Annotated in this window: 57 protein-coding genes and 1 tRNA gene (1 of these 58 running past the window's edge); 31 read left to right on the forward strand and 27 right to left on the reverse strand. The window is 61.8% G+C overall.

Going from position 1 to position 55,112, the window contains the following annotated elements; all coding sequences use genetic code 11:
• Positions 1-393 precede the first annotated feature (393 nt).
• Positions 394-828: a hypothetical protein gene (locus ACLKMW_RS16100; protein WP_415725503.1), complete on the reverse strand. Its 435-nt coding sequence runs from the start codon at positions 826-828 to the stop codon at positions 394-396.
• Between the two features lie 375 nt (positions 829-1,203).
• Between ACLKMW_RS16100 and ACLKMW_RS16105 the strand changes: the two genes are divergently transcribed.
• Genes ACLKMW_RS16105 through ACLKMW_RS16130 form a run of 6 tightly spaced genes read left to right on the forward strand, consistent with a single transcriptional unit; the run spans position 1,204 to position 8,333 of the window.
• Positions 1,204-2,310 (forward strand): hypothetical protein, encoded by a 1,107-nt coding sequence (locus ACLKMW_RS16105; protein WP_415725504.1) that lies wholly within the window; start codon positions 1,204-1,206, stop codon positions 2,308-2,310.
• Positions 2,311-2,325: 15 nt separating this feature from the next.
• The gene (gene asnB, locus ACLKMW_RS16110; RefSeq protein WP_415725505.1) at positions 2,326-4,275 is read left to right on the forward strand and encodes an asparagine synthase (glutamine-hydrolyzing); all 1,950 of its coding nucleotides are present in this window, start codon (positions 2,326-2,328) and stop codon (positions 4,273-4,275) included.
• A gap of 14 nt (positions 4,276-4,289) precedes the next feature.
• Positions 4,290-4,550, forward strand: a complete 261-nt coding sequence (locus ACLKMW_RS16115) for an acyl carrier protein (protein ID WP_415725506.1) — start codon at positions 4,290-4,292, stop codon at positions 4,548-4,550.
• A gap of 8 nt (positions 4,551-4,558) precedes the next feature.
• Entirely contained in the window at positions 4,559-6,103 is a 1,545-nt protein-coding gene (locus tag ACLKMW_RS16120; RefSeq protein WP_415725507.1) for a class I adenylate-forming enzyme family protein, read from the forward strand.
• A gap of 32 nt (positions 6,104-6,135) precedes the next feature.
• Complete coding sequence (nadE, locus tag ACLKMW_RS16125; protein ID WP_415725508.1) at positions 6,136-7,128, forward strand: NAD(+) synthase; 993 nt, start codon at positions 6,136-6,138, stop codon at positions 7,126-7,128.
• Complete coding sequence (locus tag ACLKMW_RS16130) at positions 7,128-8,333, forward strand: carboxylate--amine ligase (RefSeq protein ID WP_415725509.1); 1,206 nt, start codon at positions 7,128-7,130, stop codon at positions 8,331-8,333. Before nadE ends, ACLKMW_RS16130 begins: the two co-directional genes overlap by 1 nt.
• An 18-nt stretch (positions 8,334-8,351) precedes the next feature.
• Here the strand turns inward: ACLKMW_RS16130 and ACLKMW_RS16135 are convergent, their stop codons facing one another.
• Positions 8,352-8,516 carry a hypothetical protein gene (locus ACLKMW_RS16135; protein WP_415725510.1) on the reverse strand — a complete coding sequence of 55 codons (165 nt, stop codon included), beginning with the start codon at positions 8,514-8,516 and terminating at the stop codon, positions 8,352-8,354.
• A 519-nt stretch (positions 8,517-9,035) separates the two neighbouring features.
• Between ACLKMW_RS16135 and ACLKMW_RS16140 the strand changes: the two genes are divergently transcribed.
• The 12 genes from ACLKMW_RS16140 to ACLKMW_RS16195 all read left to right on the forward strand — a co-directional run bounded on the left by ACLKMW_RS16140 (position 9,036) and on the right by ACLKMW_RS16195 (position 18,595).
• Positions 9,036-9,221, forward strand: a complete 186-nt coding sequence (locus ACLKMW_RS16140) for a hypothetical protein (RefSeq protein ID WP_415725511.1) — start codon at positions 9,036-9,038, stop codon at positions 9,219-9,221.
• Between the two features lie 10 nt (positions 9,222-9,231).
• A complete protein-coding gene (locus tag ACLKMW_RS16145) occupies positions 9,232-9,429 on the forward strand; it encodes a hypothetical protein (RefSeq protein WP_415725512.1) in 198 nt (65 codons plus the stop codon).
• A 37-nt stretch (positions 9,430-9,466) separates the two neighbouring features.
• Positions 9,467-9,688: a hypothetical protein gene (locus ACLKMW_RS16150; protein ID WP_415725513.1), complete on the forward strand. Its 222-nt coding sequence runs from the start codon at positions 9,467-9,469 to the stop codon at positions 9,686-9,688.
• A 26-nt stretch (positions 9,689-9,714) separates the two neighbouring features.
• Positions 9,715-9,921, forward strand: a complete 207-nt coding sequence (locus tag ACLKMW_RS16155) for a hypothetical protein (RefSeq protein WP_415725620.1) — start codon at positions 9,715-9,717, stop codon at positions 9,919-9,921.
• A gap of 23 nt (positions 9,922-9,944) precedes the next feature.
• Positions 9,945-10,190 (forward strand): hypothetical protein, encoded by a 246-nt coding sequence (locus tag ACLKMW_RS16160; protein WP_415725514.1) that lies wholly within the window; start codon positions 9,945-9,947, stop codon positions 10,188-10,190.
• A 50-nt stretch (positions 10,191-10,240) separates the two neighbouring features.
• Positions 10,241-10,537: a hypothetical protein gene (locus ACLKMW_RS16165; protein ID WP_415725515.1), complete on the forward strand. Its 297-nt coding sequence runs from the start codon at positions 10,241-10,243 to the stop codon at positions 10,535-10,537.
• 54 nt (positions 10,538-10,591) lie between these two features.
• Positions 10,592-12,580: a protein-L-isoaspartate(D-aspartate) O-methyltransferase gene (locus tag ACLKMW_RS16170; protein ID WP_415725516.1), complete on the forward strand. Its 1,989-nt coding sequence runs from the start codon at positions 10,592-10,594 to the stop codon at positions 12,578-12,580.
• A gap of 160 nt (positions 12,581-12,740) precedes the next feature.
• Positions 12,741-13,676, forward strand: a complete 936-nt coding sequence (locus ACLKMW_RS16175) for a LysR family transcriptional regulator (RefSeq protein WP_415725517.1) — start codon at positions 12,741-12,743, stop codon at positions 13,674-13,676.
• Between the two features lie 235 nt (positions 13,677-13,911).
• Positions 13,912-15,567 (forward strand): APC family permease, encoded by a 1,656-nt coding sequence (locus ACLKMW_RS16180; protein ID WP_415725518.1) that lies wholly within the window; start codon positions 13,912-13,914, stop codon positions 15,565-15,567.
• A 341-nt stretch (positions 15,568-15,908) separates the two neighbouring features.
• Positions 15,909-17,141: an agmatinase family protein gene (locus ACLKMW_RS16185; protein WP_415725519.1), complete on the forward strand. Its 1,233-nt coding sequence runs from the start codon at positions 15,909-15,911 to the stop codon at positions 17,139-17,141.
• A gap of 68 nt (positions 17,142-17,209) precedes the next feature.
• The gene (locus ACLKMW_RS16190) at positions 17,210-17,809 is read left to right on the forward strand and encodes a HupE/UreJ family protein (RefSeq protein ID WP_415725520.1); all 600 of its coding nucleotides are present in this window, start codon (positions 17,210-17,212) and stop codon (positions 17,807-17,809) included.
• A gap of 81 nt (positions 17,810-17,890) precedes the next feature.
• A complete protein-coding gene (locus ACLKMW_RS16195) occupies positions 17,891-18,595 on the forward strand; it encodes a helix-turn-helix domain-containing protein (protein WP_415725521.1) in 705 nt (234 codons plus the stop codon).
• Between the two features lie 29 nt (positions 18,596-18,624).
• On the opposite strand, the gene ACLKMW_RS16200 is transcribed toward ACLKMW_RS16195, so the two are convergent.
• The 8 genes from ACLKMW_RS16200 to ACLKMW_RS16235 form a co-directional block, all read right to left on the reverse strand.
• Positions 18,625-19,533 carry a LysR family transcriptional regulator gene (locus tag ACLKMW_RS16200; protein WP_415725523.1) on the reverse strand — a complete coding sequence of 303 codons (909 nt, stop codon included), beginning with the start codon at positions 19,531-19,533 and terminating at the stop codon, positions 18,625-18,627.
• A gap of 595 nt (positions 19,534-20,128) precedes the next feature.
• Positions 20,129-20,203: transfer RNA gene (locus ACLKMW_RS16205), tRNA-Gly, on the reverse strand.
• Between the two features lie 290 nt (positions 20,204-20,493).
• Positions 20,494-21,609 (reverse strand): 3-isopropylmalate dehydrogenase, encoded by a 1,116-nt coding sequence (gene leuB / locus ACLKMW_RS16210; RefSeq protein WP_415725524.1) that lies wholly within the window; start codon positions 21,607-21,609, stop codon positions 20,494-20,496.
• A 123-nt stretch (positions 21,610-21,732) separates the two neighbouring features.
• Positions 21,733-22,083, reverse strand: a complete 351-nt coding sequence (locus tag ACLKMW_RS16215; RefSeq protein ID WP_415725525.1) for a VOC family protein — start codon at positions 22,081-22,083, stop codon at positions 21,733-21,735.
• A 10-nt stretch (positions 22,084-22,093) separates the two neighbouring features.
• Positions 22,094-22,477, reverse strand: coding sequence for a RidA family protein (locus ACLKMW_RS16220; protein WP_415725526.1), 384 nt, complete (start codon positions 22,475-22,477; stop codon positions 22,094-22,096).
• Positions 22,478-22,494: 17 nt separating this feature from the next.
• Positions 22,495-23,313 carry a hypothetical protein gene (locus ACLKMW_RS16225; protein ID WP_415725527.1) on the reverse strand — a complete coding sequence of 273 codons (819 nt, stop codon included), beginning with the start codon at positions 23,311-23,313 and terminating at the stop codon, positions 22,495-22,497.
• Between the two features lie 74 nt (positions 23,314-23,387).
• Positions 23,388-23,993 (reverse strand): 3-isopropylmalate dehydratase small subunit, encoded by a 606-nt coding sequence (gene leuD, locus ACLKMW_RS16230; protein ID WP_415725528.1) that lies wholly within the window; start codon positions 23,991-23,993, stop codon positions 23,388-23,390.
• 79 nt (positions 23,994-24,072) lie between these two features.
• Positions 24,073-25,242: an NAD(P)/FAD-dependent oxidoreductase gene (locus tag ACLKMW_RS16235; RefSeq protein ID WP_415725529.1), complete on the reverse strand. Its 1,170-nt coding sequence runs from the start codon at positions 25,240-25,242 to the stop codon at positions 24,073-24,075.
• 142 nt (positions 25,243-25,384) lie between these two features.
• Here ACLKMW_RS16235 and ACLKMW_RS16240 point away from each other — a divergent pair, with 142 nt between their 5' ends.
• Positions 25,385-25,591, forward strand: coding sequence for a DUF1737 domain-containing protein (locus tag ACLKMW_RS16240; protein ID WP_415725530.1), 207 nt, complete (start codon positions 25,385-25,387; stop codon positions 25,589-25,591).
• A 72-nt stretch (positions 25,592-25,663) separates the two neighbouring features.
• Here the strand turns inward: ACLKMW_RS16240 and ACLKMW_RS16245 are convergent, their stop codons facing one another.
• On the reverse strand, positions 25,664-26,092 hold the full coding sequence (locus ACLKMW_RS16245) for a metallopeptidase family protein (protein WP_415725531.1): 429 nt from the start codon (positions 26,090-26,092) through the stop codon (positions 25,664-25,666).
• Between the two features lie 245 nt (positions 26,093-26,337).
• Here ACLKMW_RS16245 and ACLKMW_RS16250 point away from each other — a divergent pair, with 245 nt between their 5' ends.
• From ACLKMW_RS16250 to ACLKMW_RS16260, 3 genes are read left to right on the forward strand one after another with little or no spacing between them, the layout of a single operon-like run.
• Positions 26,338-27,345 (forward strand): ImuA family protein, encoded by a 1,008-nt coding sequence (locus ACLKMW_RS16250; protein WP_415725532.1) that lies wholly within the window; start codon positions 26,338-26,340, stop codon positions 27,343-27,345.
• Positions 27,266-28,747, forward strand: a complete 1,482-nt coding sequence (locus ACLKMW_RS16255) for a Y-family DNA polymerase (RefSeq protein WP_415725533.1) — start codon at positions 27,266-27,268, stop codon at positions 28,745-28,747. Before ACLKMW_RS16250 ends, ACLKMW_RS16255 begins: the two co-directional genes overlap by 80 nt.
• Positions 28,744-32,076, forward strand: a complete 3,333-nt coding sequence (locus ACLKMW_RS16260) for an error-prone DNA polymerase (protein ID WP_415725534.1) — start codon at positions 28,744-28,746, stop codon at positions 32,074-32,076. The genes ACLKMW_RS16255 and ACLKMW_RS16260 overlap by 4 nt, the downstream gene beginning before the upstream one ends.
• 116 nt (positions 32,077-32,192) lie before the next feature.
• Here the strand turns inward: ACLKMW_RS16260 and ACLKMW_RS16265 are convergent, their stop codons facing one another.
• The 10 genes from ACLKMW_RS16265 to ACLKMW_RS16310 all read right to left on the reverse strand — a co-directional run bounded on the left by ACLKMW_RS16265 (position 32,193) and on the right by ACLKMW_RS16310 (position 40,212).
• The gene (locus ACLKMW_RS16265; protein ID WP_415725535.1) at positions 32,193-33,104 is read right to left on the reverse strand and encodes an energy transducer TonB family protein; all 912 of its coding nucleotides are present in this window, start codon (positions 33,102-33,104) and stop codon (positions 32,193-32,195) included.
• A complete protein-coding gene (gene exbD / locus ACLKMW_RS16270; protein ID WP_415725536.1) occupies positions 33,101-33,571 on the reverse strand; it encodes a TonB system transport protein ExbD in 471 nt (156 codons plus the stop codon). Before exbD ends, ACLKMW_RS16265 begins: the two co-directional genes overlap by 4 nt.
• Before the next feature lie 10 nt (positions 33,572-33,581).
• The gene (gene exbB / locus ACLKMW_RS16275) at positions 33,582-34,550 is read right to left on the reverse strand and encodes a tonB-system energizer ExbB (protein ID WP_415725537.1); all 969 of its coding nucleotides are present in this window, start codon (positions 34,548-34,550) and stop codon (positions 33,582-33,584) included.
• Between the two features lie 144 nt (positions 34,551-34,694).
• Positions 34,695-34,952 (reverse strand): Trm112 family protein, encoded by a 258-nt coding sequence (locus ACLKMW_RS16280; protein ID WP_415725538.1) that lies wholly within the window; start codon positions 34,950-34,952, stop codon positions 34,695-34,697.
• On the reverse strand, positions 34,949-35,620 hold the full coding sequence (locus ACLKMW_RS16285) for an LON peptidase substrate-binding domain-containing protein (protein ID WP_415725539.1): 672 nt from the start codon (positions 35,618-35,620) through the stop codon (positions 34,949-34,951). The genes ACLKMW_RS16280 and ACLKMW_RS16285 overlap by 4 nt, the downstream gene beginning before the upstream one ends.
• Before the next feature lie 113 nt (positions 35,621-35,733).
• Positions 35,734-36,723 carry a thioredoxin gene (gene trxA, locus ACLKMW_RS16290; protein WP_415725540.1) on the reverse strand — a complete coding sequence of 330 codons (990 nt, stop codon included), beginning with the start codon at positions 36,721-36,723 and terminating at the stop codon, positions 35,734-35,736.
• 94 nt (positions 36,724-36,817) lie between these two features.
• Positions 36,818-37,315 (reverse strand): prolyl-tRNA synthetase associated domain-containing protein, encoded by a 498-nt coding sequence (locus ACLKMW_RS16295; RefSeq protein WP_415725541.1) that lies wholly within the window; start codon positions 37,313-37,315, stop codon positions 36,818-36,820.
• Between the two features lie 82 nt (positions 37,316-37,397).
• Entirely contained in the window at positions 37,398-37,802 is a 405-nt protein-coding gene (locus tag ACLKMW_RS16300) for a Fur family transcriptional regulator (RefSeq protein WP_415725621.1), read from the reverse strand.
• 140 nt (positions 37,803-37,942) lie between these two features.
• Positions 37,943-39,130: a Gfo/Idh/MocA family protein gene (locus ACLKMW_RS16305; RefSeq protein WP_415725542.1), complete on the reverse strand. Its 1,188-nt coding sequence runs from the start codon at positions 39,128-39,130 to the stop codon at positions 37,943-37,945.
• Between the two features lie 26 nt (positions 39,131-39,156).
• A complete protein-coding gene (locus tag ACLKMW_RS16310) occupies positions 39,157-40,212 on the reverse strand; it encodes a sugar phosphate isomerase/epimerase family protein (protein ID WP_415725543.1) in 1,056 nt (351 codons plus the stop codon).
• 377 nt (positions 40,213-40,589) lie between these two features.
• Between ACLKMW_RS16310 and ACLKMW_RS16315 the strand changes: the two genes are divergently transcribed.
• The 6 genes from ACLKMW_RS16315 to ACLKMW_RS16340 all read left to right on the forward strand — a co-directional run bounded on the left by ACLKMW_RS16315 (position 40,590) and on the right by ACLKMW_RS16340 (position 46,813).
• Positions 40,590-41,477, forward strand: a complete 888-nt coding sequence (locus ACLKMW_RS16315) for a sugar phosphate isomerase/epimerase family protein (protein ID WP_415725544.1) — start codon at positions 40,590-40,592, stop codon at positions 41,475-41,477.
• Positions 41,478-41,543: 66 nt separating this feature from the next.
• Positions 41,544-42,713, forward strand: coding sequence for a mandelate racemase/muconate lactonizing enzyme family protein (locus ACLKMW_RS16320; RefSeq protein WP_415725545.1), 1,170 nt, complete (start codon positions 41,544-41,546; stop codon positions 42,711-42,713).
• A gap of 2 nt (positions 42,714-42,715) precedes the next feature.
• The gene (locus ACLKMW_RS16325; protein WP_415725546.1) at positions 42,716-43,429 is read left to right on the forward strand and encodes a FadR/GntR family transcriptional regulator; all 714 of its coding nucleotides are present in this window, start codon (positions 42,716-42,718) and stop codon (positions 43,427-43,429) included.
• A gap of 4 nt (positions 43,430-43,433) precedes the next feature.
• Entirely contained in the window at positions 43,434-44,408 is a 975-nt protein-coding gene (locus ACLKMW_RS16330; protein ID WP_415725547.1) for a hydroxyacid dehydrogenase, read from the forward strand.
• Between the two features lie 372 nt (positions 44,409-44,780).
• The gene (locus ACLKMW_RS16335; protein ID WP_415725548.1) at positions 44,781-45,815 is read left to right on the forward strand and encodes an aspartate-semialdehyde dehydrogenase; all 1,035 of its coding nucleotides are present in this window, start codon (positions 44,781-44,783) and stop codon (positions 45,813-45,815) included.
• A gap of 92 nt (positions 45,816-45,907) precedes the next feature.
• Positions 45,908-46,813 carry a bestrophin family protein gene (locus ACLKMW_RS16340; protein WP_415725549.1) on the forward strand — a complete coding sequence of 302 codons (906 nt, stop codon included), beginning with the start codon at positions 45,908-45,910 and terminating at the stop codon, positions 46,811-46,813.
• Between the two features lie 51 nt (positions 46,814-46,864).
• On the opposite strand, the gene rpsP is transcribed toward ACLKMW_RS16340, so the two are convergent.
• Genes rpsP through ffh form a run of 3 tightly spaced genes read right to left on the reverse strand, consistent with a single transcriptional unit; the run spans position 46,865 to position 49,320 of the window.
• The gene (gene rpsP / locus ACLKMW_RS16345) at positions 46,865-47,260 is read right to left on the reverse strand and encodes a 30S ribosomal protein S16 (RefSeq protein ID WP_415725550.1); all 396 of its coding nucleotides are present in this window, start codon (positions 47,258-47,260) and stop codon (positions 46,865-46,867) included.
• A gap of 54 nt (positions 47,261-47,314) precedes the next feature.
• Positions 47,315-47,731: a chorismate mutase gene (locus ACLKMW_RS16350; RefSeq protein WP_415725622.1), complete on the reverse strand. Its 417-nt coding sequence runs from the start codon at positions 47,729-47,731 to the stop codon at positions 47,315-47,317.
• 8 nt (positions 47,732-47,739) lie between these two features.
• Positions 47,740-49,320, reverse strand: a complete 1,581-nt coding sequence (ffh, locus tag ACLKMW_RS16355; protein ID WP_415725551.1) for a signal recognition particle protein — start codon at positions 49,318-49,320, stop codon at positions 47,740-47,742.
• Positions 49,321-49,678: 358 nt separating this feature from the next.
• Here ffh and ACLKMW_RS16360 point away from each other — a divergent pair, with 358 nt between their 5' ends.
• Positions 49,679-50,497, forward strand: a complete 819-nt coding sequence (locus tag ACLKMW_RS16360; protein ID WP_415725552.1) for a lytic murein transglycosylase — start codon at positions 49,679-49,681, stop codon at positions 50,495-50,497.
• A gap of 108 nt (positions 50,498-50,605) precedes the next feature.
• Here the strand turns inward: ACLKMW_RS16360 and ACLKMW_RS16365 are convergent, their stop codons facing one another.
• Entirely contained in the window at positions 50,606-51,829 is a 1,224-nt protein-coding gene (locus tag ACLKMW_RS16365; protein ID WP_415725553.1) for an argininosuccinate synthase, read from the reverse strand.
• A gap of 163 nt (positions 51,830-51,992) precedes the next feature.
• Between ACLKMW_RS16365 and ACLKMW_RS16370 the strand changes: the two genes are divergently transcribed.
• Complete coding sequence (locus ACLKMW_RS16370) at positions 51,993-52,913, forward strand: hypothetical protein (RefSeq protein ID WP_415725554.1); 921 nt, start codon at positions 51,993-51,995, stop codon at positions 52,911-52,913.
• A 69-nt stretch (positions 52,914-52,982) separates the two neighbouring features.
• The gene (locus ACLKMW_RS16375; RefSeq protein ID WP_415725555.1) at positions 52,983-53,624 is read left to right on the forward strand and encodes a LysE family translocator; all 642 of its coding nucleotides are present in this window, start codon (positions 52,983-52,985) and stop codon (positions 53,622-53,624) included.
• Here ACLKMW_RS16375 and ACLKMW_RS16380 read toward each other — a convergent pair.
• The gene (locus tag ACLKMW_RS16380) at positions 53,596-54,072 is read right to left on the reverse strand and encodes a hypothetical protein (RefSeq protein ID WP_415725556.1); all 477 of its coding nucleotides are present in this window, start codon (positions 54,070-54,072) and stop codon (positions 53,596-53,598) included. The two genes, ACLKMW_RS16375 and ACLKMW_RS16380, sit on opposite strands and share 29 nt — an antisense overlap.
• On the reverse strand, positions 54,069-55,112 hold the 3' portion of the coding sequence (gene rlmN, locus ACLKMW_RS16385; protein ID WP_415725557.1) for a 23S rRNA (adenine(2503)-C(2))-methyltransferase RlmN. The gene runs 192 nt beyond the window's last position; 1,044 of the gene's 1,236 nt are visible here — the last part of the coding sequence; its start codon lies beyond the right edge, outside the window; its stop codon occupies positions 54,069-54,071. Before rlmN ends, ACLKMW_RS16380 begins: the two co-directional genes overlap by 4 nt.

Below are 55,112 nucleotides of genomic sequence, written 5' to 3' on the forward strand. Positions count from 1 at the left end.
CGGCGCAACAACCGGGACAGCACGGAGACGGGATGTGGCCACGGTGGGGAATTCCCGCGCTAGCTATGTGGCTGGGCAACGGCCCAACGCCCGATTCTAGACAAGGATAGCCCAAGACGGATTACGGAAGTGCGGTAGCCAACCCGCGGATAAGAGCATGATCGACCGTCGTCTCAAGGGCTCATCCCGTCCCCGGGCTGTCCGTCAAAGGCAAACATCCTGTGGCAAAGACATGGGACGGAAAAGTTCATCTATCACACTTGACCACGGTCATAAGAGCTAGAGCATCGGACCGAAAAGTGGATCCGGTTTTCGGAATATCCGATGCTCCAACAAACAGCTAGATCGACAGTATGCGTCCGTCAGGACGCACGTCGATCTGGCGCCATGCGGTCAGGGCGGCCCTTGTGCGCCGGAATCTTCGTCGACAAGCTGCTCCTCCGGCAGGGGCCGCGTATACTCGATCCCCTGGAAGATCATTGTGCCGAGGTCCGGCGCCGACATTCTCCGCTCCTTGCCGTCACTGCAAAGGAACAACGGCCATTCGTCCATTCTGCATTCGACCTCGGTGAACCAGTTATCCAGATAATCGCCGGTAGAGAGCCGAAACACGCCCTCTTCGACGCGGCGCACCGAATCGCCATTGGCTGCGGTCCAGGTCCAAGGGATGCTTGGCGGCCGATCTCTGGCCACAAGCGTATCGGCCAGGCTGGTAACGCCTTCCCGCTCGGCTGCCGCTCCATAGCTTCTCATCGCCGCGACATATGCGATGAGGACTGCCGGTTTGTCGGCATAGGAAGCCGCGATGGTGGAGTTGGCTAAGGCCATGCGGTCAAAATCAGGAGGCTTCCATCCCCCTGGAACAGTCTCCGCTTCTGCCGGAGCGAGCGAGCACAACAGGAGGGCAGCTATCGAAGCGGCTCGCATCCAACCTCCTCGTGATCGCGTGTCGGCCCGCGCGCTGAAGGACGCTGCGACACCTTCGAATCTACGCACAACGCTCCCAAAAAATCGATTCTGTTTTTGGCCATGCCTCTGCGTTCACGCAAGATATCAGTCCAAAGAGGTGCGCGCATGCGCGAAAACCTCAAAAACTGAACGTTAATTCCCATCGATTATGGTGCGCGCCTCTGCACCTTGAGGTTTTGGCGGCAACGAAGCCGGCCCATAGCCCTTTGGCAGGATGGAAGCGGTCGTCGTTGAATGAGCGAAATCAGGGCATTGGGGCAGACGGACATACCGACCCTGGCGGAGCTGTTTCAGCGCATCCTGCGCAAGACACGCCAGCCTGCCACCGCTTCCCTCGAAGCCTATCTGGCGGAACTGTTTCTCGACGGGCCTGGCCGCGATCCCGAGATCAATTCGCATGTCCATGTAAATGACGACGGTCGCGTCTCGGGTTTCGTCGGCGCGCTGCCACTGCCGCTGCTGGTCGGAGATCGATCGGTGCGCGCGGCAGTCTGCGGCACGCTGATGGTCAACAACCATGCCGACGACCCCTTTGCCGGCGCCCGCCTGATGCGGGCCTTTTTTTCCGGTCCGCAGGACATCTCGCTGACGGAGACCGCCAACGACGTATCCACCACCATGTGGCGCAAGCTGCGCGCCACGGTGCTGCCGGAGCATAGTCTCGAATGGCTTCGCGTCATCCGGCCGGTGGGTTTCCTGACCGAAATGGCTGCTGGCGCGGCAGGCGTGATGCGCCTGTTCGGGCCGCTGGCAAAGCCCGTCGACGCCGCGATCCGGCGCGGGGCTCCCGGCCCACGGTGGATCAGCGTTCCCGCCGCAGCACCAACGGGCACGCTGGCGAGTATCGATGCCGACGATGACATCGCAGTTGTGCTGTTCAGGCGATTTACCGAAAGCTTCGGCGCACGGCCGGACTGGGATTGCGCAAGCCTGCGCCGGATGATTGCCGAATCCCGCCGAAAGGCGCTCTACGGCTCGATGGTGCGGCGTGTGGTGAGGACGCGCGATGGCCGCGAGGTCGGCATGTTCCTGTATTACGGCGATCCGGGACGCATCGGCCGTGTCGTGCAGGTCCTGTTTTCACCGGGGCAGGCCGGGGCTGTCATCGACAGCATGCTCGCCCATGCCAGCGAGCGCGGTATGGTCGGACTGCGCGGCCGCACACAGCCGACACTGCTTGAAGCCATGCTTGGCCGACGCTTCATGTTCCTGCATGCCTCAGCGAGCATCGTGCATGCGCGCGATCCCTCGCTTCTGGAACCGTTTGTCGCCGGCAAGGCCTTTTTCAACGGCTTTGCGGGAGAGTCCTGGTCGCGCCTGATTGGAGACCGTTTTGACTAGGGAGATGGCCGAATCATGTGCGGCATAGCCGGCTATTTCGGCGGTTACCGGCCACAAGAAGAGGCGGCGATGCTGCTGCGGCGCATGTGCCGGGCGATCGCGCATCGCGGGCCCGATGGCGAAGGCATCTTCGTGGGCGATGGCGCCGGCCTTGGCCATCGGCGGCTTTCAGTCATCGGCCTCAGCGACGGCGCGCAGCCGATGAGCAATGCCGAGGGCACCATCCACATCACTTACAATGGCGAGGTGTTCAACTATATCGAGCTGCGTCGCGAGTTGACGGCGCTCGGCCGACGCTGCCGGACATCGACCGATACGGAGGTCATTCTTCAGCTCTATGAGGAGATGGGAGCGGACTTCGTAACGCGGCTCAACGGCGATTTCGCTTTCGCTATCTGGGATCAACCCCGTAATCGGCTCGTGCTGGCTCGCGACCGGATGGGGGTTCGACCGCTGTTCCACGCATGGCGCGATGGCACCTTTCATTTCGCCTCGGAAATGAAAGCGCTGCTCCAAATTCCGGGCGTGGAAGCCGAGATCGATCCGATCGCCCTCGATCAGATCTTCACGCTGTGGGCGCCGATTGCGCCGCGTACCGTCTTCAAGGGCATCTGCGAACTGCCGCCGGCGCATTTCATGATCGTCGAAAATGGCGAGGCCCGTGTCAGGCCATATTGGTCCTTGTCATTCCCCGAAAGCGACGAGGGTGTCGATCGGCGCACGGAAGGCGAGATTGCCGAGGAACTGCGCGCACTGCTCGACGACGCGACACGCATCCGCTTGCGCGCCGATGTCGAGGTCGGGTCGTTCCTCTCCGGCGGGCTCGACTCCTCAATCGTTTCGGCGCTCGCGGTGCGTATGGTTCCGGGCGGATTGCGGACATTCGCCGTCACCTTCGACGATGCCGAATTCGACGAAAGCGCCTACCAGGCGATCATGGTGAAAGCGCTCGGCACAAGGCATCACGCGGTCGCCTGCGGGGCCGACGATATTGCCGGGATTTTTCCCGAAATCGTTCGCCACATGGAGCGTCCGGTGCTGCGAACCGCGCCCGCACCGCTTTATCTGCTGTCCGGACTGTTGCGGCAGGAAGGGCTGAAAGTGGTGTTGTCGGGCGAAGGCGCGGACGAAATCTTTGCCGGGTACGACCTGTTCAAGGAAGCTGGTATCCGCCGTTTCTGCGGGCGCCAGCCGGGCTCGAAAATTCGGCCGCATCTTTTCCGCAAGATCTATCCCTACCTCACCTCGCTGCAGCAGCAGACGCCGGAATATCTGGCTGCCTTCTTCGGTGCGGGCGCCGACGCACCCGACGATCCACTGTTTTCACACCGCCCGCGCATGCGCGTAACGGCGGGCGCCAAGATGTTCTTCTCGCGCGATCTGCGGGAATCGCTTCGCGGTTACGATGCGGCCGACGAATTGGCGGCAGCCCTGCCCAAGGCTTTCGCGCGCTGGCATCCGCTGCATCAGGCGCAGTTCATTGAGACGCGCTTTCTGCTGCCCGGCTACATCCTGTCGAGCCAGGGTGATCGCATGGCGATGGCGCATGGCGTCGAATCGCGTTTTCCCTTTCTCGATCACCGTCTTGTCGAATTCGCAGCCGGCATACCGCCGCGCCTCAAGCTGCGAGGCCTTCGCGAAAAGCACATATTGCGCGAGGCGGCCGCCGGCCTGTTGCCGCCTGTCATCGGCCAGCGCTCCAAGCAACCCTACCGCGCCCCCGACAGCGCCTCTTTCCAGGGTGCGGCGGGCAGCTATGTCGACGAGCTCATGTCGGCCGAGGCGCTCGCGGCCACCGGTCTGTTCAACCCGCAAGCCACCGGCAAGCTGCTGGAAAAATACCACCGCGACGGGATTGGCGGTTTTCGCGACAACGCCGCTTTCGTCGGCATCGTCTCGACGCAGCTCTGGTCGCGAGAGTTCGCCAGCACGCAACGCCAGAGCCTGCCTGAGCCGGCAGTCTGAATTCGGGAGAACCCATGTCCGATCCAACAAAGAACCAGATCCGAGCCTTCATCGTCGATAATTTTCTGTTCGGCGAAACGGAACGTGCACCCGGCGACGAGCTTTCGCTGATCGAAAACGATCTTGTCGATTCCACCGGAATCCTCGAGCTGGTGGCCTTCCTCGAGGAACGTTTCGGCATTCCGATTGCCGATGCCGACATCGTGCCGACCAATCTCGATTCCATAGCCCGTATAGCCGCCTTTGTTGCCCGCAAGCACGCCGCGGTAGGCTGAGACCGAAGATGCGCGTCGAGACGTTCCTAAGACACAGCGCGACGGCCGATCCAGAGAAGATCGCCATCGTCGCTGGTGGAACGCGCCTGAGTTTTGCCGCGCTCAATGACAGGTCCGACCGGCTCGCCGCCGCCCTTCTGTCGCGGGGCGTCAGCCGTGGCGACCGCGTCGTCATATTCATGGAGAATATCTGGGAAACGGCGGTCGCCATCTTCGCCGTGATGAAGGCGGGAGCGATATTCTGTCCGGTCAATTCCTCGGTAAAGGCCGACTGGCTCGGCTTCGTCATGCGCGACTGCCGCCCGCGCGCAGTGCTGACGCAGGCGAAGTTCGCCGGGCTCTGCGGCGAGGCGGCCAGCATCGCGGCGATGCGTCCATTGATCGTCGTCGCGCGCGGGGAGGTGATTTCCGCTGCCGATGCGCTTGCGTTCGAAGACTGCATGGAACGTCCCGTTGCCGATCCGCTTCCGCAAGCAGGGATCGATATCGATCTTGCCATGATCATCTACACTTCCGGGTCGACCGGTCGCCCGAAAGGCGTGATGATGACGCATGCCAGCATGGATGCGGCATCGGCCTCGATCGCCTCCTATCTGGAAAACACCGCCAGCGATGTCGTGCTCGGCGTGCTGCCGCTGTCGTTCACCTATGGCCTCTATCAGCTCATCGTCGCTGTGCGGGTGGGGGCCACTCTGGTCCTTGAAAAGAACTTCGCTTTTCCCCATGCGGTTTTGGAGAAGGCGCGGGCCGAGGCGGTTACGTGCCTGCCACTGGTCCCGACCATGGCGGCGATGATCCTTGCCATGAAGGAACTCGCGCCGGGCGCCCTGCCGAACCTGCGCTGTATCACCAATGCCGCAGCCCCGCTGCCGCCGGCCCATATCGAAGGCCTGAGGAAGCTGTTTCCGAGCGCGAGGCTTTTCTGCATGTACGGGTTGACCGAATGCGCGCGCGCCACCTTTCTGGCGCCTGAGGAGCTCGATCGCAGGCCGGGTTCGGTCGGCAAGCCCATTCCCAATACGCAGGCCTATGTCGTGGATGACGCGGGCAGGCCGGCTGGCGCCGACGTGGTTGGCGAGCTCGTCGTGCGAGGGCCGCATCTGATGCGGGGTTACTGGGAAAACGAACAAGCGACCGACACCGCGCTACGTCCGAGCCTGAATCCATGGGAAAGGGTGCTGCATACCGGCGACCTGTTTTACAGCGACGCCGACGGCTTCCTCTATTTCGTCGGACGCAAGGACGACATGCTGAAAATTCGCGGCGAGAAGGTCGCGCCCCAACAGGTGGAGGCCGTCCTGCATGGCTGCGCGGGCGTCGTCGAGGCAGTCGTCGTCGGCATGCCGGACGACTTGCTTGGTGCGGTTCTGCATGCGGTCATCGTTCCGACCGATCCGACGCCGAGCGAGCGCGACATCATTCATTGCTGCGCACGCAGCTTGCCAGATTTCATGGTGCCCAAGTCGGTAGAGTTCCGTAGGGAACTGCCGAGGACGGCCAGCGGAAAAGTCGCTCGGCGCCTTGTCGCCTGTCCAGGAGAAAAGACGCAATGACCCCGGCGAGCGATAGCGGAATGCCCTTTTCGATGCGGACGCTTGACATCGATGCCGAGGCTGAGGCCAGCCGTATAGTCTCGGCTTTGCGCGCGCAGGTGCGGGACGCCACGCGCAAGCGCGGGCTGGTGCTTGGCCTTTCCGGCGGCATCGATTCCAGCGTCTGCGCCGCCCTTGCGGCACGGGCGGTCGGGCCACGGAACGTCTTCTGCCTGTTCATGCCCGAAAACGATTCCGACCCCGAAAGCCTGCGGCTCGGCCAGCTTGTCGCCAATGAATTCGACCTCAAGGGCGAAGTCGAGAATATCGGCCCGACACTCGAGGTGATGGGCTGCTATGCGCGCCGTGACGCGTTCATCCGTCAGGTCGAGCCGGACTACGAGCCGGGCTGGAGCTCGAAGATCGTCATTGCCAATGCGCTGACCACCGGCGGCTACAACATCTGCTCGCTGGTGGTGCGCGACCCCCGCGGAGAGATGCGCAAGCATCGCCTGCCGGCGCAGGTCTATCTCGGCATTGTTGCCGCAACGAACATGAAGCAGCGCACGCGCAAGCAGATCGAATATTATCACGCCGACCGCCTCAACCATGCCGTGGTCGGCACTCCGAACCGCCTCGAATATGATCAGGGTTTCTTCGTCAAGAACGGCGACGGCGCTGCCGACGTCAAGCCGATCGCGCATCTCTACAAGTCGCAGGTCTATCAGCTCGCCGCTCATCTCGGTGTTCCCGAAGCGGTGCGCCGCCGCGCGCCGACCACCGATACCTATTCGCTGGCGCAGACCCAGGAGGAATTCTACTTCGCGCTGCCCTACGACAAGATGGATTTGTGCCTCTACGGGCTGAACAACAAGGTGCCGGCCGCACAGGTGGCCCAGGCTGCCTCGCTTACCGAAGACCAGGTCGCTGCCGTCTGGAGCGATATTGCCGCCAAACGCAAGGTGGCACGGTACCTCCATCTTCCCGCTCAACTTGTCGAGCAGGTCGACGGCGGTGCGAGCGCCGACGGGCAGGCTCGTCGATAATGCAGGATGCTACCTTACGGGCGAAGGAAAATGGCCCTGCCGGGGTCGTATTGCTCGGCGGCGCGCACGGAACGCTGGCGCTGGCGCGCAGTCTGGGAAAACGGAAGGTTCCGGTCTGGCTGGTCAGCAACGACAATCCGTTGCCGGGCTGGTCGCGTCATATAGACCGCAGGCTCGACTGGCCCGGACCCGACAATGCCGACGCCGTGACCTGCCTGCTCGAGCTTGCCAGAATCCACAAGCTGGAGGGACATCTTCTTGTTCCAGGCGGCGACCCCGAGGTGCGGCTGGTCTCGCAATCGATCGGCGCGCTGTCGTCCTGCTACAGGATCATGCTGCCAGCGTGGGACAGTCTCAAATACGTATGTGAAAAGCCGCTGCTTTATCGCCGTGCCGCCGAACTGAAGCTCGATATTCCGGCGACCTATGTTTTCAACTCCATGAAGCAGGCGGCCGGCTCCGACATCCGGTTTCCTGTCGTGCTGAAGCCCAACATGGGCGGCGGGCATGATCGGTTCTCGCGGGCGAAGGTCGTGCGCGCGGATGACAAGGCCTCGTTCCTGGCGGCCTACAAGGACGCTGCCGAGCACATCGGCATCGACAACGTCGTCGTCCAGGAACTTATAATGGGCGGCGGCGAAAGCCAGTTTTCCTACGCGGCACTGTGGCACCGGGGCGCGCCGGTGGCTGAATTCAGCGCCCGCCGCGTCCGGCAATATCCGATCGAGTTCGGCTATACGAGCACCTTCGTCGAAGTCGTCGAGGAGCCGGAGGTGATCGATGCGGGGCGCCGGATTCTCGAATCCATCGGGCACGAGGGGCTCGTCGAAATCGAGTTCAAGCGGGATCCGCGCGACGGCAAGCTGCGGGTTCTGGACGTCAACCCGCGCCCATGGTCGTGGTTCGGTCTGGCAGACGGTGCCGGCGTCGATCTCGGCGCGATGCTTTGGGAGGTTGCGAATGGTCGTAAGACAGCATCGGTTTCGGCACGATCGAAAGCATCATGGATGTATCTGGTTCGCGATGCCGTAGTCGCCGGTAAATTGATGTCGAGCGGTCGGCTTTCATGGCGAGAGTATCTGCGATCGTTCGCTCGGGTGCGCTCATGGGCGGCATTCAGCGTCCACGATCCGCTGCCGGGCCTGCTCGATGTTCCCTTGACCGCCTGGCGCGTGCTGACGAGGCGCATATTCGGGTTCCGATAGGAGCGCGCTTCCGGCACCTCAATGCCGATCCCGGTCTTCCTCATAGAGCCGTCGCGTTGCGTCGTCGCGGCTTTTGACCTCTTGGGACGTGCGCCGCCGACGGGCGAGCAAAGCATAGCCGATCACGATAGCCAGAATGATCGGTCCGCCCGCAACCGCCAGAAGCCAGAAATTATCAGCCAATCCGATCCGCTCCTTTCTCCTGCTAGAGAGGGCAGGATGTAAGCTGCCGCGCCATGCCCCTCAGTTCTGTCCAGCGTCCTGGTTGGCGGCTGGCGCTCCGTTGGTGCTGGCACCGGGCTCGCTTGTCTGCGACTCGCCGCCGGTTCCCGTATCGGGAGTAGGGTCAGCATCGACCGGTGGATTCTGAACTGGAGGTTCGGTGCCCGCCCTATCGGGATCGGACTGGTCGCAACCGGCGAGCGCCAATGTCATCGCCGTTATCACTATTAAAGGCGCCTTCCTCATTTGAGGTCCTTTCCCGCCGGTACGACAGCCAGCGTTGGCGGCCATGATCTCGCGTTTGTTCGAAGACAAGGGCCAACCGCCAGGCCGCGAAATTGTTCCGAAATTGTTCCAATGTCCGCACGTCATCCTGGCTCACCGTTTGAAGCGCCGGAGGCCTCGATCGGTTCGCCAAGTGTGGAACCTTGCGATGGGTTCTCGGTTTTCCCTACCGAGACGAAACAAGGGAGAGGTCCTATGGCTACCAAACCCCCACCCGTTCCCCGCGACAATCAAAGTTCGAAAGGTCCAGGCGACCGCAAGGAAGCCGCGCGCGACGAGACACGTGAGGCCCGCTCAGGCGCCCCGGACCCTGACAAACAGGGTCAGCAGGGAAACACCAAGGTCAATACTACCCATCAAGGCTACCAACAGGATCGATAGGTCAAAAACCATGTCGACATCGAAGAAGACGCCCAACAGCATCAGACAGGGCGGTCCCGGCGCTTCGCACGAGAACGCCAAGGCGCCGCTCGAGATCAACAAGCCGCCGGCCGAGTCGGATCAGCGGCGTCGCAGCAAGGTTTCGGGAGGTGGCGGCGAGCGCGACAGCCATCATACGCACAACCCTCGAATGAAGGGCGATACCTGACAAAACCCGGCTGCCGAAGCGAGGAAGGAATGAGGAAATGGCGAATGCGAGCAAGAAGCACGTTGGAGCAGGCACTCACGGCAAGGGATCGGGCAGCGGTGCGATGACCAGCGTGGAAAAGGAAGACCTCGAAGAGAACATGGTTCTTTCGAACCGGGACAAGTCCAGGCATTCGGAAGAAAGAGGTCTCGACAGCAAACAGGTTCAAACCGATCAATACCAGGATCATGTCGGCAATCGCATCCCCAAGAAGGAGTGAGCGGTAACGGCAAGAAGGAGTTGGCGATGGCTCATAACAAACATCCCAAAACGAAAACTCCCAGCGACGCGGATCTGAAGAGAAATCCCGGTATAGGAACGTCGAAGGGAAGGATGAATCAGGGCGACGAGACCGCGCTTGACGGTGAGAACACCAGCATCGGCGATGTCGAGAACGACACGAACGCCGCCGGCGGGATCAATCCGCGACAGAAAATACGCACAAACAAATAGCCCGCTCCATGGAGGAATTTGTCATGGCCGGAAGGAAAACCCACGAGCAGCAGCTTCGTGTCATCGAAGGTCGGGAAAACACCAAGAATGCCGATGCGGACTTCGACGCCGAGGCGGATTTGAAAAAGACCAAGCAGGAGCGGGAAGCGTTCCGGAAAGGCACTGGCTTGCGAACCGGCGCACCTGACCTCGTCGACAAGGACGACAGGAACATCCTTCGGGGTGAGAACCAGGAAAGCGAGCACCACAAGAAGCGCACCGACGACTGATCGGCGACCAACTGCCCGGCCGCTGGGGTGCTTCATTCAAGGAGAAGGCAATGAACCCGGATAGAAAAGCGACGGCGGATTCCGAACCCGCCGAGGACCAACGCACAGAGCGGCCGGTGAAAAGCCAGGACTGGGACGAGATCGCCGAAGAGGTCGACAAGGGCGGTGCCTCCGCTCAGCAGGAACTGCAGAGCATCGACGAGATCGAGACGGTCGAAAACGAGGATGGCGACGACAACGACGACAATCCGTATCAGGAGAGCGACGCGGCACTACCCGACGATGCAGAGGAGGCGGCGATCAGGCGCGATCCTTCACGCGAGGGCAGTCAGTTCGACGAAATCTGACCCAGCTTTCGGTCCGCTTCGACGCGTTGCACTCGATCAGACGGAGGTGCAGACATGCCCGATTTCGCCCATGCAAGGGAGCGCATGGTCGACATTCAATTGGCCCGGCGCGGCATAGGCGACCGGCACGTGCTTGACGCGATGCGTCGCGTTCCGCGCGAAGCATTCGTCGAGTCCGGCTTCGAGGAATTTGCCTACGAGGACACGCCGCTGCCCATCGGCGAGGGGCAGACGATTTCGCAGCCTTACATCGTTGCGCTGATGATGGAGGCGGCGGAAGTAAAGCCCGGAGAAAATGTCCTTGAGGTGGGCGCGGGCTCGGGCTATGCGGCAGCGGCATTGAGCCAGATTGCGGGCCGGGTCTATGCGATAGAGCGTCATGCAGCGCTCGGCGAAGCGGCAACGCGGCGTTTTCAAAAGCTCGGTTATCGCAATATCGATCTGCGTGTCGGCGACGGCACCAAGGGCTGGCCGGAAGCGGCGCCCTTCGATGCCATCCTGGTATCGGCGGGCGGTCCAAGTGCTCCTCAGGCTTTGAAGAACCAACTCGATGTCGGCGGGCGCCTGGTGATACCGGTCGGCAAGGAAGCAGGGGGACAGCGCCTGCTGAAGATCACGCGCGAGAGCGGGACCGTCTTCACGGAAGAGGACCTCGGCGGCGTGATGTTCGTTCCGCTCATTGGTGAGCAGGGTTGGGCTGAGGGCAACGGCCGTATTGCCGCAAAGCGCACAAGCGGCCATGCAAGTGAGCGCAGCTTGCCGAACATGATCGCCGCTGCGGCCGAGCCGCTGCCGGATTTCGAGGACCCCGCCTTTGGCGCGATGTTCGACCGCTTTGCCGAGCGCCGTGTCGTGCTGTTGGGCGAAGCCAGCCACGGCACCTCGGAATTCTACCGTGCGCGCGCTGCGATCACCCGCCACCTGATCGAGAGACACGGCTTCACGATCGTGGCGGTTGAGGCGGACTGGCCGGATGCTGCGGTCGTCGACCGCCACGTTCGCCATCGCTCGGCCCGACCGGACGCCGAGCCGCCCTTCCAGCGCTTTCCCACCTGGATGTGGCGCAACCTGGATGTCGCGGCGTTCATCGACTGGATGCACCGCCACAATGAGGCGATTGCCCCGCCGGACCGCGCCGGCTTTTATGGGCTGGACATATACAATATGAGCGGCTCCATTGCTGCGGTCCTCGATTATCTCGACAAGATCGACCCGGATGCGGCAGCGGTCGCGCGCGAACGTTACGGCTGCCTGACGCCGTGGCAGAAGGAGCCCTCAACCTATGGGCGGGCGGTGCTGACCAGCGGATACCGCAAATGCGAAAATGCGGTGGTGGAACAATGCCGTGACCTTTTCAGCAAGCGGCTGGACTACATGGCAAGGGACGGGACCGATTTTCTCGATGCCGCTCAGAATGCACGGCTGATCGCCTCGGCGGAGCGCTACTACCGGATCATGTATTACGGGGGTGCGGAATCCTGGAACCTGCGCGATACCCATATGTTCGAAACGCTTGAACATCTTCTGGAATCCGGCGGGCCGGAATCAAAGGCGATTGTGTGGGCGCACAATTCGCATATTGGCGATGCCCGCTACACCGAAATGGGCTTCGTCCGAGAAGAGTTGAATATCGGGCAACTCTGCCGGCAGCGTTACGGCGATGCCGCCGCCCTGATCGGTTTCGGTACGCATGAGGGAGTTGCGGCCGCCAGCGATTGGGACGCCGATATGGAAGTGAAACAGGTGCGGCCCTCGCATGAGGACAGCTACGAACGGCTGTGCCACGATTCAGGCGAGCCGCGTTTTCTGCTCGACCTCAATCGTGACGAAGCCTTGCGTCAGCGTCTGCTGGAGAGGCGGCTGGAGCGATTTATCGGCGTCATCTACCGACCGGAAACCGAGTTGATGAGCCACTATGCCGATGCATCGCTGCCGCAGCAGTTCGACGCGTTCGTCTGGTTCGACCAAACGGCAGCGGTGACGCCCTTGGGACCCGAGCACGCCAAGCCGGGAATGCCCGAAACCTATCCATTCGGGCTGTAAAACAGCAATTTTCACCTCCCAGGATCGCTAATCCGCCAACAATCCGCTCTGCTTTTAATCGGAAACCGGTGATCTGGAAGCGTCTTGGGGAGGAATTTCGTCGGGATGTGGCGTGTCCCTGCCGTCCTGCTATCCTGCCCGAAATTTCAGGGAGCGCTCGATGCATATACAAGATGGCGATTTCATCCGCGGTATGCAGAAGTTCAGCCGTCGGCTCGACTGGAACCTTTTGAAGACATTCCACGATATCGTCCAGGCCAACGGCATTACAGCTGCGGCCAATAGCGGCTGGCGCAAGCAATCCACGATAAGCTTGGCCTTGCAGCGCCTTGAATCCATCATCGGGAGCAGGTTGTGTCAAAGAGGACGGGCGGGGTTCGATCTCACTGATGAAGGAAGGATCCTCTACGACTACGTAAAGAAAATTTACGCAAACATAGAAGAAATCCCGGATGCCTTAGCCAATTCGAAGGATTATGTTTCGGGCGTTCTTGATATCGCGGTTATCAGCAATTTCTCAAGTCGCATACTGGACGATATATATGTCAAATATAACTGGAAATACCCTAATGTAATTATGAACGTTGATGTGCTTACATGGGATAGTATAACTAAATGTATCGTCAACAATGATTATGATGTAGGAATTTCTCCCATTTTATACAAACATAGTGATCTGAGATACGATTTTCTCATGATTGAATACCACAACGTTTATTGTGGACGTGGCCATCGCTTATTCGGAAAAATGCCAAGCGCCTCCGCTCTGGCCGACGAGACATTCATTTTGACTGGATCCGATGAGCCGGACTCTCTGACCAGCTTCCGCTTGCGGCACCGCCTCGGTCAGAAAGTGACCGCCAGGACGCCGAATCTGGAAGAGGCTCGGCGTCTCACTGTGGCCGGGGTCGGAATTTGCATTCTTCCCGAGCAATTCGTCGCCGGTGATGTGGAAGGCGGCCTGCTTTGGCCTTTGATGGAACGTTCGGAGGAAATGTCGTGCGATATTTATCTTATCTCCAACGAGTATGCGCCGAAGCGCACGGCAAGAGAAGCCTTCTTGGCGAGTGCGGTGGACATCGCAAATCTCCAGTAAATATTCAGGTTGCGAAGACCTGAACTGTGCGTTGCACTCTGAGTGCACGCAAAACTCGCCCGCCCGTCGGGTTTCACTTGCATGTTCCTGCATATCATATTTCCGTTGATCGGACATTGACCTCATCAATGTAGAAAATAGCCGACCGGTAGGTTTCTCGGCGCCGCCGGTGTGATCTCCATGAGAGTTAAAAAAATCAGTCTGAATCAAAGACTCGAAAAATGGAGGAGATGGCATGCAAGCCGGAACACAGTCGGTCTTGGGTGTCGGTGATAGTGCGCCGGCGCTCGCAGCGACCCAGGAAACCCCATCATATTCACTTCAGCGCTCGCTTAACTGGACGCATGCCTTTTGGTTCGCGGCCGGCACGCCGGTCCTGGTGCTCTTTTCCATCGGCGCCGTGGCCTCGGCGGTTGGCAACATCTCTCCGCTGGTGTGGATCGTCTCGATGTTCATCGGCTTCATCCAATGTTTCACCTACGCCGAGATTTCGGGCTTGTTTCCGAACAAGTCCGGCGGCGCCTCGGTCTATGGCGCCATCGCGTGGGTGCGATACGGCAAGGTTCTGGGGCCGATCTCGGTCTGGGCGAATTGGTTTTCATGGTCTCCTGTGCTTGCGGTGGGATCAGGCTTGGCCGCCGGCTATGTCCTTCAGATGCTGTTTCCGGCCGATGCCGCCATACGCACCTGGTCGGTCACGCTCGTTGACCTGAGTTTCATCAAGACAGGTCTGCTGCTGCGGATCAATTCGACCTTTCTGCTGGGGCTGTTTCTGATGCTGATTGTCTTCGCGATCCAGCATCGTGGCGTCCTGAAGGCCGCGAAGGTGCAGATGATCGTGGCGGTCGCGGTTCTGATGCCGCTTTTCCTTATCGGCGTTGTGCCGCTCTTCACTGGCGATCTGCACACCGACAGCTTCTTGCCGTTTGTTCCGTTCGAGCATGACGCGTCGGGTCAACCCATTCCGGGCGCCTGGAACATGGTCGGCTATACGACGTTCGCGGCCGGATTGTTGCTCGCGGCCTGGTCGACCTATCCTTTTGAGACCGCTGTCTGCTACGTGCGCGAGTTCAAGAATCCAGGATACGACACCGTGCGGGCGCTGGTCTATTCAGGCCTGCTCTGCATCCTGTTCTACACGATCGTGCCGATCTCGTTCCAAGGCTATCTCGGCCTGGACGGCCTGCTCGATCCTGGAATTTACGACGGCACCGGGGTCGGCCGGTTCATGGCGCAAATGGTTGGCGCCGGTCCCATACTCGCCAACATTATCATGACCATGCTTATCCTCTCGGTATGCCTGGTCATCATGACCGCGATGGCCGGCTCGTCGCGCACGCTCTATCAAGGTGCGCATGATGGTTGGCTGCCGAAATATCTGTCGAGACTCAACAGTCACGGCGCCCCGGTCGCCGCCATGTGGACCGATCTGATCTTCAACGCCTTCTTGTTGATGTTGTCGGACTATGTGTTCCTCATCGTTCTCGCCAACACCACCTACATGATCTTCGTTTTCCTGAACCTGCAGGCTGGCTGGCTGCATCGGATGGATCGACCGAATGCACCGCGGCCTTACCGATGCCCGAACTGGCTACTGTGGGTCGGCGGAATCTGCGGCTACCTCAATCTGCTGATCATGGGCTGGGGTGCAGACTTCTGGGGCGAGCGCGCTCTGCTGACCAGCCTGCTGATCACCGCCGGCATCATTCCGATCTTCCTCTTCCGCCACTACGTGACCGATCGCGGGCGATTCCCCGACTGGATGCAGGCGGATCTGATGGAAGATGGGCGAATGATAAAAAAGCGAGCGGGTATATTGCCCTATGTCGTTCTCGTAACAGGCGGTCTGACCATCTACGTCGGGCACCTTCTCGCTACCTATCAAATGTGACCCGCCGCAAAGCGGTCCTGCAAAGAAGCCCCGCCGGAAATCTTTCCGGCGGGGCTTTTGCTTGCTGGGATGGTTCTGCGGCCAAATCCCGGATTTTCCTATCCTGAAGGTCGAAGATTGATGGGATCAATGTTCGATATTGGAATTTAGGTCGTTGATGGGAAAATATTTAGGAGATACGTTTTTCATTGTAGATGAATAGTCAGAATAATTCCGAGCACTCTTTAAGTATTGATGCCGGAGAATCTAGGTCTGAATTGGCGTTTGATGCGTCGAATTCGAGTGGAACAGTGTTGGGAGTGACAGCCAGAACGTCCACTCCAAACTCAAGGACAGAAGCAATGGGAAACGGACCTCACGATCATCACCACGGCGGTGGAAATGGCCACTCTCACGCGGAGGAAATAAGGAGCTCGACAGATGGACGGCTGGCTCTGGAGCGACTTTCGCGCATTTCGCAAAAGAAGCAGGCCGAGGAGACAGCCCGCTCGCTTGAATTTGGGCTTGAGGCCGCATCATCCGTGGTCGACCGCAGCATCTCGCTGTTCAGCCGCGGCCATCAGCCGGCCTTTGCCGGTATCAACACCTTCATGAAGGTCCCTTATTGCGAGGACATCCGCAAGATCGGCCAGTATGAGGCGGCATTCGTCGGCGCGCCTTTCGATTCGGCAACGACTTACCGCCCCGGAACCCGTTTCGGACCCCAGGCGGTCCGACGCATTTCGGCTCTTTATGACGGTTATTGGTTCGACGGCGGCGTCGACATCTACGAGGAGTTGGATCTCTGCGATGCCGGCGACATTTTCGTCATTCCCGGCAATATCGAAAAGACGTTCGATCAGGTCACCAAGGCGGTGTCCCACATCTATACGTCCGGGGTTTTCCCGATCATTTGCGGCGGCGATCACAGTCTCGGCTTCCCCAATGTCCGGGGCATCGCTCCGCATATCGACGGCAATGTCGGGATCATCCATATCGACCGGCATATCGATATCCAGGAAAAGGACATGGATGAGCGCATGCACACCACGCCCTGGTTCTGGACCACGCATGAGGGGCGTGACACATCGCATCGCGACCATAGCCACATGCACGATGTCGGCCTGCCGAACTGCCATCCCAAGAACCTGGTCCAGCTCGGCATCGGCGGATGGTATGGAAACCGTCCCGGCAGCGCCGTCGCGCATCAGCGCGGAACAAGCGTCATGACGATGTTCGACCTCGAGAAGCACGGGGCCAAGAAGGTGGCCGAAATGGCCCTGGAGATGGCCTGGGAAGGGTGCAAGGCGGTCTACCTGTCGTTCGACATCGACTCGATCGATCCCGGTTTCGCGCCGGGAACGGGCTCGCCGGAGCCAGGCGGTCTGCTGCCCCGCGAAGCGTTCGAGATCATTCGAACGATCGCCGCCGAGGGCCTGTGCGGGATGGAAGTTGTCGAGGTCTCACCGCCCTACGACGTCAACGACAATACGGCCCAACTTGCCTGTCGCGTCGTTCTCGACACGCTGGGTACGCTGATCGCCAACGGCAAGCTCGGACATCGCGACAAAGCGAAAGCGGACGGTGCTCGTTGAGCGTGGCTTGGACCCGCTTTCTCTTTCCGCGAACAAAATCGAAATCCCTAGAGCCTTCAGGTGTTTTCATGTCTAGATTCCGCATTCGCGCACTGCTGACGGCGGCTGCCGTTCTCCTCCCCTCCCTGGCCATGGCCCATACGGGACATGGCGAAGTCTCCGGTTTCGCGCACGGCTTTGCGCATCCGCTGGGCGGCCTCGACCACATCCTGGCGATGGTGATGGTCGGCCTTTTGGCCGCGCAGCTTGGCGGCCGGGCATTGTGGCTGGTGCCGGCGAGCTTCGTTGCCGTCATGGCGCTCGGCGGCGGACTTGGCCTTGCCGGCTTCGGCCTGCCTTTCGTCGAGCTTGGCATCGCCCTGTCGATCATCGTGCTTGGCGCGGCCGTCGCCTTCGGGCTGACCGCCCCGGTCGCCGCCGCCATGGGGCTGGTCGGCTTCTTCGCCATCTTCCACGGCCACGCCCATGGCGCCGAGATGCCGGAGACGGTGGCCGGCCTGGCCTATGGCAGCGGCTTCATCGCCGCCACCGCGCTGCTGCATGCAGCCGGCCTGGCCGGCGGGCTCGTGCTCGGCCACACCGCCGAGGCGAGAGGCGCCACGCTGGTCAAATGCCTGGGCGGTGCCGCCTCGCTGGCCGGCGTCGGCATCCTCACCGGCGTGCTGTGAGCCGCCAGAGGCGCCCGACAATCGGGCGCCTCTTCGACCGCACGAGCAGCCAGTCGCAATTCGCGAAGGAGACCCCCTGGAATGAGTGAATCATACAGCACAGTGGAACCCTCGGCCTACGAAAACGCCCGGCTGGACTTCGCGCATGCAAGCTCATCCCAACCTTGGCAACGCTGTAGCGAGAATGAGAGCCGCAAGGGGGCACTTCTGCAGGCGGCCATTGGCCGAGAGGTTCGCTCGATGCGCGCCCGACACGGCATGACCGTCATGGAACTGGCAACTGCGTCAGGCATCTCGGTCAGCATGCTTTCGAAGGTGGAAAATGGCGCCATTTCGCCCTCCCTGGACACGCTGCATGCGCTGTCGTCCGCGCTCGGAGTGCCGCTGACTGCGTTGTTTCGACGTTTCGTCGGAAAAAGCCGCGCTGTTTTGGTGAAGGCCGGGGAGGGCATGAATGTTGAACGGCGCGGCACCCGCGCGGGCCATCAGTACAATCTGCTTGGTTATGTCGGTTCAAGCACAAGCGGCGTTGTCGTCGAGCCCTATCTCATCACGCTGACCGAACCCTCGGATGCGTTCCCGACCTTCCATCATGATGGAATGGAGTTCCTCTACATGCTGGAAGGCGAGGTCGTCTATCGCCACGGCAGCAGCCTCTATCGCATGACGCCGGGCGACAGCCTGTTCTTCGACGCCGATGCGCCACACGGGCCAAAAGAGCTGACAAAATTGCCCATCCGCTTCCTCTCGGTGATTTCCTACCGCGCGGATCAGGCGAGCGGGTGACCAGCGGCGATCCACCGATGCGAAAGCCTCTATTTCAGACAGGCAATGAAACCTTCGCGAAGCTTGTTGCGGCGCGCCAACTGCGGAAAGCTTGGATTGTCAATCACATAGACGCCGATGGAAGGCGCGATTTCGCGTGGAAGCAAAGGCCACAATCGTCCTTCCGCTTCATCCGCCGACGCATAGTTTTCCGGCAGGAAACAAAGCCCTATTCCCAAAACCGCGAACCGCTTTGCCTCTTCAAGATGCTCGGTTACGGCCGAGACCTTGTCGCCGAGCCCATATTGCAGCCGAAAAGCCCTCAGCTCGTCGGGTTCGTCACTTCCGGTAAGAACGAAACGTTCATCCTGCAATTGCCGAGGGTCAACGAACTGCTTGCCGAACAATCGATGACTAACTCCGCAATAGGGCCGGTGAATCTCGTCGGAAAGGAATCGGTACCTGAGTTCCGGGCGCGCAACCCTCGACGGAGCCACGCCGATGTCGATCTCGTTCCGCATGACGGAACCCGTCACATGAGTGGACGGCATGGTGGAGACGATAAGCTCTACATTCGGAAATCTAGCATGAAAAAGACTGATCGCCGCGTCCAACATGCTGCTGGTGAAATTGCTGATCAGCCCTATCGTCAGGTTCCCATGAACTTCACTGGAGGATTCATTGGCGAGACTTGGAATTTCGCGGACCGCGCGCATTATCGGAGCACAGAGTTCTGCCAGCAGTATTCCTTCAGGCGTGAGTTCGAACCCCGCTGAGCCTCGCTTGCAGAGGGTGGCGCCGATTCGAGTCTCAAGCCGCTGGAGCGCAAGGCTGATGGCAGATTGTTTCAAGTGCGTTCGATCGGACGCTTTGGTTATCCCGCCGGCCTGTACGATTTCGTGGAATATTTTAAGTAAATTCCAATCCAACTCTCGAGCGAAATCTTCGATCGACTTCATGAAGAACTTGTCTCCGGATGCTTGCAATCCTGGTTTCCCTGGGTGTGTCACACAGCAGTGCGCATCCTTGGGGGCTTCTGTGCCGTCAACGCCGGATGATCTAACTGATTTGAAACTCAATAAGAAAGGGGACACGCATGAAATCGAGAGACGCTTCCTCCCATTTGGGTTGGCTTCGACACGTTTTATACAGGCTGCTTGCGGTAAGGGCGGGTCGCCATTTCAGCCAGAATGCAGCAGAAAAACTCTGCCTGCTGGATAAACATCACCGATAGGATGCTCGTATTCAGAAAGAGTTGATGGCGGCTACGGCTCTGGAGGCAAGCAGCGACCAGGCCGGGGGCAGCTTCTGTTTGGGCTAACCGCCGGTGGCAACCAGAAGTAAGGTGTGTGAGACATATTTATCTCGACTAGCCACTGAACATACCCATTCGAGAAATCGTACACGAAATCCGGCCGCCGTTATTGGCGGCAGCGCGCCCGGAGCGGACGTGTTGTTGGCCGCGAACTCGCCGATAGTTGATCGGCGGCGATTTCAACTAGCCTTAAAAACGATAAAGCCGCGGCAAACCGCGGCTTTTCGATAGAAGATAATTGGAGCGGGTGAAGCGATTCGAACGCTCGACCCCAACCTTGGCAAGGTTGTGCTCTACCCCTGAGCTACACCCGCTCACGTGCGGCTCTCACCGCAAGCGCAGCCTATATGGCGGAAGAGCCGGCCGATTGCAACAGGGAAACGCAGGCATTTTGCACTTAAATCGCTGCACCAAGAGTAACTGGCTTCGAAAGCGCATATGGGGCGCGAAGCCGCGCTGGCAGGTGCGGGAAGCCTTGCCGGATCGGCCCGACGATCAGCATGAATTCTCCGCCCTGTGACGGATTCAATAGTATGAGTGAATATGAAGCGGCTCGGCGCGTCCAGTCGGATGCACCGAGCTTGATCCTGAACCTGCCGGCCGATTACGCCGCCATTTGCGCGATGAATTTCTCCACCACCGCATCGCCCATCGCCGAGGTGCCGACCTCGGTATTTCCTTGCGACATGATGTCCTTGGTCCGGTAGCCGGCGTTCAGCACCGCGGCGATTGCAGCCTCGAGCGCGTCGGCCTCGGCGACCATGTTGAAGGAATAGCGCAGGCACATGGCAAAGGATGCGATCATGGCGATCGGATTGGCGATGCCCTTGCCGGCGATATCGGGTGCGGAGCCGTGTACCGGCTCGTAGAGCGCCTTGCGCTTGCCGGTTCTCGCGTCGGGGGCGCCGAGCGAAGCCGAGGGCAGCATGCCGAGCGAGCCGGTCAGCATCGCCGCCACGTCGGACAGCATGTCGCCGAACAGATTGTCGGTCACGATCACGTCGAACTGCTTGGGCCAGCGCACGAGCTGCATGCCGCCGGCGTCGGCCAGCATGTGGTCGAGCTTGACGTCGGCATAGTTTGCCTTGTGCATCGCCGTCACCACCTCATTCCACAGCACGCCGGATTTCATGACGTTGCGCTTTTCCATCGAGGTGACGTGGTTGCGGCGGGTACGCGCAAGTTCGAAGGCGACGCCGGCAATGCGCTCGATTTCATAGGTGTCGTAGAGCTGCGTATCGATGCCACGCTTCTGACCGTTGCCGAGATCGATGATCTCCTTCGGCTCGCCGAAATAAACGCCGCCGGTAAGCTCGCGCACGATGAGGATGTCGAGGCCCTCGACCACTTCCGGCTTCAGCGAGGACGAGGCGGCCAGCGCCGGATAGCAGATCGCCGGGCGCAGATTGGCGAAAAGCTGCATGTCCTTGCGCAGGCGCAAAAGCCCTGCCTCCGGACGGACGTCATAGGGAACCGGATCCCATTTCGGGCCGCCCACTGCACCGAGAAGCACGGCGTCGGCAGCTATCGCCCTATCCATGTCGGCGTCGGAGATCGCCTTGCCATGCGCATCATAAGCACAGCCTCCGACCAAGCCATCCTCGGTTTCGAAGCCGGTGCCGAGCCGATCGTTCATCACCGAGATGAGCTTGCGAACCTCGCCCATCGACTCGGGGCCGATCCCGTCGCCGGGGAGAAGAAAAAGTTTGCGCGATGCCATGAAGAGCCGTCCCAAAACAAATTATAAGCCGGGGTCTTGCTAAACGCCGAAGCGCGGCTGCGCAAGCCGAATCAAAGCCCCTGCTCTTGAGCTGTCCGGCATAGAGCCGGGACACAAAGCGTTTCAGCGATGCATAAGGATATTGACCAGTCGGCCGAAGGGATCGCGCACATAGAAGCGCCGCACGCCCCAAGGTTCGTCGACCGGTCCGTACTCGCTCGCGAAACCGGCCTGCCGCATGGCTTCGAAAGCGGCATCGACATCATCGACCTCGATCGAGAAGTCCGGCACCGGCGTACCCGATCCGCCCTCGGTGGCGAAGCTGATCTGCACCTTCATTCGCTCGGGCGAGCCATAGGTGGTCATCCAGCCGTGATCCATCATGAGATCAAGGCCGAGCACGTCGCCATAGAAGCGCTTCGCCGCCGAAATGTCGCTTGTGGAGACATTGGCCATGATGCGTTTGACTTTCATGGGGCCTCCGTCAGCCGCCGCCTCTCAGTGCCGTCACTTCGATCTCGATTTTCATCTCGGGTTTGACGAGGCCGCAGACGATCATCGTCGCGGCCGGCCGAATGTCGCCGAAGGCAGCGCCCAGTATCGGAAACACGGCATCGACGAACGCGACGTCTGTGACATAGTAGTGGGCGCGCACGACGTCGGCGAGCGAAAAGCCCGCTTCCTCCAGAGCGCGGGCGATGGTGGCAAGGCAATTTCGCGTCTGTTCCTCGACGCTGTCGGGCATTGTCATCGTCGCATAGTCGTAGCCGGTCGTTCCCGACACGAAACACCAGTCGCCCTGAACCACTGCCCGCGAATAGCCGGCGGTCTTTTCAAAGGGCGAGCCGGTGGAAATGAGCTTGCGCATCCGGTCAATCCCCACCTTTATTTCAGGGCCGATTCCATCAATTTGCGCAGCTCTTTCGGCCAGTTCTTTAACTGCGGCCAGGCGGCAAGCGGCGGGTTGTCACCCTGTTGCGCGAAATAGAGCTTTCGGCCGCGCGGATCGATAGCCATGAAGGCGTCGGCACTGCCGCAGGCATGCGGCACGCAGCCATGTCCGTAAAGAATACCCGACGAAGTTTGCTCAAAACCGCTGCCGACCGACAGTCCCGTTGCGACATCGTTGAGCGAGGCGCCGAGCAGTCTCTCCGCTGCCTTGTAGACGTCCTGATTGGCGAAGGCGTCAACGATGTATGTGGGCGTGGTCGTCTCCAGATCGGTCCATTTGGTGCCCGGCTGCGGTGTATAGGCAAGTTGTCCGGCGACCGTCAGCCGTTCGTCGGGCGACCATGCCTGGACAGGCACGGTCGCGCCCGGGAGCAGGTAGGGCACGAAGTAGAGCTTGTCTCCGGTCGCGGCGGCAGGCGGAGCGCCGCAATCTTCACCGACCGTGTCGCTTTGCAGGCCGGTTTCTGTCTTCCAGGCGATGACGGTGGCGGGTCCGCAGGCATTACCCCCATTGCCGACGTCGAACAGCGCCACCTTGGTGCCGGAAAGCTCGATGACGCGGTTGAAGTAGACGACGTAGTTACGGGCGATCTGCCGGCCGTCATAGGCAAGAATCTTGTCGAGATCGGCGGTTTCGGTGATGGTGAACGCGCCACCCTCGAAGGCGATTTTTTCCGGCGCCTTTTCCTGCGCGGCGGCGGAACCGCCTGCCGCGACAATTACCCCAAGGACCAGCGCCCGCACACTCCGCATCACCAGCTCCTTCAGCGAAAAGAATCGGGCGGAGGGTCAGCGGTGGAAGGCGGCTTGTCAAGCCGCCGAGGCGCTCAGGCCCAAGGCCGGCTTTCGGCGTTCTTCTTTTCGAAGCTGTCGATGGCGGGTGCCTTCTCCATGGTCAGGCCGATATCGTCGAGACCGTTCAGCAGGCAATGGCGCTTGAATTCATCGAGGTCGAACTTCACCACGCCGCCGTCGGGCCCACGAATCTCACGGGCTTCCAGATCGACGGTGATCGTCGCATTGGCGCCGCGCGAAGCGTCGTCCATCAGCTTGTCGAGATCCTCATGACTGACGACGATCGGCAGGATGCCGTTCTTGAAGCAGTTGTTGTAGAAGATGTCGGCGAAGCTGGTGGAGATGACACAGCGGATGCCGAAGTCGAGAAGCGCCCAAGGCGCATGCTCGCGCGAGGAACCGCAGCCGAAATTGTCGGCCGCCACCAGGATCTGTGCGTTGCGGTAAGCCGGCTTGTTGAGCACGAAATCCGGATTTTCCGAGCCGTCCTCGTTGAACCGCATTTCCGCGAAAAGTCCTTTGCCAAGGCCGGTGCGCTTGATCGTCTTCAGATAATCCTTGGGGATGATCATGTCGGTGTCGATGTTGACGATCGGCAGTGGAGCGGCGATGCCGGTCAGTGTCGTGAATTTATCCATGGCTTCTGGCCCGTCGATTGTTCGGGAAGTGTCTCGGCCCCGATTTACACAAAGGGCGCGTCGAATCAAAGGGGCCACGTCAAATCACGTTGAGTTCCCGGAACGGCCGGCCTTCGGCAATGCGCTCATAGCCGAAAGCCGAGCAGTCGATCGTCCTGTAGGCGCCGTGGACCAGAAGTTCGGCCAGCGCCTTGCCGACAGCCGGCGCCTGCTGCAGACCATGGCCGGAAAAGCCGTTGGCGAAGATGAAATTGCCGACTTCGGGATGCGGCCCGATCACCGCGTTCTGGTCGAGCGTGTTGTAGTCATAGTGCCCGGCCCAGGCGCGGGTGGCCTTGATCGCCTCGAAGGCCGGCACGCGCGTGGCCAGAACCGGCCAGATCGTCTCTTCGAACAGCGGCCAGTCCGGTTCGAAATCCGACGGATCGGCGGGTTCTTCGCCGTCTTCGGATTCGGCGCCGCCAGTGATGTAGACATTGCCCTCGGGCCGCACATAGATGCCGCTCGGATCGACGATCAGCGGCATGTCGGCGAATTTGTCGCGCGCCTCGAATACGAAGACGCTGCGCTTGCGCGGCTCCACCGGCAGGGGAATGCCCGCCAAGGCGGCAATCTTGCCGGCCGACGGTCCGGCCGCGTTGACGATGGTTCCGGCCTCGATGCTTTCGCCATTGTCGAGCGACACCCCGATGGCGCGATTGCCGGAGCGCTGAATGCCGGTGACGGAATGGCTGAGGAAATCGATGTCCTTGTGCCGCAGCGCCTTGCGAAACAACATCAACATCGCGTGGGCATCGAACCAGCCTTCGCCGGAGCGGCCGAAGGCGCCGGCCGAGATGCCCTCGGTCGACAACCAGGCAAAGCGCCGTTTCAGCGCGTCCGCATCCTCCAGAACGATATCGGTGCCCTCGGCTAACTGGACCGCATGGTTTTGCCGCAGGATCGGGAGGCCGCTTTCTCCCGCGAGGATGAGATATCCGCCTTCGCGAAAGCCGATATCGGCATCTTCGCCGAATTCCTGTTCCAGACGTCGAAACAGCGCCAGCGTGAACTGCGAGAGGCGGATATTTTCGGGAATCGAGAATTGCTGGCGGATGGAGGCGCAGGAAAGCGTCGTCGCCGAATGGGTGAATTGCGGATCGCGCTCGATCAGCGCGATCGAGCCGGAAAATCCTTCCTGGCGCAGATAATAGGCGACCGAGCTTCCCACGATCGCCCCGCCGATGATGATGACGTCGTAGCGGGCCATGTGCTGTCCTTGGATATCCGACTGTCTAAACCCTATCAGGGTTCATGGCTGGGTCTTGCAAGAGCCAGCATTGCCGGGCAAGAAGACCACATGAGCCGCCGCCTGGAAGATTTTCGATGAAGCGGCGATGGGAGCCGAGGCAATGAAACTCTACCGCTTTCTGACCGCGCCGGACGATGCGAGCTTCTGCCATAAGGTGACGGCGGCGCTGAACAAGGGGTGGCATCTCTTCGGCTCGCCGACCTATTCTCATGATCCCGACACCGGCACCATGCGCTGCGGCCAGGCCGTGGTGAAGGATGTCGAGGGCGTCGATTACGATCCCGGTATGAAGCTCGGCGACTTCTGACGGCTTCGATCTATCGCTTTATTGGAGCATCGGGTTTTCCGAAAACCGGATTTCACTTTTCGGTCCGGTGCTCTAATTCTGATCGGCCGCCTCTTCGATCTTTTCCATGTCTTCGTCCGACAGGCCGAAATGATGGCCTATTTCATGGATGAGGACATGGGTAACGATGTCGCCTAGCGTCTCTTCGTTTTCGGCCCAGTAGTCGAGAATGGCGCGCCGGTAGAGCGTCACCCGATTGGGACCCTCGCCGGTGTGCGGGTTCCAGCGTTCGGCGATGCCCCGGCCCTCGAACAGGCCGAGCAGGTCGAACGGCGTTTCCAGCGACAGGTCGTCCATGATTTCGTCGGTGGGGAATTCCGCGATCTGGATGATTATTTCGCCGGTAAATTTCCTGAAATCCTCGGGCAGATGGGCATAGGCCTCGAGCGCCATGAATTCCATTTCTTCCATCGACGGCGAAAGCTGATCATGCCACGAGCGGTTCTTGTAGACGCGAGCCATTCTGTTTCCTTTTGACCGCATATAGCCTGTCGAGGACAGGCTTTCGAGGCCTTTGCCGCTTCCGTGAGAAATTAGGGCGGAACCTCGGAGGTTGCAGGGCTTCGAGCAGGATCGTGTGTGGGAAAACCTTGGTTTCCCGGCAGGTTGCGGCAGGAATAAATTCTCCTCAAAGACCTGCTTGACTCTTCGAGTGGGCTCTGGAATCTATAAGAACATAACATGAACATACCAAAGAGCAGGCCGTCATGGTGGCACCCGCCGTGGCGCAGGAGGCCGTTTGTGCCCTGCGCCGGAAAATTGCCCGGATAGAAGGCGCGCTGCCAGGAAGCCCGGCAACGCCCGAGGACGCGCATCCCCAGCAGGCAGATTTCATCTTCCGGCATGACGGCGTGGCCGTTCCGGAAAGCCGCTTCCTTCGCACTGGCGCGGCTGATTTCGACGCAGCTCTTGACGGCGGCCTGCCGAAAGCGGCTCTGACGGAAATCCATGGGATCGAAACCCGCGATGCCGGAGCAGTGACGGGCTTTGCGCTGGCGCTTGCCGGGCGGATACTGAAGGAACAGGCAGGTCCTGCCTTGCCCCTCCTATGGATCGGCGCGACGGATATTTTCCAGGAAGCAGGCTTTCCCTATGTTCCGGGTCTGGCATCCCGTTTCGGCATCGAACTGGAACACCTGCTGATCGCAGAGGCGGCGAAGATTTCGGATGTCCTTTGGATTGCCGGCGAGGCGGCCGGCATGAAAGCGCTCTCAGCCATTCTGCTCGAAGTCCGCGGCAGCTCCCGAAATCTCGACCTTACCGCCACCAGGCGGCTGCATCGCCGTGCGCAGTCAGCCGGCCGGCCGGTTTTCCTGCTGCGGCAGGCCAGCGAGGCCGAACCGACCGCAGCCCCGGTGCGGTTGGTCGTCTCGCCGGCTCCAGCCGCGCCGCGCTGGACGATGGCTGGCCTTCTGGACGGCACTATCGGCCCACCCGGCTTCACGGTCAGGATCGACAAGAGCCGCCTTGCCCCGCCCGGACAGTTCACGCTGGAGTGGAACGCCGATGAACGCACATTCGAAGATCGACAGCCAGGAAGTTCCGGGACAGCGAATCCTGGCATTGTGGTTTCCGCATCTGCGCACGGAGCGGATATTGCGTCGGCGCCTGGGTCGGTCGTGGCGTTCAGGGCCGTTGGCCGCTCGGCCGCCGCTGGTCATCAGCCACCGCGAGAACAACACGCAGCGCATCGCCGCCCTCGACGAGCAGGCTGAAGCGCTACGGCTGAAGCCCGGCATGGGCATTGCCGATGCGCGCGCCATGCACCCTTGCATAGAAGTCATCGAAATGGACCCGGTGGCCGACCGCCGACTGCTCGAAAGCCTGGCCGACTGGTGCGACCGTTATACGCCGCTGGTGGCGATCGACGGCGAGGACAGTCTGTTTCTCGACATAACCGGCTGCGCGCATCTCTTCGGCGGCGAAAAGCCGCTGCTTGACGACCTCATGGCTCGCTTCTTTCATCAAGGCTTCGATGTCCGCGCCGGCCTTGCCTCGACGCCCGGCACTGCCTGGGCTGCGGCGCATTTCTGCGCCGAACCCATCATCGCGCCCGGCACGGAGGAAAAGACGCTGGCACCGCTGCCGCTGGCGGCGCTGCGCCTTGCCCCGGCAACGATCGCAAGTCTCGAAAGTGTCGGTCTGCGCACCACGGGCGGGATATTGCAGGCGCCGCGCGCGCCATTGGCGCGCCGCTTCGGCAAGATGCTGCTGACACGTCTCGACCAGGCATTGGGACATCTGGAGGAGGCGATATCGCCGCGTCTGCCCGTCGCGCCGCTGTCGGTCGAGCGGCACCTGATGGAGCCCGTTTGCCTGATGGAAGAGATCGAGCGCCTGGTTTTCCAGCTTGCGCTCAGCTTGAAGCCGGACCTCGAACGGCGGGAGGAGGGCGCGCGTGCCCTGCAGCTCATGCTGTTTCGTGTCGACGGCGCGGTCAGTCGCATCGGGGTTGGTGCTTCGCGCCCATTGCGCGAGCCGTTCCTGATCGGAAAATTGTTCCATGAGAGATTGAAGGCGCTCGAAGGGGCGTTCGATGCCGGCTACGGTTTCGATCTCGTCCGCCTGTCGGTTCTGGCGAGTGCGCCGTTCGAGGCCGACCAGGCCGATTTCGTCGGTGACGATCGCGGCGATGACGAGGATCTGGCGCTCTTCGTCGACCGCGTCTGCGCCCGCCTGGGCAGCGGCACGGTGCGCAAATCCGTCGACGTCGAAAGCCATATACCGGAGCGGGCAGTTTCTTGCGTGCCTTTTGGCGAAGCAGGCAAGAGGCCTGTTCGGGCAAAATCCGTGAAAGCCGAAGCCGTTCGAAATTTCCGGCCGATGCGCCCGATCCGTCTCTTTTCCCGTCCCGAACCGCTCGAGGTGACGGCCGCCGAAATACCGGAGGGTCCGCCCCTCCGCTTCCGCTGGCGCCGCGCGCTCTACGATGTCGTGCGCGCCGAGGGGCCCGAGCGCATCGCGCCGGAATGGTGGCGGGATGACGCGCAGGAAGCCACGCGCGACTATTTCCGTGTCGAAGACCGCAATGGTCGTCGTTACTGGCTGTTCCGCCAGGGGCTTTATGGCGCCACCGAGGCCAGTCCGCGCTGGTTCATGCAGGGGCTTTTCGCATGAACGCGGTTGCCGGAGCGGCCTATGCCGAATTCGCCGTGCAGTCGAATTTCTCGTTCCTGCGCGGTGCCTCCTCGCCCGAGGAACTGGCAACGACGGCGCATCGTCTGGGCCTGTCGGCCTTCGGGCTGGCCGATCGCAACAGTGTGGCGGGCACGGTGCGCGCCTGGAAGATGGCCGACGAAGCAAAGCTCGCCTACCATCCCGGCTGCCGCCTCGTCTTTTCCGATGGGACGCCGGATATCCTTGCCTATCCGCAGGACCGTATGGGCTGGGGCAATCTCTGCCGCATGCTGACCAAGGCCAATATGCGCGGCGAAAAAGGCGATCCGGATCTCCGCCGCGAGGATTTCCTGGAATTCAGCGATTGTCTGTCGCTTGCCATATTGCCGGATTTTTCGGTCCGCCAGGATGAGACGCTGCGCCTGCTGCATGGTTTGCGTGAGCGTTTCGGCCAGAACATACGGCTTGCGGTTTCGCCCTCCTATGCCGGGGACGACCGCTGGCGAATCGAGCAGGCGGCCGCCCTGGCCGCGACCGCCCGCATGAAGCTGATGGCGGTCAACGACGTGGCTTATCACGATCCCGGCCGGCGCCCGCTTCAGGATGTCCTGACCGCCATCAGGCTGACCGTCCCGGTCGACCGGGCCGGATTCCACCTGACGGCCAATGCCGAACGCCACATGAAGCCGCCGGCCGAAATGTCGCGCCTATTTCGAAGCCACCCGGAAGCACTCGCCGAGACGCTCCGCTTCGCACAAAGCCTCGATTTCTCGCTGGAGCAGCTCCAGTACAACTATCCGGATGAAATCACGAAATCCGGACTCTCTGCCCAGGAAGAGCTGGAAAGACTGGCCTGGGAGGGTGCGCGGGAGCGTTATCCCAATGGTATCCCCAAGACGATAATCGACGGTCTCAAGCACGAACTCGCAATCGTCGAAGGCCTGAATTACGCGCGTTACTTCCTGACCGTCCACGATATCGTGAAATTCGCCCGTTCGAAGGGCATATTGTGCCAAGGGCGAGGGTCCGCGGCCAATTCCCTTATCTGTTACTGCATCCGCATCACCGATGTCGGACCCGAGATCATGGACCATCTCTTCGAGCGGTTCATTTCCAAGGAACGTGGCGAGCCGCCGGATATCGACGTCGATTTCGAACATGAAAGGCGAGACGAGGTCATCGCCTATATCTACGACAAATACAGCGAAAAGCGCACCGCGCTCGCGGCTTCCGTCGTCACCTATCGCGCCCGCTCGGCACTTCGGGAAGTCGCCAAGGCTCTGGGCCTGTCGGAGGACGTGATGAGCGCGCTTTCCGGGTCGATCTGGGGCTGGTCGTCTTCCGAACTCGGCGACAAGGAAGCGAAGGCCGGTGGCCTCGACCAATCCGATCCGCTGTCCCGGCATGTTATCGACCGCTCCAACGAGATCATGGGCTTCCCGCGTCATCTCTCCCAGCATGTCGGCGGTTTCGTCATCACCAGGGATCGGCTGGACGAGGTGGTGCCGATCGTCAAGACGGCGATGGACGAGCGCAAGATGGTCGAGTGGGACAAGGACGATCTCGATGCCGTCGGCATATTGAAGGTCGATGTACTCGCGCTTGGCATGCTCTCCTGCCTGCGCCGGGCCTTCGACCTTTTGGAGAACCATTACAAGCATCATTGGCCCGAAAGGCTGGAACTAGCCACGATCCCCAAGGAAGAGAAAAGCGTCTACGACATGATCTGCCGCGCCGACACGATCGGCGTCTTCCAGATCGAAAGCCGGGCGCAGATGAGCATGCTGCCGCGCCTGAAGCCCAGGGAGTTCTACGATCTGGTGATCGAGGTGGCGATCGTTCGTCCCGGCCCGATCCAGGGCGATATGGTGCATCCCTATCTGCGCCGGCGCGAGGGCAAGGAAAAACCGGAATATCCAAGGCCCGAACTGAAAAACATTCTCTGGAAGACCCTTGGTGTGCCGCTTTTCCAGGAGCAGGCGATGAAGATCGCCATCGAGGCCGGAGGCTTCACGCCGGAGAAGGCGGACAAGCTTCGCCGCGCCATGGCCACCTTCAAGCGCACCGGCACGATCGGTACGCTGCGCCAGGAGATGATCGAGGGCATGGTCGCGAAAGGCTATGAACGCGACTTCGCCGAACGCTGCTTCAAGCAGATCGAGGGGTTCGGCGAATATGGGTTTCCCGAAAGCCATGCCGCTTCCTTCGCCCTGCTGGTCTATGCCTCGTCCTGGTTCAAGGCCTGGTATCCGGACGTGTTTTGCGCGGCGATCCTCAATTCGCAGCCGATGGGTTTTTATGCGCCCGCGCAACTCGTGCGCGATGCGCGCGACCACGGCGTGGAAATACGGCCGGTCGACGTCAACTGGTCGAATTGGGATTGCACGCTGGAGAAATCCCCGTTCGATCCGACTCGGATTGCCGCGCGCCATGCCGAAATGCGGGACGTGATCAGGACGGATCATGCGGTTCGGCTCGGCTTCCGGCGGATCAAGGGACTGTCCGAAGCCGATATGGCGCTGTTCGTGGCCAACCGTCGGGCAGGTTACGATTCGGTGCGGGATGTATGGCTGCGCTCGGGCCTTTCGGTAAGCGCCATCGAGCGTCTCGCCCAGGCCGACGCCTTTCGCTCGCTAGGCCTCGATCGGCGCGAGGCGCTGTGGGCGGTGCAGGCGCTTGACGGAAAAAGTGCGGTCGAACATCTGCCCTTGTTCGACCGGCCCGACCTTCCGCTGTTCGACAACGAGCCGGAGACAAAACTGCCCACGATGCCGCTCGGCGAGCATGTGCTGCATGACTATCGCTCGCTCGGGCTTTCGCTGAAGGCGCATCCGGTTTCCTTCCTTCGCCGGAGGCTGGAGCGTGAAAACGTTTTGCCCAATGCGCGCCTGTCAGGGATCGCCAATGGAAGGCGCGTCACGGTGGCCGGCCTGGTGCTGGTGCGGCAGCGGCCGGGATCGGCCAAGGGGGTGATCTTCATGACACTTGAAGATGAGGAGGCGATCGCCAACGTCATTGTCTGGCCGAAGACATTCGAGCGTTTTCGCCCGATCGTCCTTGGCGCGCGCTTCGTGAGGGTAAGGGGCCGCCTGCAATCGGCATCCGATGTCATCCATATCGTTGCAGAAACGATCGAGGATCTGACGCCATGGCTGGGCGCGCTTTCGGAGGAAGCCCGTCCGTCCGATATCCGCGAAAGCGGAAACCGGCAGCCGAAAACCGTAGAGACTGCTGGTTCCGTGAAGGCGACTGCGCTTCCTGGACGCGACTATGAGCATCTGTCGCGACAAGCCGGCAAGGTCATGCCCAAGGGCCGCAATTTCCAATAGCTATTGGCCTTGAGGTAGGAACGCCATTGCCCGTTCCGATTGGACCGAATGGGGGATCTATCTCTCAGCCCGGCACAATCTTTTTGGAGAGCCGGTCCCGCTTTCGGGACCGTGCTTTATCTCAGATTGAACACCACCGGCACGCTGAGCGTCATGCGCGAGCGGGCGATTTCCTTGGGCGGCGCCGGTACAGGCGAGGCGCGCCGCACCATGTCCAGGGCCGCCCGGTCGAGATCAGCGTTGCCGGAAGAGCGAACGACGCGCGACCCCGTCACCGTGCCGGAAGCATCTATCGTGAACGACACCTGCGTGTTGCCTTCCTCACGACGCGATTTCGCGGAGCTCGGATAACGCTTGTGGCGGTTGAGCCAGGAGAGTACCCGCGATTGCCACTTGACCGGGCTGATCCGCCGTGCGGAAACACCTTCCACAGCCTTGGGCGCCGCTGCCTTGGGCGCCGGCGGGGCTTCGGATCGCGCCGCTTCCGCAGTCCTCGAGGGAGGCTTTACGGCCTTCTCCCGCTTTGGCGGCCGCTTGGCTTTCTCGACGGGCTTTTCCACCATTGGCTCAGGGGGGGCCGGGCGCCGCTGCGGCACGGGTATGGCCACTTCCGGGGTGATTGCCTCGATGGTCTCGGGTTCGATCTCCTCAGGCTTTTGAGTCGGCTCTTCCTCGAGCGGTTCGGCCTTGGCCATCTCTTCGGGCTCGACGGTCTCGACCGGCTCGGCCTCATCGACCATGGGCTCGATCTCTGCTTCGGCGGTCTCTTCGGTCTCAACCGGCTCGGCCTGATCCGCCACCACCTCGTCGGGCACCAGCGCTTCCTCTTCCACCGCTGGCGCGACGGCCATGGGCGCCAATTCCAGCATCAGCGCCGGCGGCGGTCCACCATCCTCGTCCTCAAGCGGCTTGAAGCTTTGTACGGCATAGGCGACTGCTACATGCACCGCGAGCATCGCCGTTGCCGCCGCAGTCCACAACGCCACGTCGCGCAGCCGCAGCCGCGACAGGTCCAGATGCATGGTCATGGCTCAGACCCGACGGAGGGCGACGTCGGCTGCGTTGACCCGCTGGCCGGCGTGGTTTCAAGGCCGACCAGCGCAATCTTGAGATAGCCCGCCGCTCGCAGCAGGTTCATCACCTCCATCAGCTCGCCATAATCGACCGCCTTGTCGGCGCGCAGGAAGATGCGCGTTTCCTTGTCGCTACCGGTCTTGCCGTCGAGGGCGGCGGCAAATCCCTCGCGGGCAATGGTATCGTTGCCAAGCGCCAGGCTGAGGTCGTCCTTCAGCGTCAGAAACAGCGGCTGTTCCGGTCGGGGCGCCGGCTTTGCGGTCGATCCCGGAAGGTCGATATTGACGTCCACCGTCGCCAGCGGCGCTGCCACCATGAAGATGATCAGCAGCACCAATATCACGTCGATAAAGGGTGTGACGTTGATCTCGTGGGTTTCCTCGAGGTCCTCGCCGATGTTTTCCCGTATCCTGCCCGCCATGACGCGCCCGCTATTCCGCCGCCATCTGCTTGGGCTGCCGGCTGCCGATGGTGCGGAAGTCGAGATCGCGGCTGACCAGGCGCTCGACTCCGGCGGAGGCATCCGCCAGTAATTGGCGGTAGCCGGCCGTCGAGCGGGCAAACACGTTGTAGATGACGACCGCGGGGATGGCAGCGACGAGGCCAAGGGCTGTGGCAAGCAGCGCCTCGGCAATGCCCGGCGCGACGACGGCGAGGTTGGTCGTCTCGGCCTCGCTGATGCCGATGAAGGCGTTCATGATGCCCCAGACCGTGCCGAACAGGCCGACGAAGGGCGCGGTCGAGCCGATGGTGGCCAGCACGCCGGTCCCGCGCGACAGCCGCCGCACGGCGGCCGCCTCTATTCGAGCGAGGCGCGAGGTCACTCGTTCCTTCAGCCCGTCGCCGGAGACGTGGTCGAGGGCCGGGTTCGACAGCGCTACCTCCTCGGCGGCTGCCCGCACCAGATAGGTCGCAGGGTCGCCCCGCCCGTCGAGCGAACTACCCGCTTCAGAGAGGCTGCGCGCCTGTGCGATCGCCTTTACCGCGCGGCGCGCACGAAGTCCGGCGCCGGAGATCTCAATCGATTTTGCAAGCCACACTGTCCAAGTGACGAGCGAGGCGAAGGCCAGCCCCACCATGACCGCCTTCACGACGATGTCGGCGGCCATGAACATGCCCCAGGGCGACAGGTCGCGCGGCAGGGTGAGGGGGGTGGCGGCCGGCTCGGCCGCGGCTTGCGCCTCCGCCCCGGCGGGGACTTGCTGCGTGGCTTGCGGCTGTAGGGGCGCGGGCTGCACGGGAGCAGGCGGTGCGGGATCGTTTGCGGCGTTGGCCGGAGCAGCCTGTGTCGTTGGAGCCGCCGTGTCCGACAATGGGGCTTGCGCGCTTGCCCCTCCAGCCGGAACCATGGCCGCTGCAAACAGTGCCACGCAAAAACCAAACCTTAACACGGGTCTCATCCCTACTCGACCTCATTTGCGGACCGGAGACATATTGTCGTTAAAGCAGTGCAACGCCGAGGGCAACTTATTTCTTGAGTGACATTGTCATGAATATAGATCGATGGCTTTCCGGACTGCGTTCTGCCGCAAAGCTTATGTTGCTCAGTCTCGCCCCCGAGCCGGACCTTGCCGGCTGCGATCTTCCGGCTCACCGTCCGGATCGATGCTGCGCGCTTCGGAAGGCAGCATCACCGGAATGCCGTCGCGTACCGGGTAAGCGAGCCTGGCGAGCCGCGACACCAGTTCCTGACGCGCCTCGTCCCAGGTCAGGGGCCCCTTTGTCAGCGGGCAGGCAAGCAGCTCCAGCAGCTTGCGGTCCACGGTCGGGGTTCTGCTCTCGGAGCTGGTCGGCTCGTTCATTGCAGACTTGAGCCGAATTCGTCGCTCAGTCGGGCAAGTGCCATTTCGGTGATGGCTATCAGCGTGTCCGCCCGCGTTTTCAGGTCAGGCGCTTCCAGCAGCGCCTGCTTTTCGGCTGCGCCGTAGGGAGCCATCATCGACAGGGCATTGACCAGTATGGCGTTTTCCGCGCGGCTGACGCTGTCCCAGTCGGCTTCCAACTCGTTGGCTTCGAGATAGGCGCGGAAAGCTTTCAGAAGCATTGGTCGATTGATCTCGGCGCCGGTCGGATCGTCCGACAGGTCGGCCAGGAAAGGCGTGATGCGGCATTGGCGGAACGGCGTTTTCACGGCCAGTTCGTGACCGACACGAAAACGGCAGACGCCCTGCAGGGCGATCAGATAGCGGCCGTCGCCGGATTCGGCGAATGAGGTGAGGCGACCAAGACAGCCGACCTCGCTGAGCTCGGGCTCGCCATCCTCGCGCACCGCCCCATCGAGCGCCGGCTGAATGAGGCCGATGAGCCGCGAACCGGCAATCGCCTCGTCCACCATTTCGAGATAGCGCGGCTCGAAAATGTTGAGCGGGATGCGCCCGCCCGGCAAAAGCAGCGCAGCCTCCAGCGGAAATACCGCGACTGTCGCAGGAATGTCCCTTGCCAGCCGATAATGCGCATTTCCCGCCTGCATCTTGCACTCCCTTCAGGTGACCGCCGTATGTGCCGCGCCGCCACCAACCGTCAGTCACCGCTGAAACGACGATCCTCCTGAACCCTGCACAGTTTCAATGACGGGCCTTCAAGTCAAGAAAACAGCACTGACGACAGCTTGCGGCGGGTGGCCAGCGTGACTTCGTCGGTCATGCCCCATGCCTCGAAAAACTGCAGGAGCTGCGTCCTGGCGGCGTCGTCCTTCCAGGCGCGGTCGGCCTTGACGATCGCCAGCAGATTGTCGGCCGCCTCGCTGCGCTGGCCAAGCGCATTCTGGACCATTGCCAGATCGAATCGCGCTTGATGATCCTTGGGGTCGGCGGCAAGGCGTGCCTCGAACTCGGCCGGATCGCCAAGCGAAGCGACCTGAGCGGCAAGCGCGATCCTGGCGCGTACGGCCGCCAGTGCCGGAGCATCCTGCTTGCCGGCCGGCGCGCGCGCCAGCGTCTCCTCGGCACCGACGGTATCGCCGGCTTCGAACAGCAGGTCGGCCAGGCCTGCCAGAGCTTCGACGTTGTCGGGGTTCTGGGCAAGTATCGCATCGTAAACCGCAGCCGCACCCTGCAGGTCGCCGGCCGCGCGGGCGGCCTCGGCGGCGGCCAGGCCTTCCTCGATCTGCGCCTTGCCGTTGCCCTTGCCGGCGACCTTGTCGATAAAGTCGCGAATCTGGCTTTCGGGCACCGCGCCCATGAAACCGTCTACGGGCTGGCCGTTCTTGAAGGCAATGACCGCCGGAATCGACTGGATGCCGAGCTGTCCGGCGACCGCCGGATGATCGTCAATGTTCATCTTGGCGAGCTTCACCCGGCCGCCGGCGGCGTTGACGGCCTTTTCCAGAGCCGGCGCAAGCTGCTTGCACGGCCCGCACCATGGCGCCCAGAAATCGACGAGGACGGGCTGTTGCCGCGATTCCTGAATGACATCGGCGGTAAACGACGCGGTCGTGACATCCTTGATCAGGACTGCTGCCGACGCCCCGCCGACAGCGGCTTCACCGGGAGCGTTTTGCGGGGATGCGCCATAGTTGACGGTCGTGGAATATTGGTTTCCCATTGCGCCGAATGAATTGTCCTGACTGCTCATTGCTGCCCTTTCGGCTGTCTTGCGAGAATGGTCCGATTATGGCCGGCTGGAAGCCGCCGGAAAAGCCCGGGAATATCCGCCTTCCATGTGGCGCTCATGCGGAGACTTTCAAGATCACGGGATCATGACCCGTGGCTTTTATGAACGTTAGAAGGTCGGCGTTCGAAATCGAAGTGGTCGCCTCGTTGGTCAGCGGGTGTGCGTTGATGACCGGATTCTGCATCAGCGCGCTGTCGAGAACGATTTTCACCCGCCGGCCCATATCGTTGATCAGCCCGAACACGGTCACCGAGCCCGGAGCAACGCCGAGCAGTTCCATGAGGGCTTCCGGCTTGCCGAACGAGACACGGCTCGCCGCGCCGATGAGATGATGGATCTGCTTCAGATCGACGGCCGCTTCCTCATGGACGGTCACGAGAAAGAAATTGTCCTTCTTGTCCTTCAGGAAGAGGTTCTTGGTGTGTCCTCCGGCAATGACGCCACGCAACGCCTGCGAGTCGGCAACCGTGAACAGCGGCGGATGCGATTTCGTCTCCACGGAGATTCCAAGCGATTCGAGAAACGCAAAGAGCTCCGCGGCGGTTTTTGGCATGTCGACGATTCCAGGGCTGAACGGTTGGGATCGGCTGATATCAGCGTGGCTGGATTGCGTCTAACGCGCCGTGTGCCGAGCTTCAAGCGGCCATGGCGGCGCATTTGGCGCAGACGCCGCGAAACTCGATTATCGCCTTCTTGGCGGTGAAGCCGGTCGAGCCGACCCATGTGTCCAACTGGCGGCCGACAACCTCGTCGGAAAATTCCGACACCTGGCCGCACTTGTCGCATATGGCGAAAGCGATCATGCGGTGATTGTGGTCATGCGGCTCGGAGCAGGCGACGAAGGCGCTCATGCTCTCCAGCCGATGGACGAAGCCGGCATCCATCAGCGCATCGAGTGCGCGATAGACCTGAAGCGGCGCGCGAAATCCCTGCTCTCGCAGCAGGTCAAGCAGCGTATAGGCGCTGAGCGGCCCTGTCGCGGCTTCGAGCTTTTCGAGCACGAGCAACTGGTTTTTCGTCAGATTGTCCCTGGCCGCCATTGCTTCGCCTTCGACCCTCATCTTCCCGGCATCATCGCCCTAAACGCCGACATTGTCATTCGTCAAAGGTCACATAGCGATCCAGCGGCCGGATTTCCACCGGCTCGGTCGTCGGAGACCGCGCACGGGACATCGTGAACTCATAGCCTGGTCCAGGCTGCGTTCCTGGCCGACGATTTCACGCAAGCTTCCACAAAAGCCACACCTTCCACACCGTCCTCGATGGTGGGGAAGAGAACATCCTTAGCCGGCTTGCCGCTTTTGCGCCGCGCGGCCCGAATAGCCCGTGCGGCTTCAGCATATATGTTGGCGAAGCCTTCGAGGTAGCCTTCCGGATGGCCGGGGGGAATTCGGCTCATGCGGGCCGCTGCCGTCCCGGCACCGGCGCCGGCACGTGTAATCAACTGCTTCGGCTGGCCGAACGGCGTGTACCAGAGGTAATTCGGATCGGCCTGCACCCATTCGAGGCCGCCTTTGGTACCGTAGACGCGCAGCTTCAGCCCGTTCTCGTTTCCGGGCGCGACCTGGCTTGCCCAGAGCATGCCCTTGGCGGGCGCCTCGCTTGCCCTCGCCTTGAACCGCAGCATCACATGGGCGTTGTCGTCGAGCCGACGACCGGCGACGAACGCATCGAGGTCCGCCGAAAGACTGTCCAGTTGGAGCCCGGTCACGAAGCGCAAGAGATTGTAGGCGTGGGTGCCGATGTCGCCGGTGGAGCCTCCGGCGCCGGACTGTTTGGGATCGGTGCGCCAGGCCGCCTGCTTGGAGCCGGCATCTTCGGCCTTCTCGGTCAGCCAGTCCTGCGGATATTCCGCCTGCACCACGCGAATGTCGCCAAGCTGGCCCTTCTTCACCATTTCCCGAGCCTGCCGAACCATGGGATAACCGGTATAGTTGTGGGTGAGAACGAACAGCTTTCCGGTCTTTTCCACCAGTGCGGCGAGCTTCCTGGCGTCGGTGAGTTTCGAGGTCAGCGGCTTGTCGCAGATGACATGGATGCCGGCCTCCAGAAACGCCTTGGCCGCCGGATAGTGCATATGGTTGGGCGTGACGATCGCCACTGCCTCGATGCCGTCCGGGCGCCGGGCCTCAGCCTTCGCCATCTCCTGGAAGGAGCCGTAGTTCCGCTCCGGATCGAGCCCGAGTTCCGCTCCCGACGCCCTGGCGCGCTCCGGATCCGACGAGAGCGCGCCGGCCACCAGCAGGAATTCGCCGTCGAGGCGTGCAGCGATGCGGTGGACACCGCCGATGAAGGCACCTTGCCCGCCGCCGACCATTCCGTACCGGATAGGTCCGAGCGTCTTTTCGCTGCGTCCCTCAATCGCCATGTCGGCCCCCTCAAACTTTTCGTCCGTCAAATCCCCATCATTGCCCGAAGCTGCGCCCTGTCGGCCCCGCCGCCGGCGAAATCGTCGAAGGCTTTTTCAGTAACGCGGATAATATGGCCGTCGATGAACGGCGCTCCTTCGGCGGCTCCGACCTCGGGATGCTTCAGACAGCATTCCCATTCCAGAACCGCCCACCTGTCATAGTCGTAAGCGGCAAGCTTGGAAAATATCCCGGCAAAATCGACCTGGCCGTCGCCGAGCGAGCGGAAGCGGCCGGCCCGCTTTACCCAGCCCTGATAGCCCGAATAGACGCCCTGCCGCCCGTCCGGATTGAACTCGGCATCCTTGACGTGAAACGCCTTGATGCGTTCGTGATAAATGTCGATGAAGGCCAGATAGTCGAGCTGCTGCAGCAGGAAATGCGAAGGGTCGTAATTGATGTTGCATCGCTTGTGGCCGCCCACCGCATCGAGGAACATCTCGAAAGTGGCGCCGTCGAAGACATCCTCTCCCGGATGGATTTCGTAGCAGAGATCGACGCCTGAGTTCTCATAGGCATCGAGGATCGGCTTCCAGCGCTTGCCGAGTTCGCCGAACGCCTCCTCGATCAAGCCGGCGGGCCTTTGCGGCCAGGGATAGAAATAGGGGAAGGCCAGCGCCCCGGAGAAGCTGACGGAGGCGTTCAGGCCCAAATGTTCGGATGCCTTGGCGCCGAACAGCATCTGCTCGACCGCCCATTCCTGACGCGCCTTCGGGTTGTTATGGACCTCGGGCGGGGCGAAGCCGTCGAACTGGCTGTCATAGGCCGGGTGCACCGCGACGAGCTGGCCCTGCAGGTGTGTCGAAAGCTCGGTGATCTCCACGCCGGCATCGGCGCAGACGCCCTTGATCTCGTCGCAATAATCCTTGGACGACGCAGCCTTCCTGAGGTCGAACAGACGCCCGTCCCACGTCGGTATCTGGACGCCTTTGTAGCCCAGGCCGGCGGCCCATGCGGCTATGTCTTGCAGCGAATTGAAAGGCGCGGCATCGCCCGCGAACTGCGCCAGAAATATGCCCGGACCCTTCAGCGTCGTCGCCATGTCCCGCTCCCTTCCTATGCGCAACAGGCCGACGGGAGCAGAAGCCTGCGACCGACCCGCTGATCAGTCAAGGCCGGCTCCGTCACCTGCCAATATTCTGGTAATACCAAAATGCGCCCGACGGTCAAGCGCGCATTTTTGGTCAGCCATCCGTCAATGATATCCAATCTGACGATAAATACACAACACAACCAGCGTTTTAGCCGTGTATAGCGGGGTCGGAAAAGCTATTCTTGCGAGGCTGATGGAAATGATTTAGAAATCGGCTCATACCCAATTGGTCGAACCAGTTGTGAAACTGATGCGCCTTGCGGGGAGGAGACGCCGCCGCGCCGACCGGCGAGGCTGATTGCAGGCGAATTTGAAAAGGAAAGACCATGCATCTTTCGACGCACAACTGGATGCGAGCCGAGCCGCTGGCCCAGACCCTCGCGCGGATCAAGCAATATGGCTACGAAAGCATCGAGATCTCCGGCGAGCCGACGCGGTACGACATCAAGGACACCCGCGCGCTGCTGAAGGAAAATGGCATCCGCTGCTGGGGCGCGGTGACGCTGACGCTCGGCGAACGCAACCTTGCGGCCAAGAACGAAGGCCAGCGCGCCCGCTCGGTCGACTACGTCAAGAGCGTCATCACCATGGTCAACGAACTCGACGGCGAAATCCTCACGCTGGTGCCGGCAACCGTCGGCAAGGTGGTGCCGGACGGCACCGAGGAGGAGGAGTGGAAATGGGTGGTGGACGCCACCAGGGAATGTTTCGACCACGCCCAAAAGAAAGGCGTGCGGATCGCGATCGAGCCGCTGAACCGTTTCGAGACCTATTTCTTCAACCGCGCCGCCCAGGCTCTGGCGCTGGCCGACGCAGTTAGCCCGGAATGCGGCATCTGCCTCGATGCGTTCCACATAAATATCGAGGAGGAGGACATCTATGACGCCATCCGGCTCGCCGGAAAGCGCCTGTTCGACTTCCATGTGGCCGACAACAATCGCTTTGCCGCCGGTCTTGGCAATCTCGATTGGGAAAAGATCATCGGCACGCTTAAGGAAATCGGCTATGACGGCGCCGTCACCAACGAATTCGTAGCGCCGGTGGACCGTACGCCGGCAAACAAATATCCGATGATGGTGGACCGCAATCCGGTCGACATTCCGCCGGAGCAGCTCAAATTCATCCAGGATCATGGCTCGAGCGTTCTGACTGAAGCGTTCTATGCCGACCAGATGCGCATAACGGCGGAAACCATCCTGCCGCTGATCAGGTAAGCAGGCCGGCATTCCGGCATATCAGCTGCTCCGTCGCCTAAGAGGCCGGAGCAGCCGGGGTAAGACATGCGCATAAAGCACGTTCAGGCATGGTGGGTCAGCATTCCCATCCAGACGGATCGCCAGCACCGAAGCGACTTCGGGCAAGTGCGGACATTCGACGCGGCCATCCTGCGCATCGAAACCGACGACGGCCTGGTCGGCTGGGGGGAGGGCAAGAACGCCGCCGGCAGTGCCGGCAGCTACGGCGCCCTCGTCCACATGCTCAACCATGAGATCGGGCCGCAGCTGATCGGCCGTCAGGCCGGCGATATCGGCATCATCTGGGAAATGCTTTACAATGGCGTGCGCCACGAAAGCGCGGCGGCGGCCGGCCATGCCATGCCGCAGCTCGCGCGGCGCGGCCTGTCGATCGCCGCGATCAGCGCTGTCGACATCGCGCTTTGGGACATTCTCGGCAAGTCGCTCGGCCAGCCGGTGTGGCGACTGCTGGGCGGGCGCAAGCTGGAGCGCCTGCCGGCCTATGCCTCCGGCGGCTGGGCCCCTGCCGACACGATCGGCGAGCAGCTCCAGTCCTACATCGACCAGGGCGGGTTCAGGGCGGTGAAGATGCGCATAGGCGCGATGGATGGCGCGCCGCATGTTTCGGCAGCGCGCGTGCGCGCCGCGCGCCAGGCGCTCGGCCCGGAGATCGAAATCATGGTCGACGCGCATGGCACTTATACGGTGGCCGAGGCCAAACGCTTCGTCCATCTCGTTTCGGATTGCGACATCGCCTGGTTCGAGGAGCCGGTCATCGCCGACGACAAAGCGGGCATGGCCGAAGTACGCGCCTCAGGCAGCGTGCCGATTGCGACCGGCGAAAGCGAAGCGACGCGATATGCGTTCCGTAATCTCGCCGTGCTGAGAGCGGCCGATATTTTCCAGCCCGATCCGGCATTTTGCGGCGGCATCAGCGAAGCCATGAAGATCGGCGTGCTTGCCAGCGCCTTCAATCTGCGTTTCGCCCCTCATTTGTGGGCCGGCGCGCCCTGCTTCTTTGCCGGCCTGCATATTTGCGCGGCATCGCCGGCGAGTTTCACAGTGGAGTATTCGCTGGGCGCCAACCCGATGATACATGACCTTGTCGAGGAGACGGTGGAGGTCAAGGACGGTATGATCGAGGTCCCCGATTCTCCCGGCCTGGGAGTGACGGTTTGCGAACGATTCCTGGAGGAACACGCACAGGACACGTGAATATGAAAGATAACAACCTGCTTGCCGAACTCGCATCCTACCTGTTCTCCCGCTCGCATGCCGAGACCGGACGGACCCCGTCGGAACGCGAACTGGCGGAGCATTTTTCGGTAAGCCGCGGCCAGATCCGCGAAGCGCTGGCGATCCTCGAAGCCATGCGCATCGTCGAGCGCCGCGCCAAGTCTGGCATCTATCTCACGACCCGGCAGGCGAGCGTGGAAGCCATGGCTTTGTTTGCCAGGGCCGGTCTGCCGCTTGACCCGATCCAGATCTATGAGACGGTCGAACTGCGCAAGATTCACGAGATCAAGGCGGCCGAACTCGCCTGCAGCAGGGCAACGGAGGAGAACTACGAGCGGCTGCGCGAAATATTGAAGGCATCGGAGGCACGGCTGCAGGCCGGCGAGGGCCTGGCGAAGGAAGATCGTGATTTCCACCTGGAAATCGTGCGGGCAACCCAGAACAGCGTCTTCCACAAGATCTGCAGTATCTACTACGTCATGGGCGAGCAGCGGCTGCCGATCTATTTCAACGACCCGGAGCGCGGCCGCAAATCGCATGCCGAGCACATCCAGATTTACGAGGCGCTGCTGCGCCGCGACGGAAATCTGGCGCAGGCGCTGATGAGTGCGCATCTTCAAGGTGCTGAGAGCTATTGGAAGGGCCTGATCGGCGATCTCGATGCGGCGGCGGACCGCAGGCCGGAACCGGTCTGAGCCCGTGGCGACCATCCTTTCCACGCATCCCCTGCATCCACGCGCGACCGAGATGCTCGCGCCGCATGGCGACCTCCTCATCGCCTCGGCACTGGACGGCGCGACGCTTACGGCCGAGGCACGCAACGCCGACATAATCATCGTGCGCGCGCCGCTTCCCGCCGCGCTGTTTGCCGAGGCGCCGGCATTGCGCGCGGCGATCCGCCATGGCGCGGGGCTCGACATGATCCCGGTCGCGGCGGCGACGAAGGCCGGTGTGCTGGTCGCCAACGTTCCCGGCGTCAATGCGCGCTCCGTGGCCGAGCATGTGATCTTCGTGACCCTGGCGCTGCTGCGCCGCTTCCGGGCCATGGACGGAGACCTGCGCACACTTGGCTGGCTTGCGGCACGCGACCACGCCAATCTGACCAACGAGCTTTCCGGCCGCACGATCGGCATCGTGGGCATGGGCAATGTCGGCCGGGCGGTCTTTTCCATTGCCCGCGACGGTTTCGGCCTGAACGTATTTGCCAATACCCGCAATCCGGCAAACCTGCCGTCAGGCGCGCGCTTCGGTACCATCGAGCGCCTCGTCGAAGAAAGCGACGTCATCGTGCTTTGCTGCCCGCTCACGCCGGAAACGACCGGACTTATCAGCCGCGAGAGGATCGGCCGGATGAAGTCCTCGGCGCTACTGGTGAATGTGTCGCGCGGACCGGTCATCGATGACGACGCGCTGATCGAGGCGCTGCGGGAAAACCGGCTCGCCGGTGCTGCGCTCGATGTTTTCGCCACGCAGCCGCTGCCGTCCGATCATCCCTATTTTTCGCTCCCGAATGTGATCGTGACACCGCATATGGCCGGCATTACCGAGGAAAGCATGGAGCGCATGGGCATTGGGGCTGCGGCCGAGGCAATCCGTGTGCTGGCCGGCGAACTGCCGGTCAATCTCTGCAATCGCGAGGCAGTTGAACATTATCGCCGGCGGTTTCGCGGCTGATACCCTGTGAGCCACGCGGCTTGGCCGGGCTCGATTGACTCTTTTTCCAAAGCGCGTAAAAGGCAGCCGCAAGCAGAGCGCGTGCCCGCATCGTCGCTTGACGTGCGGTCGTGCCAGACGGAGCCTTTCATGCGCGGCCTTTTGATGGCGCTTTTCGCATTCGATTTTCCCGGCCATGGGGTCAGCTCCCACGGTGGGCACGAACGCGCGCGGCTTCGCAGCACCAAAACCACGGCCAAAACGACCACGAAAACGGTCTGATCTCCCTTGGCCTGCTCGCCCTCTCCCGGGTCCGGCCCGGGGGGTGAGACCCGCTTCGGCCGGCGGGTTCTTTCCGAAACAGCGAGCGGAGAGGGACAGGAGAATCTTTAGATGGGTTTCAAGGTTGCGATCGCCGGCGCTACGGGCAATGTGGGCCGGGAAATGCTCAATATCCTCGAGGAACGCGGTTTTCCGGCCGATGAGGTCGTGGCGCTCGCCTCGCGCCGCTCGCTCGGCACCGAAGTGTCCTATGGCGAGCGGACGCTGAAGGTCAAAGCGCTCGACACCTATGATTTTTCCGACACCGACATCTGCATCATGTCGGCCGGCGGCAATGTGTCGAAGGAATGGTCGCCGAAGATCGGCGCGCAGGGCTGCGTCGTCATCGACAATTCGTCCGCCTTCCGCTACGACCCGGATGTGCCGCTGATCGTGCCGGAAGTGAACCCCGACGCGATTTCCGGGTTCTCCACCAAGAATATCATCGCCAATCCGAACTGTTCGACGGCGCAACTCGTCGTGGCGCTGAAGCCGCTGCACGACAAGGCGAAGATCAAGCGCGTCGTCATCGCCACCTATCAGTCGGTGTCGGGTGCGGGCAAGGAAGGCATGGACGAGTTGTTCACGCAGACGCGTGCCGTGTTCGTCGCCGATCCGGTGGAGGCCAAGAAGTTCACCAAGCGCATCGCCTTCAACGTCATTCCGCATATCGACGTGTTCATGGAAGACGGCTTCACCAAGGAAGAGTGGAAGATGGTCGCCGAGACCAAGAAGATGCTCGACCCGAAGATCAAGCTGACGGCGACGGCCGTGCGCGTGCCGGTGTTCATCGGGCACTCGGAGGCGGTGAACATCGAATTCGAGACGCCGATCACCGCCGACGAGGCGCGCGACATCCTGCGCGAGGCCCCCGGTTGCCTGGTCATCGACAAGCGCGAGGACGGCGGCTACGTGACCCCGATCGATTCGGCCGGCGAGGACGCCACGTATATTTCGCGCATCCGCGAGGATTCCACGGTCGACAATGGCCTGGCGATGTGGATCGTCTCGGACAATCTGCGCAAGGGGGCGGCACTCAATGCCGTGCAGATCGCCGAGCTTCTGGTCGAGCGCGGGCTGATCACGCCGAAGAAACAGGCCGCCTGAGTAAACGCCGGTACAAGATAGCCCGCCTCGCGAACGGAGGCGGGCTATTTGTCTTCCGCGGGCAGCGAACGTATCGAAAAGGTCTTCAGCTTATGATCGTTCGACCCAAACCGGGCCTTCTTGCCCTGTTTTTCGTCATGCGTGGATCGGTTGTGCCGCGCATCCTGCCGCATATTTTCGGCTTCGCGGCTTACGCTGCCGTCATCGTCATCGCGGTGGATGTGGCCAGTTTCGACATGAGCAGCTTCAGCATCGCCCCCTTCGGCCTGCTCGGCGTGGCGCTCTCCATTTACATGGGCTTTCGCAACAATGCAGCCTATGACCGCTGGTGGGAAGCGCGCAAGCTATGGGGAGAACTGGTCTACGAGGTCCGCAACCTGGCGCGCGTCGGCAACGGGCTGATAGAAGATCGGACGGAACGCCGCGCCCTGCTGATGGAAGCGCTCGCTTTTTGCCACTTCCTGCGCGGCCAATTGCGCGGGGTCGATGTCATTGCGGAGGCGAGGAAGTTCATCGGCGATGAGGTCGATGCCGTCGCCCGCGCCATAAACCGCCCTGACGCGCTGGTGCGACGGATGGGTCGACGGGCGGCGGCCTTGCGCCAAAAGGCGGCGATCGACGCGATCGGCTATCGCATAATAGACGAACGGCTTGCGACAATCTCGGCCGTGCAGGCTGGCTGCGAACGGATCGCGGGAACGCCGCTTCCCTTTGCTTACACGCTGCTTCTGCAGCGCACCGCCCATATTTTCTGCCTGCTTTTGCCGTTCGGCCTGGTGTCGTCCGCAGGCTGGGCGACGCCGCTTTTCACCGCCCTGGTCGCCTACACTTTCTTCGGACTGGACGCGCTGTCACAAGAACTGGAAGACCCGTTCGGCATGGAAGCGAACGATCTGGCGCTGGATGCGATTTGCCGCGTCTGCGAGATTTCGATCTTTGAGGCACTGGACGAGCCGGTGCCAGTGATGCCGGCGCCCGAACGATATTTCTATTCCTGACACAAACGGCGGGCCGAGCCCGCCGTTCACATTGCCTGAATTGCAGGAAAATTATTCGGCTGCGGCATCTTCCGCCGGTGCGGCCGAAGCGGCAGCAATCGCGGCTGCGGCATCTTCCTGAGCCTTCTTGATCGCGTCGGCGCGTTCCTGCGCCTTCTTGCCCGGCTGTGCCTTGTTCGGATTGTTGCGTGCTTCACGCTTGGCGATGCCGGCTACGTCGAGGAAACGGGCGACGCGGTCGGTCGGCAGCGCGCCGTGGCCGAGCCAATGCTTGATGCGCTCCTCATTGAGCTTCACGCGATCGCCGTCGCGCGGCAGCAGCGGGTTCCACGCGCCCACCGTCTCGATGAAGCGGCCGTCGCGCGGGCTGCGCACGTCGGCGATGACGATGTGGTAGTAAGGGCGCTTCTTGGAGCCCGCACGGGCCAGTCGGATTTTCAGTGACATTGCTTTTCTCCTGGAGTTCGGTTCGTTCGGTTGTTTTCAGTTTCATCCACCGCTTTACGCGGGCGAATTCTTCTCGCCGCCTGCAGCGCTCGAAGCGGACTCTTTCATCTCGCCGCTGCTCGAAGCGGCCTCTTTCATGTCGCCGCTGCTCGAAGCGGACGGCTGGTTGTCGCCATTGTTCGAGGCGGCGATCGCCTCGTGGTGGCGGATCACTTCGCGGACGATGAAGTTCAGGAACTTCTCCGCGAAATCCGGATCGAGCTGCGCCTCGTCGGCAAGCCGCCGAAGCCGCGCGATCTGCGTGCGCTCGCGCGCCGGATCGGCCGGGGGCAGGCCATGCGTGGCTTTCAGTACTCCGACCGCCTTGGTGCAGCGAAAACGCTCGGCGAGCATGTGGATCAGCGAGGCATCGATATTGTCGATCGAGGCGCGCAGTTCCGCGAGCATGGCCTTGGGGTCGGAGCCGTCCATCATGCTGCTCATTTCTTCTTGCCCAAGCCGGGAACGCTGCCACCGCCGAGGCCCGGAAGCTTCATGCCGCCAGGCAGGCCCGGCAGCCCGCCACCGCCCAGACCGGGCAGGCTGCCCGGCAGGCCCTTGCCCAAGCCGGCGGCCTCGGCCTGCTTTTTGAGCGCCTCGAGCTGCTTGGGGTCCATCTTCGAAAGATCGGGCATGCCGCCCATTCCGCCCATTCCGCCGCCAAGCCCCATCTTCTGCGCCATGCCGCCCATCAGGCCGCGCATCATGCCGCCGCCCTTGCCCTTGCCGCCCATGGCCTTCATCATGTCGGCCATCTGGCGGTGCATCTTCAGGAGCTTGTTGATCGCCGCCGCATCGGTGCCCGAACCGCTGGCGATGCGCTTCTTGCGCGAATGCTTCAAAAGCTCGGGATTGGCGCGCTCGGCCTTGGTCATCGACGAGATGATGGCGAGCTGCTGGGCAAACATGCGGTCGTCCAGCCCGGCGGCGGCCATCTGGTCCTTCATCCGGCCCATGCCCGGCATCATGCCCATGATGCCGCCCATGCCGCCCATCTTCTGCATCTGCTGCAACTGCGCGGCAAGGTCGTTCAGGTCGAACTTGCCCGACTGCATCTTCTTGGCCATCGCCGCGGCTTTCTCCGCGTCGATGGTTTCGGCGGCCTTTTCGACCAGCGAAATAATGTCGCCCATGCCGAGTATGCGGTCGGCGATGCGCTTGGGGTGGAATTCCTCCAGCGCATCCATCTTTTCGCCGACGCCGACCAGCTTGACCGGCTTGCCGGTGACGGCGCGCATCGAAAGTGCCGCACCGCCGCGACCGTCGCCATCCATGCGGGTCAGCACAAGCCCGGTGATGCCGACCCGATCGTCGAAATTGCGCGCAAGGTTGACCGCGTCCTGGCCGGTGAGGCTGTCGGCCACCAGCAGGATCTCGTGCGGCGAGGATGCCCGCTTGATCTCGGCCATCTCGACCATCAGCGGCTCGTCGATATGGGTGCGGCCGGCGGTGTCGAGAATGACGACGTCGTGCCCACCGAGCCTGGCCGCCTGCACGGCGCGCTTTGCGATGTCGACCGGCGACTGGCCGGCGACGATCGGCAGCGTCGCCACCCGGGTCTGCTCGCCGAGCTGGCGCAGCTGCTCCTGCGCGGCGGGGCGGCGCGTATCGAGCGAGGCCATCAGCACCTTCTTGCCCTGGCGTTCGCTCAAACGCTTGGCGATCTTGGCCGAGGTGGTGGTCTTGCCGGAACCCTGCAGGCCTACCATCATGATGACGACGGGCGCGGGCGCGTTGAGGTCGATCGTCTGACCTTCGCTGCCGAGCATTTCGACCAGTTCGTCATGGACGATCTTGACGACCATCTGCCCGGGTTTGATCGATTTCAGGACCGCGGCGCCGATGGCTTTCTCGCGCACGCGATCGGTGAAGGAGCGCACGACCTCCAGCGCCACGTCGGCTTCGATCAGCGCGCGGCGAACCTCGCGAAGCGCAGCCGAGACGTCGGCCTCCGACAGCGCGCCGCGGCCGGTCAGGCCGTTCAGGATCGAGCCAAGACGTTCCTGTAGCGATTCAAACATCCAACATCCTCATTTCCCGGACCATGTGATCCGAGAAGTAGTACGTCCGCGCGCGCGCGCCAAGCGATAGCCAAAGCCAAAAAGCACCCGGGGGCGCATCGCGCTGCCGGGTGTTGGCCTCCGGGATCTATTTATACCTCAAGGGGTCCCGGTCGGCGGCTCGGAGTTAGTACTCGTCGCGGAATTCGGCGCTGTAGACAGGAAAAGACCTCCAGAGTCAAGGAAAAGTGTGGCCCGCAAGACCCGGTGCGGCAGGATTCCGATGCAGCCGGCAAAAATGGTCTTAACGATGACAAGCGACTGTTCTACTGGCAGATTGCGCCGCAACGGACGTGATTCAGGCATTAGGAGACCAAAAATGGCATTTTTTGCCAAGGGAAAGATTTTTGCGGCAGTTTTGGCCGTTGCCGGTCTGACGGCGGGTGCTGCGCAAGCCGCCCAATGCGGCAACAACGCTTCCGGTTTCGAAGCATGGAAAGCCTCCTTTGCGCAGCAGGCGGCGGCGCAGGGCGTATCCGCCAAGGCGTTGCGCGCGTTCAACGATACGAAATACGCGACCAAGACGATCTCGGCGGACCGCAACCAGAAGAGCTTCAAGCTTACCCTCAAGCAGTTCATGCAGAAGCGCGGCGGCGCGACCATCGCTTCGCGCGGCAAGAGCATGAAGAAACAGAACGCCGCCCTGTTTTCGCGCATCGAGCAAACCTATGGCGTGCCTGCAGGCCCGCTGATCGCCATCTGGGGGATGGAGACCGGGTTCGGTTCCTATATGGGCAATTCCCACATCCTCTCGGCGGTGACGACGCTTGCCTATGACTGCCGCCGCTCCGAATATTTCACCAACCAGCTCTACGCGGCACTTGAACTGGTGCACAATGGCAGCCTTAATCCCGGGGCGATCGGGGCGGCTCACGGCGAAGTCGGTCAGACCCAATTCCTGCCGGCCAACGTGCTGAAATATGGCGTCGACGGCGACGGCAACGGGCGCATCGACCTCATCCGCTCGAAAGCCGACGCGCTTGCCTCGACGGCGAACTTCCTGCGCGGCCATGGCTGGCAGCCGGGCGCGGGATACCAGCCTGGCCAAGCCAATTTCGGAGCGCTGCAGGGCTGGAATGCCGCCTCTGTCTACCAGCAGGCCATCGCCATCATCGGCGCTGAGATCGACGGGGACTAAGCTCCCAGATGGCTGCGGGGCCGGCGAGCGGCCTCGCACATTGTGAGAGGCTTTTGCCTCTCATGCCTGCCAGCAGCTTCTCCCGACGAAAATGGGAGGAAAGCGGCTTCAGCCGCGCCGGTCCCTTGCCGCCAGCGTGCGAAGTCTCAGCGCATTGAGGCGGATGAAGCCGGCGGCGTCCTTCTGGTCGTAGGCGCCGTGGTCGTCTTCGAAAGTGACCAGCGCATCCGAATAGAGCGACTTGTCCGAGCGGCGGCCGACGACGATGACATTGCCCTTGTAGAGCTTCAGCCGAACCTCGCCCTCCACGTTCTCCTGGCTCTTGTCGATCGCCGCCTGCAGCATCTCGCGCTCGGGCGAGAACCAGAAGCCGTTATAGATCAGCTCTGCATAGCGCGGCATCAACTCGTCCTTGAGGTGTGCTGCGCCCCGGTCGAGCGTGATCGATTCCATTGCGCGGTGTGCGGCAAGCAGGATCGTGCCGCCGGGGGTCTCGTAGACGCCGCGCGATTTCATGCCGACGAAGCGGTTCTCGACCAGGTCGAGCCGGCCGATGCCATTGTCGCGGCCAAGGTCGTTGAGCGCGGCCAGCATCGAGGCCGGCGACAGCGCCTTGCCGTTCAAGGCGACCGGATCGCCATTCCTGAATTCCAACGTGATCTCGGTGACGGCGTCGGGCGCATCCATCGGCGATACGGTGCGCTGGTGGACATATTCCGGCGGCTCGCTCCATGGGTCTTCCAGCACCTTGCCTTCGGAGGAGGAGTGCAGCAGGTTGGCGTCGACGGAGAACGGCGCCTCGCCCTGCTTGTCCTTCGGCACCGGGATCTGGTGAGCCTGGGCGAATTCGATGAGATCGGTGCGTGACTTGAACGACCAGTCGCGCCATGGGGCGATGACCTTGATGTCCGGATTAAGCGCATAGGCCGACAGTTCGAAGCGGACCTGGTCGTTGCCCTTGCCTGTCGCACCATGGGCGATGGCGTCGGCGCCGGTTTCGCATGCGATGTCGACCAGATGCTTCGAGATCAACGGCCGGGCGATCGAGGTGCCGAGCAGATATGTGCCTTCATAGACGGCATTGGCGCGGAACATCGGGAAGACGAAATCGCGGACGAATTCCTCGCGGACATCCATGATGCGAATGTCCTTGATGCCCATCAGCTCGGCCTTCTTGCGCGCCGGCTCCAGCTCGCCGCCCTGGCCGAGATCGGCGGTGAAGGTGACGACTTCGGCACCGAGTTCGGTCTGCAGCCACTTCAGGATGATGGAGGTATCGAGGCCGCCGGAATAGGCAAGAACGACCTTTTTCACGTCTTTCAACTTGGACATTGTTTTTTCCGCGTTTGATGGCGGCGGCGCAGAGCCGCGCTTCGGCGGCACTAATAGCAGGAAAGCTTATGCGGGCAAGGCCTGCGAACCCGTCGCCTTGGCGTGCAGCGGCTTACCGGCGGCATTCAATAGAGTTTTAACGATTCTGCCAAAGAGTCGCGGGATGCCGAAGCTCTCCGCAAATCTCCGACCCTTCCTGGCAGCCGGATTGCTGCTTCTGTCCAGCGGGCTTTCGTCCTTGGCCGCAGAGCGCTGGGAAGAAGCCGGCAGCGGTGCCGTCGCGATATTGCCGGCGCCGGCCAAGGCGGAGGGGGTGGTCGGCGGTTCGCTCGTCTGCGCCGAACAACGCTGGAATTTGCGCCTGCGCCGCGAGGAAACTGGACCGGCGGGGTTCCTCGAGCGACAGGGCAAGATTTCCGTCGACGGCCAAACATTCGCGGTCGGCGTCAAGACAGAGCCCAGTCATATGACCGCCTCCGTGACGGCAGAGATGCTCGAAGCGTTGAAACGGGGCGGCAGACTTTCTGTTTCGGTTGAAGGTGGCGGACCTTCCGTCGATGCCGTCTTTTCGCTGAAAGGCTCGCGCGCAACAATTGAAGCGGTCGCGCCAAAATGCAGCCAGATCGATATGTCAGCCTACAGGCAGATCGCCTTCTCGGATGCGGATCCGGCGGTGCCGCAAGCACGCGCCGCCATCACCCGCGAGATCGGCCTGTTTCGGGCGGCGACCGGCAAGCAACCGGCGATCACGGCCGCCATTCTGGATGTCGCTCCGCAAAAGCGCCTGCTGTTTGCTTCGCTCTGCGGCTCGACAAGCTACTACGGCAAGTCCGGCTGCAACATCACCGTCCACGCCAAGGAGGATTCGGGCGCATGGCGCGAGGTCTTCAACAGCGAAGGCATGAATCTCTATCTCGATCCGAACACGTCGCATGACGGCTGGCCCAACCTGATGGCGCTGCCGCTTTCGGGTGGAACGGAAGCGACACGCTGGGTCTGGAACGGCCACGCCTATGAGGTCCGCGACGAGTTGCTGGCCGAGGAGGACAGACTGGTCGAGGGCCTGCGCGGCACCACGCAATAGCGGCTCGTTGCCGCTGGCGCGGGAAAGAGGCTTCGGGTAAATTGCGCCGTTTCCAGCCGGGCGCGCAAGATGACGTTCATTCCCGACACCGCAACCATCCTGCAATTCGCCATCGCGACCTTCATCATCTCGATCACGCCCGGCCCGGATATGACGCTGTTCGTCGGGCGCGCGCTTTCGCAAGGTCGCGCCGCCGGCTTTGCCTGCATGTCGGGCGCCTTCACCGGCATTCTCATCCACACGACGCTGGTGGCGCTCGGCCTTTCGGCGCTGATCGTCGCCTCGCCGCAGGCCTTCCTGGTGCTGAAGATCGGCGGCGCGCTCTATCTGGTGTGGCTCGCCTGGCAGGCAATTCGCCACGGTTCGGCGTTCTCGCCGGAAAGGAAACGCGGAGCCGCCAACACGCTGTTTCAGAACTGGGCGACGGGGCTTGGCATCAACCTGCTCAATCCCAAGATCATCCTGTTCTTCATGACCTTCCTGCCGCAGTTCGTATCGCCGCACGATCCGCATGCGCCGGGCAAGCTGTTCTTCCTCGGCGTCCTGTTCATTGTGCTGGCCTTGCCGCTGACCGCGCCGATGGTGATTGCCGCCGACAGGTTCGCCGGACTGCTGAAGAAGAACCCGAAGGCGACGCGTGTCGTGGACTATCTGTTTGCCGGAGTGTTTTCCGTCTTCGCGCTCAAGATCCTGACGGCCCAGGCGAAATAGAATCTTCGCGCCAAATTCCAGCCGAGCGCCCGGCGACTAGCCAATAGGCGATGCCGCCGACCATGCCGCTGCCAATCACCGCAAAGATCAGATGCAGTTCGAGCTCGAGCCCGTCGAACTCGGACTGGGGCATGGACGCATACCAGAACAGCCAAACGACGACCGCGCTGATGCACCCGCCGGCGATGGCGTGGAGCAGCCAGTCGCGTCTGCCGATGATCTCCCCAAGCAGAATGGCGACCACCGACGGGAAAAAAGCGAAATAGCCGATAAAGAGCGCAACCACCGGCACCGAAACGAACATCGGTCCGGCCACGACGAAGGGCGTTTCTTCCGGGGCGAGCCCGAGAGCGCCGAGCGCCAGCAGGTTGAGGAATGCGCTCGCAGCGAGCGTCGCGGCCGCATAGCCAAGGAGGACAATGGTAAATCTGGCCAGGATACGGCTCACGCCTCGCCGTGTCCTGCGATCATCATGGCTTCGAGCGCCAGGCGCTCGGTTTTCTTCAGGCGCTCGGATTCGGATTTGAGCTGGCCGCAGGCGGCGAGGATGTCACGGCCGCGCGGCGTGCGGATCGGCGAGGCATAGCCGGCATTGTTGATGTAATCGGCGAATTTCTCGATCGTTTCCCAGTCGGAACACTGGTAATTCGTGCCCGGCCACGGATTGAACGGGATAAGGTTGATCTTCGCCGGAATGCCCTTCAGCAGCCGGACCAGCGCCTTGGCGTCGTCGATGGAATCGTTGACGTCCTTCAGCATCACATATTCGAAGGTGATGCGCCGCGCGTTCGACAAGCCGGGATAGGCGCGGCAGGCGGCGATCAGCTCGTTTAGCGGGTATTTCTTGTTGATCGGCACCAGAAGGTCGCGCAGATCGTCATTGGTGGCATGCAGCGAAATGGCCAGCATGACGCCGATCTCGTCGCCGGTGCGGTAGATCTCCGGCACGACGCCCGAGGTCGAAAGCGTGATGCGGCGCTTGGACAAGGATAGGCCGTCGCCGTCGGAGGCAATCAGCAGCGCCTTCTTGACCTCTTCGAAATTATAGAGCGGCTCGCCCATGCCCATCATGACGATGTTCGAGACCTTCCGCCCCTCCGCCGGCACGATGGCGCCATCGGGCGTATCGCGGTCGGGAAAGTCGCCCAGCCGGTCGCGCGCCGACATCAGCTGCGCGAGAATTTCCTCGGCGGTGAGATTTCGCACCAGCTTCTGCGTGCCGGTGTGGCAAAAGGAGCAGGTCAGCGTGCAGCCGACCTGGCTGGAAATGCACAGCGTGCCGCGCCCTTCCTCGGGAATATAGACGGTTTCTATTTCAACCGGGCGTCCTGCCCCGCGTGCGGGAAAGCGGAACAGCCATTTGCGCGTGCCGTCGTTGGAAATCTGTTCCTCGACGATTTCCGGGCGCGCAATGGTGAAGTGCCGGTCGAGATTGGCGCGCAGCTCCTTGGAGATGTTGAACATATGCGCGAAATCGCTGACGCCGCG

Origin of the sequence: Borborobacter xinjiangensis, from assembly GCF_047739745.1 — a bacterium.
In the GTDB taxonomy this organism is placed as follows: Bacteria; Pseudomonadota; Alphaproteobacteria; order Rhizobiales; family Rhizobiaceae; genus Pseudaminobacter.

Excerpts from the sequence above, each read along its gene's own strand:
- exbD (WP_415725536.1), bottom strand. The coding sequence starts at position 33,571 with ATGGCGGGCAGGATACGGGAAAACATCGGCGAGGACCTCGAGGAAACC.
- ACLKMW_RS16375 (WP_415725555.1), top strand. The coding sequence starts at position 52,983 with ATGACGTTCATTCCCGACACCGCAACCATCCTGCAATTCGCCATCGCG.
- ACLKMW_RS16235 (WP_415725529.1), bottom strand. The coding sequence starts at position 25,242 with ATGGCCCGCTACGACGTCATCATCATCGGCGGGGCGATCGTGGGAAGC.
- ACLKMW_RS16285 (WP_415725539.1), bottom strand. The coding sequence starts at position 35,620 with ATGCAGGCGGGAAATGCGCATTATCGGCTGGCAAGGGACATTCCTGCG.
- ACLKMW_RS16350 (WP_415725622.1), bottom strand. The coding sequence starts at position 47,731 with ATGGACGGCTCCGACCCCAAGGCCATGCTCGCGGAACTGCGCGCCTCG.
- ACLKMW_RS16200 (WP_415725523.1), bottom strand. The coding sequence starts at position 19,533 with ATGAAGTCGATCGAAGATTTCGCTCGAGAGTTGGATTGGAATTTACTT.
- ACLKMW_RS16195 (WP_415725521.1), top strand. The coding sequence starts at position 17,891 with ATGAGTGAATCATACAGCACAGTGGAACCCTCGGCCTACGAAAACGCC.
- ACLKMW_RS16320 (WP_415725545.1), top strand. The coding sequence starts at position 41,544 with ATGCGCATAAAGCACGTTCAGGCATGGTGGGTCAGCATTCCCATCCAG.
- asnB (WP_415725505.1), top strand. The coding sequence starts at position 2,326 with ATGTGCGGCATAGCCGGCTATTTCGGCGGTTACCGGCCACAAGAAGAG.
- ACLKMW_RS16120 (WP_415725507.1), top strand. The coding sequence starts at position 4,559 with ATGCGCGTCGAGACGTTCCTAAGACACAGCGCGACGGCCGATCCAGAG.
- ffh (WP_415725551.1), bottom strand. The coding sequence starts at position 49,320 with ATGTTTGAATCGCTACAGGAACGTCTTGGCTCGATCCTGAACGGCCTG.
- trxA (WP_415725540.1), bottom strand. The coding sequence starts at position 36,723 with ATGAGCAGTCAGGACAATTCATTCGGCGCAATGGGAAACCAATATTCC.
- ACLKMW_RS16240 (WP_415725530.1), top strand. The coding sequence starts at position 25,385 with ATGAAACTCTACCGCTTTCTGACCGCGCCGGACGATGCGAGCTTCTGC.
- rpsP (WP_415725550.1), bottom strand. The coding sequence starts at position 47,260 with ATGTCACTGAAAATCCGACTGGCCCGTGCGGGCTCCAAGAAGCGCCCT.
- ACLKMW_RS16280 (WP_415725538.1), bottom strand. The coding sequence starts at position 34,952 with ATGAACGAGCCGACCAGCTCCGAGAGCAGAACCCCGACCGTGGACCGC.
- ACLKMW_RS16265 (WP_415725535.1), bottom strand. The coding sequence starts at position 33,104 with ATGACCATGCATCTGGACCTGTCGCGGCTGCGGCTGCGCGACGTGGCG.
- ACLKMW_RS16160 (WP_415725514.1), top strand. The coding sequence starts at position 9,945 with ATGGCCGGAAGGAAAACCCACGAGCAGCAGCTTCGTGTCATCGAAGGT.
- ACLKMW_RS16370 (WP_415725554.1), top strand. The coding sequence starts at position 51,993 with ATGCCGAAGCTCTCCGCAAATCTCCGACCCTTCCTGGCAGCCGGATTG.
- ACLKMW_RS16250 (WP_415725532.1), top strand. The coding sequence starts at position 26,338 with ATGGTGGCACCCGCCGTGGCGCAGGAGGCCGTTTGTGCCCTGCGCCGG.
- ACLKMW_RS16100 (WP_415725503.1), bottom strand. The coding sequence starts at position 828 with ATGGCCTTAGCCAACTCCACCATCGCGGCTTCCTATGCCGACAAACCG.
- ACLKMW_RS16295 (WP_415725541.1), bottom strand. The coding sequence starts at position 37,315 with ATGCCAAAAACCGCCGCGGAGCTCTTTGCGTTTCTCGAATCGCTTGGA.
- ACLKMW_RS16245 (WP_415725531.1), bottom strand. The coding sequence starts at position 26,092 with ATGGCTCGCGTCTACAAGAACCGCTCGTGGCATGATCAGCTTTCGCCG.
- ACLKMW_RS16310 (WP_415725543.1), bottom strand. The coding sequence starts at position 40,212 with ATGGCGACGACGCTGAAGGGTCCGGGCATATTTCTGGCGCAGTTCGCG.
- ACLKMW_RS16340 (WP_415725549.1), top strand. The coding sequence starts at position 45,908 with ATGATCGTTCGACCCAAACCGGGCCTTCTTGCCCTGTTTTTCGTCATG.
- ACLKMW_RS16150 (WP_415725513.1), top strand. The coding sequence starts at position 9,467 with ATGGCGAATGCGAGCAAGAAGCACGTTGGAGCAGGCACTCACGGCAAG.
- ACLKMW_RS16175 (WP_415725517.1), top strand. The coding sequence starts at position 12,741 with ATGCATATACAAGATGGCGATTTCATCCGCGGTATGCAGAAGTTCAGC.
- ACLKMW_RS16130 (WP_415725509.1), top strand. The coding sequence starts at position 7,128 with ATGCAGGATGCTACCTTACGGGCGAAGGAAAATGGCCCTGCCGGGGTC.
- ACLKMW_RS16170 (WP_415725516.1), top strand. The coding sequence starts at position 10,592 with ATGCCCGATTTCGCCCATGCAAGGGAGCGCATGGTCGACATTCAATTG.
- ACLKMW_RS16360 (WP_415725552.1), top strand. The coding sequence starts at position 49,679 with ATGGCATTTTTTGCCAAGGGAAAGATTTTTGCGGCAGTTTTGGCCGTT.
- ACLKMW_RS16140 (WP_415725511.1), top strand. The coding sequence starts at position 9,036 with ATGGCTACCAAACCCCCACCCGTTCCCCGCGACAATCAAAGTTCGAAA.
- ACLKMW_RS16215 (WP_415725525.1), bottom strand. The coding sequence starts at position 22,083 with ATGAAAGTCAAACGCATCATGGCCAATGTCTCCACAAGCGACATTTCG.
- ACLKMW_RS16365 (WP_415725553.1), bottom strand. The coding sequence starts at position 51,829 with ATGTCCAAGTTGAAAGACGTGAAAAAGGTCGTTCTTGCCTATTCCGGC.
- ACLKMW_RS16335 (WP_415725548.1), top strand. The coding sequence starts at position 44,781 with ATGGGTTTCAAGGTTGCGATCGCCGGCGCTACGGGCAATGTGGGCCGG.
- leuD (WP_415725528.1), bottom strand. The coding sequence starts at position 23,993 with ATGGATAAATTCACGACACTGACCGGCATCGCCGCTCCACTGCCGATC.
- leuB (WP_415725524.1), bottom strand. The coding sequence starts at position 21,609 with ATGGCATCGCGCAAACTTTTTCTTCTCCCCGGCGACGGGATCGGCCCC.
- ACLKMW_RS16145 (WP_415725512.1), top strand. The coding sequence starts at position 9,232 with ATGTCGACATCGAAGAAGACGCCCAACAGCATCAGACAGGGCGGTCCC.
- ACLKMW_RS16225 (WP_415725527.1), bottom strand. The coding sequence starts at position 23,313 with ATGCGGAGTGTGCGGGCGCTGGTCCTTGGGGTAATTGTCGCGGCAGGC.
- ACLKMW_RS16155 (WP_415725620.1), top strand. The coding sequence starts at position 9,715 with ATGGCTCATAACAAACATCCCAAAACGAAAACTCCCAGCGACGCGGAT.
- ACLKMW_RS16325 (WP_415725546.1), top strand. The coding sequence starts at position 42,716 with ATGAAAGATAACAACCTGCTTGCCGAACTCGCATCCTACCTGTTCTCC.
- ACLKMW_RS16105 (WP_415725504.1), top strand. The coding sequence starts at position 1,204 with ATGAGCGAAATCAGGGCATTGGGGCAGACGGACATACCGACCCTGGCG.
- ACLKMW_RS16180 (WP_415725518.1), top strand. The coding sequence starts at position 13,912 with ATGCAAGCCGGAACACAGTCGGTCTTGGGTGTCGGTGATAGTGCGCCG.
- ACLKMW_RS16305 (WP_415725542.1), bottom strand. The coding sequence starts at position 39,130 with ATGGCGATTGAGGGACGCAGCGAAAAGACGCTCGGACCTATCCGGTAC.
- ACLKMW_RS16165 (WP_415725515.1), top strand. The coding sequence starts at position 10,241 with ATGAACCCGGATAGAAAAGCGACGGCGGATTCCGAACCCGCCGAGGAC.
- ACLKMW_RS16315 (WP_415725544.1), top strand. The coding sequence starts at position 40,590 with ATGCATCTTTCGACGCACAACTGGATGCGAGCCGAGCCGCTGGCCCAG.
- ACLKMW_RS16220 (WP_415725526.1), bottom strand. The coding sequence starts at position 22,477 with ATGCGCAAGCTCATTTCCACCGGCTCGCCCTTTGAAAAGACCGCCGGC.
- nadE (WP_415725508.1), top strand. The coding sequence starts at position 6,136 with ATGCGGACGCTTGACATCGATGCCGAGGCTGAGGCCAGCCGTATAGTC.
- exbB (WP_415725537.1), bottom strand. The coding sequence starts at position 34,550 with ATGAGACCCGTGTTAAGGTTTGGTTTTTGCGTGGCACTGTTTGCAGCG.
- ACLKMW_RS16115 (WP_415725506.1), top strand. The coding sequence starts at position 4,290 with ATGTCCGATCCAACAAAGAACCAGATCCGAGCCTTCATCGTCGATAAT.
- ACLKMW_RS16300 (WP_415725621.1), bottom strand. The coding sequence starts at position 37,802 with ATGGCGGCCAGGGACAATCTGACGAAAAACCAGTTGCTCGTGCTCGAA.
- ACLKMW_RS16190 (WP_415725520.1), top strand. The coding sequence starts at position 17,210 with ATGTCTAGATTCCGCATTCGCGCACTGCTGACGGCGGCTGCCGTTCTC.
- ACLKMW_RS16185 (WP_415725519.1), top strand. The coding sequence starts at position 15,909 with ATGGGAAACGGACCTCACGATCATCACCACGGCGGTGGAAATGGCCAC.
- ACLKMW_RS16260 (WP_415725534.1), top strand. The coding sequence starts at position 28,744 with ATGAACGCGGTTGCCGGAGCGGCCTATGCCGAATTCGCCGTGCAGTCG.